General features: G+C 63.6%; 54 protein-coding genes (1 of these 54 running past the window's edge). 15 read left to right on the top strand and 39 right to left on the bottom strand.

The annotated features are described in order from the left end of the window. On the top strand, positions 1-98 hold the end of the coding sequence (locus AAFN84_RS08010) for a TIGR01244 family sulfur transferase (protein WP_347514039.1). The gene continues 238 nt to the left of window position 1, outside the view; 98 of the gene's 336 nt are visible here — the last part of the coding sequence; its start codon lies beyond the left edge, outside the window; it ends in the stop codon at positions 96-98. A gap of 65 nt (positions 99-163) precedes the next feature. Here the strand turns inward: AAFN84_RS08010 and AAFN84_RS08015 are convergent, their stop codons facing one another. The 5 genes from AAFN84_RS08015 to AAFN84_RS08035 all read right to left on the bottom strand — a co-directional run bounded on the left by AAFN84_RS08015 (position 164) and on the right by AAFN84_RS08035 (position 5,119). Further along, the gene (locus tag AAFN84_RS08015) at positions 164-1,486 is read right to left on the bottom strand and encodes a TRAP transporter large permease (protein WP_347514040.1); all 1,323 of its coding nucleotides are present in this window, start codon (positions 1,484-1,486) and stop codon (positions 164-166) included. Beyond that, positions 1,483-2,013 carry a TRAP transporter small permease gene (locus tag AAFN84_RS08020; protein ID WP_347514041.1) on the bottom strand — a complete coding sequence of 177 codons (531 nt, stop codon included), beginning with the start codon at positions 2,011-2,013 and terminating at the stop codon, positions 1,483-1,485. Before AAFN84_RS08020 ends, AAFN84_RS08015 begins: the two co-directional genes overlap by 4 nt. 112 nt (positions 2,014-2,125) lie before the next feature. After that, positions 2,126-3,397: a flavin-dependent oxidoreductase gene (locus tag AAFN84_RS08025; RefSeq protein WP_347514042.1), complete on the bottom strand. Its 1,272-nt coding sequence runs from the start codon at positions 3,395-3,397 to the stop codon at positions 2,126-2,128. Positions 3,398-3,468: 71 nt separating this feature from the next. Next, positions 3,469-4,521 (bottom strand): TRAP transporter substrate-binding protein, encoded by a 1,053-nt coding sequence (locus tag AAFN84_RS08030; RefSeq protein WP_347514043.1) that lies wholly within the window; start codon positions 4,519-4,521, stop codon positions 3,469-3,471. A gap of 130 nt (positions 4,522-4,651) precedes the next feature. Then, positions 4,652-5,119: an Lrp/AsnC family transcriptional regulator gene (locus tag AAFN84_RS08035; RefSeq protein ID WP_347514044.1), complete on the bottom strand. Its 468-nt coding sequence runs from the start codon at positions 5,117-5,119 to the stop codon at positions 4,652-4,654. 131 nt (positions 5,120-5,250) lie between these two features. Here AAFN84_RS08035 and hppD point away from each other — a divergent pair, with 131 nt between their 5' ends. The 4 genes from hppD (at position 5,251) to AAFN84_RS08055 (ending at position 9,123) form a co-directional block, all read left to right on the top strand. After that, on the top strand, positions 5,251-6,351 hold the full coding sequence (gene hppD / locus AAFN84_RS08040) for a 4-hydroxyphenylpyruvate dioxygenase (protein ID WP_347514045.1): 1,101 nt from the start codon (positions 5,251-5,253) through the stop codon (positions 6,349-6,351). A gap of 141 nt (positions 6,352-6,492) precedes the next feature. Continuing rightward, on the top strand, positions 6,493-8,352 hold the full coding sequence (locus AAFN84_RS08045; RefSeq protein WP_347514046.1) for a patatin-like phospholipase family protein: 1,860 nt from the start codon (positions 6,493-6,495) through the stop codon (positions 8,350-8,352). Then, complete coding sequence (locus AAFN84_RS08050; protein WP_347514047.1) at positions 8,321-8,782, top strand: ATP-binding protein; 462 nt, start codon at positions 8,321-8,323, stop codon at positions 8,780-8,782. Before AAFN84_RS08045 ends, AAFN84_RS08050 begins: the two co-directional genes overlap by 32 nt. Next, positions 8,779-9,123, top strand: coding sequence for an STAS domain-containing protein (locus AAFN84_RS08055; RefSeq protein WP_347514048.1), 345 nt, complete (start codon positions 8,779-8,781; stop codon positions 9,121-9,123). Before AAFN84_RS08050 ends, AAFN84_RS08055 begins: the two co-directional genes overlap by 4 nt. 16 nt (positions 9,124-9,139) lie before the next feature. Here AAFN84_RS08055 and AAFN84_RS08060 read toward each other — a convergent pair whose 3' ends face one another. From AAFN84_RS08060 to hmgA, 6 genes are all read right to left on the bottom strand, one after another. Continuing rightward, entirely contained in the window at positions 9,140-9,340 is a 201-nt protein-coding gene (locus AAFN84_RS08060) for a DUF2783 domain-containing protein (RefSeq protein ID WP_347514049.1), read from the bottom strand. Next, entirely contained in the window at positions 9,337-10,950 is a 1,614-nt protein-coding gene (locus tag AAFN84_RS08065) for an FAD-dependent oxidoreductase (protein WP_347514050.1), read from the bottom strand. Before AAFN84_RS08065 ends, AAFN84_RS08060 begins: the two co-directional genes overlap by 4 nt. Next, a complete protein-coding gene (locus AAFN84_RS08070; RefSeq protein WP_347514051.1) occupies positions 10,950-11,483 on the bottom strand; it encodes a DinB family protein in 534 nt (177 codons plus the stop codon). Before AAFN84_RS08070 ends, AAFN84_RS08065 begins: the two co-directional genes overlap by 1 nt. 20 nt (positions 11,484-11,503) lie before the next feature. After that, a complete protein-coding gene (locus AAFN84_RS08075) occupies positions 11,504-12,454 on the bottom strand; it encodes an MBL fold metallo-hydrolase (protein ID WP_347514052.1) in 951 nt (316 codons plus the stop codon). A 4-nt stretch (positions 12,455-12,458) separates the two neighbouring features. Next, positions 12,459-13,478 (bottom strand): fumarylacetoacetate hydrolase family protein, encoded by a 1,020-nt coding sequence (locus AAFN84_RS08080; protein ID WP_347514053.1) that lies wholly within the window; start codon positions 13,476-13,478, stop codon positions 12,459-12,461. Positions 13,479-13,567: 89 nt separating this feature from the next. After that, positions 13,568-14,926 (bottom strand): homogentisate 1,2-dioxygenase, encoded by a 1,359-nt coding sequence (gene hmgA, locus AAFN84_RS08085; RefSeq protein ID WP_347515078.1) that lies wholly within the window; start codon positions 14,924-14,926, stop codon positions 13,568-13,570. 130 nt (positions 14,927-15,056) lie between these two features. Between hmgA and AAFN84_RS08090 the strand changes: the two genes are divergently transcribed. Further along, positions 15,057-15,503, top strand: coding sequence for a MarR family transcriptional regulator (locus AAFN84_RS08090; protein WP_347514054.1), 447 nt, complete (start codon positions 15,057-15,059; stop codon positions 15,501-15,503). 4 nt (positions 15,504-15,507) lie between these two features. Here the strand turns inward: AAFN84_RS08090 and AAFN84_RS08095 are convergent, their stop codons facing one another. Further along, positions 15,508-17,571, bottom strand: a complete 2,064-nt coding sequence (locus tag AAFN84_RS08095; protein ID WP_347514055.1) for an EAL domain-containing protein — start codon at positions 17,569-17,571, stop codon at positions 15,508-15,510. Positions 17,572-17,786: 215 nt separating this feature from the next. On the opposite strand from AAFN84_RS08095, the gene mutL reads away from it, so the two are divergent. Next, complete coding sequence (gene mutL, locus AAFN84_RS08100) at positions 17,787-19,595, top strand: DNA mismatch repair endonuclease MutL (protein ID WP_347514056.1); 1,809 nt, start codon at positions 17,787-17,789, stop codon at positions 19,593-19,595. A gap of 79 nt (positions 19,596-19,674) precedes the next feature. Continuing rightward, complete coding sequence (locus tag AAFN84_RS08105; protein ID WP_347514057.1) at positions 19,675-19,908, top strand: DUF2093 domain-containing protein; 234 nt, start codon at positions 19,675-19,677, stop codon at positions 19,906-19,908. Position 19,909: 1 nt separating this feature from the next. Here the strand turns inward: AAFN84_RS08105 and lpxK are convergent, their stop codons facing one another. From lpxK to AAFN84_RS08135, 6 genes are all read right to left on the bottom strand, one after another. Beyond that, positions 19,910-20,941, bottom strand: coding sequence for a tetraacyldisaccharide 4'-kinase (gene lpxK / locus AAFN84_RS08110; RefSeq protein ID WP_347514058.1), 1,032 nt, complete (start codon positions 20,939-20,941; stop codon positions 19,910-19,912). Positions 20,942-20,949: 8 nt separating this feature from the next. Then, the gene (gene waaA / locus AAFN84_RS08115; RefSeq protein ID WP_347514059.1) at positions 20,950-22,272 is read right to left on the bottom strand and encodes a lipid IV(A) 3-deoxy-D-manno-octulosonic acid transferase; all 1,323 of its coding nucleotides are present in this window, start codon (positions 22,270-22,272) and stop codon (positions 20,950-20,952) included. Next, on the bottom strand, positions 22,269-22,988 hold the full coding sequence (locus AAFN84_RS08120) for a lysophospholipid acyltransferase family protein (RefSeq protein WP_347514060.1): 720 nt from the start codon (positions 22,986-22,988) through the stop codon (positions 22,269-22,271). Before AAFN84_RS08120 ends, waaA begins: the two co-directional genes overlap by 4 nt. 86 nt (positions 22,989-23,074) lie before the next feature. After that, a complete protein-coding gene (locus tag AAFN84_RS08125) occupies positions 23,075-23,311 on the bottom strand; it encodes a DUF4170 domain-containing protein (RefSeq protein WP_347514061.1) in 237 nt (78 codons plus the stop codon). Between the two features lie 115 nt (positions 23,312-23,426). Further along, entirely contained in the window at positions 23,427-24,212 is a 786-nt protein-coding gene (locus tag AAFN84_RS08130; RefSeq protein WP_347514062.1) for a 3'(2'),5'-bisphosphate nucleotidase CysQ, read from the bottom strand. Positions 24,213-24,219: 7 nt separating this feature from the next. Next, positions 24,220-25,563 carry a TldD/PmbA family protein gene (locus AAFN84_RS08135; protein ID WP_347514063.1) on the bottom strand — a complete coding sequence of 448 codons (1,344 nt, stop codon included), beginning with the start codon at positions 25,561-25,563 and terminating at the stop codon, positions 24,220-24,222. Positions 25,564-25,692: 129 nt separating this feature from the next. Here AAFN84_RS08135 and AAFN84_RS08140 point away from each other — a divergent pair, with 129 nt between their 5' ends. Then, on the top strand, positions 25,693-27,123 hold the full coding sequence (locus tag AAFN84_RS08140; RefSeq protein WP_347514064.1) for an MATE family efflux transporter: 1,431 nt from the start codon (positions 25,693-25,695) through the stop codon (positions 27,121-27,123). 3 nt (positions 27,124-27,126) lie between these two features. On the opposite strand, the gene AAFN84_RS08145 is transcribed toward AAFN84_RS08140, so the two are convergent. The 5 genes from AAFN84_RS08145 to AAFN84_RS08165 form a co-directional block, all read right to left on the bottom strand. Next, entirely contained in the window at positions 27,127-28,065 is a 939-nt protein-coding gene (locus AAFN84_RS08145; RefSeq protein WP_347514065.1) for a patatin-like phospholipase family protein, read from the bottom strand. Then, the gene (locus tag AAFN84_RS08150; RefSeq protein WP_347514066.1) at positions 28,055-29,419 is read right to left on the bottom strand and encodes a pitrilysin family protein; all 1,365 of its coding nucleotides are present in this window, start codon (positions 29,417-29,419) and stop codon (positions 28,055-28,057) included. The genes AAFN84_RS08145 and AAFN84_RS08150 overlap by 11 nt, the downstream gene beginning before the upstream one ends. After that, the gene (locus tag AAFN84_RS08155; protein ID WP_347514067.1) at positions 29,416-30,783 is read right to left on the bottom strand and encodes a pitrilysin family protein; all 1,368 of its coding nucleotides are present in this window, start codon (positions 30,781-30,783) and stop codon (positions 29,416-29,418) included. The genes AAFN84_RS08150 and AAFN84_RS08155 overlap by 4 nt, the downstream gene beginning before the upstream one ends. Before the next feature lie 103 nt (positions 30,784-30,886). Further along, positions 30,887-31,441 carry a 16S rRNA (guanine(966)-N(2))-methyltransferase RsmD gene (gene rsmD, locus AAFN84_RS08160; RefSeq protein ID WP_347514068.1) on the bottom strand — a complete coding sequence of 185 codons (555 nt, stop codon included), beginning with the start codon at positions 31,439-31,441 and terminating at the stop codon, positions 30,887-30,889. Between the two features lies 1 nt (position 31,442). Beyond that, on the bottom strand, positions 31,443-33,191 hold the full coding sequence (locus tag AAFN84_RS08165; protein ID WP_347514069.1) for a pseudouridine synthase: 1,749 nt from the start codon (positions 33,189-33,191) through the stop codon (positions 31,443-31,445). A 78-nt stretch (positions 33,192-33,269) separates the two neighbouring features. Here AAFN84_RS08165 and AAFN84_RS08170 point away from each other — a divergent pair, with 78 nt between their 5' ends. Continuing rightward, a complete protein-coding gene (locus tag AAFN84_RS08170) occupies positions 33,270-33,716 on the top strand; it encodes a nucleoside deaminase (protein WP_347514070.1) in 447 nt (148 codons plus the stop codon). 12 nt (positions 33,717-33,728) lie between these two features. On the opposite strand, the gene AAFN84_RS08175 is transcribed toward AAFN84_RS08170, so the two are convergent. From AAFN84_RS08175 to AAFN84_RS08195, 5 genes are all read right to left on the bottom strand, one after another. Then, positions 33,729-34,307, bottom strand: coding sequence for a hypothetical protein (locus tag AAFN84_RS08175; RefSeq protein WP_347515079.1), 579 nt, complete (start codon positions 34,305-34,307; stop codon positions 33,729-33,731). Between the two features lie 257 nt (positions 34,308-34,564). After that, positions 34,565-37,573 carry an isoleucine--tRNA ligase gene (gene ileS, locus AAFN84_RS08180; protein WP_347514071.1) on the bottom strand — a complete coding sequence of 1,003 codons (3,009 nt, stop codon included), beginning with the start codon at positions 37,571-37,573 and terminating at the stop codon, positions 34,565-34,567. Between the two features lie 239 nt (positions 37,574-37,812). Next, on the bottom strand, positions 37,813-38,820 hold the full coding sequence (locus AAFN84_RS08185; protein ID WP_347514072.1) for a MipA/OmpV family protein: 1,008 nt from the start codon (positions 38,818-38,820) through the stop codon (positions 37,813-37,815). Positions 38,821-38,916: 96 nt separating this feature from the next. Next, positions 38,917-39,912, bottom strand: a complete 996-nt coding sequence (locus AAFN84_RS08190; protein ID WP_347514073.1) for a bifunctional riboflavin kinase/FAD synthetase — start codon at positions 39,910-39,912, stop codon at positions 38,917-38,919. Positions 39,913-39,916: 4 nt separating this feature from the next. Beyond that, complete coding sequence (locus AAFN84_RS08195) at positions 39,917-40,768, bottom strand: TIGR01459 family HAD-type hydrolase (protein WP_347514074.1); 852 nt, start codon at positions 40,766-40,768, stop codon at positions 39,917-39,919. 214 nt (positions 40,769-40,982) lie between these two features. Between AAFN84_RS08195 and AAFN84_RS08200 the strand changes: the two genes are divergently transcribed. After that, positions 40,983-42,917 carry a pilus assembly protein TadG-related protein gene (locus AAFN84_RS08200; protein WP_347514075.1) on the top strand — a complete coding sequence of 645 codons (1,935 nt, stop codon included), beginning with the start codon at positions 40,983-40,985 and terminating at the stop codon, positions 42,915-42,917. A 5-nt stretch (positions 42,918-42,922) separates the two neighbouring features. On the opposite strand, the gene AAFN84_RS08205 is transcribed toward AAFN84_RS08200, so the two are convergent. Then, entirely contained in the window at positions 42,923-43,552 is a 630-nt protein-coding gene (locus tag AAFN84_RS08205) for a DNA-3-methyladenine glycosylase I (RefSeq protein ID WP_347514076.1), read from the bottom strand. Between the two features lie 201 nt (positions 43,553-43,753). Here AAFN84_RS08205 and AAFN84_RS08210 point away from each other — a divergent pair, with 201 nt between their 5' ends. Continuing rightward, on the top strand, positions 43,754-44,548 hold the full coding sequence (locus AAFN84_RS08210) for a L,D-transpeptidase (protein ID WP_347514077.1): 795 nt from the start codon (positions 43,754-43,756) through the stop codon (positions 44,546-44,548). A 100-nt stretch (positions 44,549-44,648) separates the two neighbouring features. On the opposite strand, the gene AAFN84_RS08215 is transcribed toward AAFN84_RS08210, so the two are convergent. Together AAFN84_RS08215 and AAFN84_RS08220 are read right to left on the bottom strand one after the other, a co-directional pair. Next, a complete protein-coding gene (locus tag AAFN84_RS08215; RefSeq protein ID WP_347514078.1) occupies positions 44,649-44,948 on the bottom strand; it encodes a hypothetical protein in 300 nt (99 codons plus the stop codon). Positions 44,949-44,950: 2 nt separating this feature from the next. Continuing rightward, on the bottom strand, positions 44,951-45,490 hold the full coding sequence (locus AAFN84_RS08220) for an XRE family transcriptional regulator (RefSeq protein ID WP_347514079.1): 540 nt from the start codon (positions 45,488-45,490) through the stop codon (positions 44,951-44,953). Positions 45,491-45,663: 173 nt separating this feature from the next. Between AAFN84_RS08220 and AAFN84_RS08225 the strand changes: the two genes are divergently transcribed. Beyond that, positions 45,664-47,517, top strand: coding sequence for a DUF87 domain-containing protein (locus AAFN84_RS08225; RefSeq protein WP_347514080.1), 1,854 nt, complete (start codon positions 45,664-45,666; stop codon positions 47,515-47,517). A gap of 16 nt (positions 47,518-47,533) precedes the next feature. Here the strand turns inward: AAFN84_RS08225 and AAFN84_RS08230 are convergent, their stop codons facing one another. Continuing rightward, the gene (locus AAFN84_RS08230) at positions 47,534-48,325 is read right to left on the bottom strand and encodes a GGDEF domain-containing protein (protein WP_347514081.1); all 792 of its coding nucleotides are present in this window, start codon (positions 48,323-48,325) and stop codon (positions 47,534-47,536) included. Positions 48,326-48,435: 110 nt separating this feature from the next. Further along, positions 48,436-49,359 carry a tRNA (adenosine(37)-N6)-dimethylallyltransferase MiaA gene (gene miaA, locus AAFN84_RS08235; protein ID WP_347514082.1) on the bottom strand — a complete coding sequence of 308 codons (924 nt, stop codon included), beginning with the start codon at positions 49,357-49,359 and terminating at the stop codon, positions 48,436-48,438. Between miaA and serB the strand changes: the two genes are divergently transcribed. Both serB and AAFN84_RS08245 read left to right on the top strand, forming a co-directional pair. Then, positions 49,358-50,245 (top strand): phosphoserine phosphatase SerB, encoded by an 888-nt coding sequence (serB, locus tag AAFN84_RS08240; protein WP_347514083.1) that lies wholly within the window; start codon positions 49,358-49,360, stop codon positions 50,243-50,245. The genes miaA and serB overlap by 2 nt on opposite strands. Beyond that, positions 50,242-50,799, top strand: a complete 558-nt coding sequence (locus AAFN84_RS08245; RefSeq protein ID WP_347514084.1) for a GNAT family N-acetyltransferase — start codon at positions 50,242-50,244, stop codon at positions 50,797-50,799. The genes serB and AAFN84_RS08245 overlap by 4 nt, the downstream gene beginning before the upstream one ends. Positions 50,800-50,913: 114 nt before the next feature. On the opposite strand, the gene AAFN84_RS08250 is transcribed toward AAFN84_RS08245, so the two are convergent. From AAFN84_RS08250 to AAFN84_RS08275, 6 genes are all read right to left on the bottom strand, one after another. Next, positions 50,914-52,428 (bottom strand): DegQ family serine endoprotease, encoded by a 1,515-nt coding sequence (locus AAFN84_RS08250; protein ID WP_347514085.1) that lies wholly within the window; start codon positions 52,426-52,428, stop codon positions 50,914-50,916. A 176-nt stretch (positions 52,429-52,604) separates the two neighbouring features. Then, positions 52,605-52,790, bottom strand: coding sequence for a DUF2065 family protein (locus AAFN84_RS08255; protein WP_347514086.1), 186 nt, complete (start codon positions 52,788-52,790; stop codon positions 52,605-52,607). A 1-nt stretch (position 52,791) separates the two neighbouring features. After that, a complete protein-coding gene (locus AAFN84_RS08260; protein WP_347514087.1) occupies positions 52,792-53,850 on the bottom strand; it encodes a protease modulator HflC in 1,059 nt (352 codons plus the stop codon). Continuing rightward, positions 53,850-54,947 carry an FtsH protease activity modulator HflK gene (hflK, locus tag AAFN84_RS08265; RefSeq protein WP_347514088.1) on the bottom strand — a complete coding sequence of 366 codons (1,098 nt, stop codon included), beginning with the start codon at positions 54,945-54,947 and terminating at the stop codon, positions 53,850-53,852. The genes AAFN84_RS08260 and hflK overlap by 1 nt, the downstream gene beginning before the upstream one ends. A gap of 145 nt (positions 54,948-55,092) precedes the next feature. After that, the gene (locus tag AAFN84_RS08270; protein WP_347514089.1) at positions 55,093-55,593 is read right to left on the bottom strand and encodes a dihydrofolate reductase; all 501 of its coding nucleotides are present in this window, start codon (positions 55,591-55,593) and stop codon (positions 55,093-55,095) included. Positions 55,594-55,596: 3 nt separating this feature from the next. Further along, the gene (locus tag AAFN84_RS08275; protein WP_347514090.1) at positions 55,597-56,391 is read right to left on the bottom strand and encodes a thymidylate synthase; all 795 of its coding nucleotides are present in this window, start codon (positions 56,389-56,391) and stop codon (positions 55,597-55,599) included. Positions 56,392-56,499: the final 108 nt, after the last annotated feature.

Here is a 56,499-nt window from a genome sequence, read left to right on the forward strand (position 1 = left end):
CGGCGCTGGACGCGCTTGCAAAGCCGGTACTCGCCTATTGCCGCTCAGGCGCGCGCTGCACCAATCTCTATGCGCTGGTGAGCGAACAGCGCGACTGATCCACATACGATCCTTTTGACAAGACGCCCGGCATGCGTGCCGGGCGTCTTGCGTTTGGCTCGTGTCAATAGAGCAGTCTGACCATCAGCAGCGTGATGGGCGGGAAGAGGACCAGCAGCATCGTGCGGATCATGTCGCTCAGCACGAACGGCATCACGCCGCGATAGGTGTGCAGGATCGGCGTGTCCCTTGCCATCGAGTTGATGACGAAGAGGTTCATGCCGACAGGCGGCGTTATGAGCCCTACCTCCACCACGATCAGCACGAGGATGCCGAACCAGAGCGCGAACTCCTCCGCGCCAAGGCCATAGTCGAGGGCGCTGACGATCGGGAAGAAGATCGGGATGGTCAGCAGGATCATCGACAGCGAGTCCATCAGGCAGCCGAGGACCAGGTAGAACACCAGGATGCAGACCAGCACCAGCCAGGGATTGAAGCCCTGCTCGGAGATGAAGGCAGCCGCCTCTGTCGGCAATTGCGACAGTGCGAGGAAGCTGTTGTACATGGCCGCACCGAAGACGATGAAGAAGATCATCGCCGTGGCCGACGCCGTCGTCAGGATCGACTGGAGCAGCGTCGTGCGTGTCAGTCCGCCATTGACGAGCGCGATCAGCCCCGTGCCGGCAGCACCCACTGCGGCAGCCTCGGTGGGTGTGAACCAGCCCGTATAAATACCCCCGACCACTGCCACGAAAACCAGCAGGACCGGCCAGACATCGGCCAACGCCTTGAAGCGTTCCCGGTAGGGCTGGCACGGGCTCGACCCAGCGGACTTTGGATAGAGACGCACGTAGATCGAGATCGCGATCATGTAGCCGATGGCCGCCAGGATGCCCGGCACAAAGGCAGCAACGAACAGCTTGGCGATGTTCTGCTCGGCAAGGATCGCATAGATCACGAGCACCACCGACGGCGGGATGAGAATGCCCAGCGTGCCGCCCGCCGCGAGTGTCCCGGTGGCCAGTCCTCCCGAATAGCCGTAGCGCTTGAGCTCCGGCAGGGCGACCTGGGCCATGGTTGCCGCGGTCGCCAGCGACGAGCCGCAGATTGCGCCGAAGCCTGCGCACGCGCCGATGGCCGACATCGCCACGCCGCCGCGCCGGTGTCCGAGAAAGGCGTTCGCCGCCTTGAAAAGAGATTGCGACATGCCGCCCAGCGAGGCGAACTGGCCCATCAGCAGGAACAGAGGAATGATCGACAGCGAATAGCTGGAAAAGGTCGAGTAGGTCTCGCCTTTCAGACGCGCCAGGATCGGCGCAGGGCTGCCCATGATCAGCCACGTGCCGCCCAGTCCGCACAACAGCATCGCCAGCCCGATGGGGATGCGCAGGAAGATCAGCAGCAGCAGGATTGGGAACGAATAGAGCCCGAGTTCGAGACCGCTCACGAGTGCCCCTCCTGCGAGGAGGTGATCTCACCCTCGCCCCTGACGAATTCGTTGAACCGGACATAGGTCATGTAGAAGGAGACGATCACGCCGGCGACCACGGCAACCATCGCCGCGGCAAATCCCCACCAAACGGGAAACTGCAGGATGAACGTGGTCTCGTTGTAGCGCATCTTGTCGAGCATGCCGTGCCACAGGCGCCAGGCAATCAACGTGATGACTATCGTCATCAGAATTTCAGTCACGAGATTGATGAAGCGGTTCACGCCATCCGGAAAAAAGCTGGTGAAGACGTCCACCGTGGCATGCGCGCCTCTCAGTTGACACCAGGGCAGAAACGAGAAGACGGCAAACGCCGTCAAAGCCTCGACCAGTTCGAAATCCCCCGGGATCGGCCCCAGCCCGTAGCGCACGAACGCACGCCCGGTGATGCTGACAACCGTCAGCACCGTGATCGTGACCAGCACCAGGCCGCCAAGTATGGCGAGCCCCCGCGCCAGCCATTCAATGGCTCGCGATCGGCTCATGCGAAACCTCCCATTCTCGGGCTCACGCGGCACTCCGGCTTGGCGCCAATATGCATGGGCCGCGCTTCGCCCGAACTTTGTTATGCTTCATAACGGATTTTGATCTCCGTATTCAAGCTGGAATCGACTGCTTCCCCGGCACGATCGATGGGCGTGAATTGAGCGTGTCGACGTCGAAGCCGGCGATCTTCTTGTAGCCGGCCGCCGTCTGTTCGAGTTCTTCGCGCGACAGTACCTGCGCGATATCATCGAAGACACCGCCGCAGCGCTCCTCGACCACCTGCATGACCTGGTCCGGCCCGTTGCCACGGTTGGCCTCGACGATACGCGTCGTCGCCGGCCGGCGCTCCGCCTCGTAGGCTTCGAGCGCTTCGGTCGTCATGCCATGGTCGATGAAAGCTCTCGTGAGCACGCGCGCGTCCATGATCGCCTGCGATGCACCGTTCGAGCCGATCGGATACATGGGGTGGCCGGCGTCGCCCAGCAGCGTTACCCGTCCGCTCGTCCAGCGCTCCAGGGGATCGCGATCCACCATCGGGTATTCGAAACATTCGCCGCCGGCGCGCATGAGAGCCGGGCAGTCGAGCCAGTCGAACCGCCAGTCCTCGAACGCCGGCATGAAGTCGGCGAAATCGCCCTTGCGGTTCCAGTCTTCGCGATTCCAGCCGGAACCTGGCTCGTATTTCAGTTCGCCGATCCAGTTGATCAGAGCCTCGCCCGTTTCCGGATCTGTCTTCGAGATCGGATAGGTGACGAATTTCTGCCATTCATGGCCGGCCATCGCCATCGTCGCCCCGGTGAGGTATGGCTTCGCCACCGTCGTCCCTCGCCAGAGCACCGCACCGCCCCAGCGCGGCGGCCCTTCATTGGGGAAGAGCTGCTTGCGGACCGCGGAATGGATGCCATCGGCGGCGATGAGAAAGTCGGCTTCATCGGAACGTTCGATGCCGTCAGGACCGCGCAATCGAACCGTCACCGTCTTCCCGTCCTGATGGAAGCCTGTCACCGACGTGCCGCCGGTGACGGCTGACGCTCCCAGCCTCTCCCGTACAGCCTCGTAGAGGATCATCTGCAGCTTGCCGCGATGGACCGAGAATTGCGGCCAGTTGTAGCCGGCATACATGCCGCGCGGCTCCGACCAGATCAGTCCGCCCTTCTTCGAGAAGTAGGCCACTTCGCGCGTGCGTACGCCGATCTCCTCCAGACGATCCGCCAATCCGAGTTCGAAGAGTTCGCGCACCGCGTGGGGTTGCACGTTGATCCCGACACCCAGTGGCCGAATGGCGGGCACCTGCTCGTATACGCGTGCCGCGATGCCGGCCTGATGCAGGGAAAGCGCGAGCGAGAGCCCCGCGATGCCTGCGCCGGCGATGATGACCTCCATGCCTCCCCCAACTTCTCAAAACGATTACGGGGCGGGCAAGGCTGCCCGCCCCGTTTCCCATGGCGCCGACCTTACTGTGCCGCCGTGTATTTCTCAATCAGTGAACGCGCCTCGTCCAGAAGAGCCTGGCCGTCGAGACCCTTTTCATCGGCTTCCTTGACCCAGTTCTCGATCACCGGCTGAGCTGCGGCCTTCCAGCCTTCGACATCCTCCGCGCTCAACGTGATGATGTTATTGTCGCGGCCCACCGCCAACTCGCGGCCCGGCGCGTCGTATTCCTGCTGGGTCTTGCCGAACAGGGCAGAGACGTCCTGGCCGGAATTGTCGTCGATCACCTTCTTGAGGTCGTCGGGGAGGCTGTCATACTTGGCCTTGTTCATCGCCAGCACGAAGGTCGTCGTGTAGAGCGCGTGATCGCCACCGAACTCCGTGTGGTTGCTGACCAGCTCCTGTACCTTCAATGATGGCACGACCTCCCATGGAACCACGGCACCGTCGATGACGCCCTTGGAAAGCGATTCCGTGACGGCCGGGATCGGCATGCCGATCGGCGTGCCGCCCAGTTCCGCAACCAGCGCAGTGATGACGCGGGTGGGTGCGCGGACCTTCATGCCCTGAAGGTCTTCCATCTTCTCCACCGGCGTGCGCGAGTGGATGACACCGGGCCCATGCACCCATGCCGCCAGGATGTGAAGATCCTTGAACTCGCCATCCTTCATGTTGGATTCGAAGAGATCCCAATAGGCGCGCGACGTTGCCTCGGCATTGGTCATCATGAACGGGAGCTCGAACACTTCCGTCGACGGGAAACGGCCGGGGGTCGAGCCTGGAAGCGTCCAGACGATGTCGACCGTTCCGTCCTGCGCCTGGTCGATCAACTGCGGGGGCGTGCCGCCGAGCTGCATGGCGGGATACCGCTCGATCTTGATGCGGCCGCCTGATTCCGATTCGATCTTGTCCGCCCACGGATCGAGCGCATGCTTGGGCACGTTGGCCTGAGCCGGCAGAAACTGATGCAGGCGCAGCGTGACTTCCTGCGCAATACCGGACGTGGTGGCCGACAGCCAGCCGACGGACGCGAGCGATGCTGCGATGACGAGCGATTTGATGGATGCAGACTTCATCCTGTTCCTCCCTGATGAGTTCGTGTCCGGCGGCTCCTCCAGCCGCTGAAAGTCCGGACCTGACGCGATCCTACAGATGTTTATGTAACAATAAAGCGCCGATCTTCGGAATTTCCGTAACATTAGCGATTCACAGAGGAAGCGCCGTCGTTTCCTTGAGCGTTTGCAGCACGATGGCCGTCTTGACGTGCTGCACGGACTCGTGAGGCAGGAGGATGTCGTTCACGAAGCGCGCGAGCGATGGCAGGTCCGGCGTCACCACCTTGAGGAAATAGTCCATTTCCCCTGTCAGCGCATGCGCCTCCTGCACCTCAGGCAGGCGTGTCAGCAGGTCGGCAAAGCGCCGGGCATTGTCACGATTGTGCGTCGAAAGGGTCACCGAGATCACGTTGACGAGCGAAAAGCCAAGCCTGTCGCGATCAAGCACGGCCCTGTAGCCGCGTATCAAGCCTTCTTCCTCAAGCCGCTGGCGGCGACGCGAACATTGCGACGGCGACAGGTTCACCCGCTCAGACAGATCGTTGTTGGTGAGGCGCGCGTCCTCCTGCAAAAGAGACAGCATCTTGCGGTCAAATCCGTCAATGCGCTCGCTTTCCATGCCTTCACTCCACTACGTGCGAAATTCATGCATCTTTCATGCATCCCAAGCACGCGAATGCAAGCCTCTTGCGGCGGATTCGACATAGCATCGGACAATCGTTGCAATTCGTTCTTTCAGAGGAGCAAGCCATGGGTCCCTTTCCGCACGACGCACCGCCGGCCAAGATCACGACGGAGAATCCCGCCGGCACGGACGGCTTCGAATTCGTCGAGTTCGCCCATCAGGATCCGGCGAAGCTTGAAGAACAGTTCGTTCGCATGGGCTATGCGCCCGTGGCGAAGCACAAGAGCAAGAACATTACGGTGTGGCGCCAGGGCGACATCAACTATGTGGTGAACGCCGAACCAGGCTCCCACGCGATGCGCTTCGTGGACGAACATGGCCCCTGCGCGCCCTCGATGGCGTGGCGTGTCGTGGATGCCAAGCATGCGTTCGACCATGCCGTATCCAAGGGTGCGACGCCCTATGAAGGCAGCGACAAGACGCTCGACGTGCCGGCCATCGTCGGCATCGGCGGATCGTTGCTCTACTTCGTCGAGACCTACGGCCAGAAGGGCTCGGCCTACGACGCGGAGTTCGAGTGGCTGGGCGAGAGGAACCCGAAGCCGGAAGGCGTCGGGTTCTATTATCTCGACCACCTCACCCACAATGTCTATCGCGGCAACATGGACAAGTGGTGGGCGTTCTACCGGGAGCTTTTCGGCTTCAAGCAGATCCATTTCTTCGACATCGACGGGCGCATCACGGGCCTCGTCTCGCGCGCGATCACGTCGCCCTGCGGCAAGATCCGCATTCCGCTGAACGAGTCGAAGGACGATACCAGCCAGATCGCGGAATACCTGCGCAAGTACAACGGCGAAGGCATCCAGCACATCGCCGTCGGCACGGACGGCATCTACGAGGCCACCGACAGACTCGACGCAAACGGCCTGAAATTCATGCCCGGACCACCCGAGACCTACTACGAGATGTCGTACGACCGGGTGAACGGCCACGACGAGCCGCTGGAACGGATGAAGAAGCACGGTATCCTCATCGATGGTGAAGGCGTGGTAAATGGCGGCATGACAAAGATCTTGCTGCAAATCTTCTCAAAGACAGTCATCGGACCGATCTTTTTCGAGTTCATCCAGCGCAAGGGTGACGAAGGGTTCGGCGAGGGCAACTTCCGCGCATTGTTCGAATCCATCGAGGAGGACCAGATTCGCCGCGGCGTCATCACCGCCTGACGGTCTTCGCTCAAGCCTCGCCTTGAACTGAGCACCGGGACGCAATACCCAACCGGAAATTGCATGATTGCGAGCGCGGTTGAACCCGCTATGATCATGCGGCGCGCGGACATTGCATTCGAGGGTGGCATAGATTCAGGCATGGTACGGAGTGAAGAGGCGACGAATGCGGCGGCCGGCGGCACTGGCGCCGCATCCGCTGATGACGAAACTCGACACTCGACGTTACGCTGGCTGGCGTTTCAGGAGTTCTTCGAGGACGTTGCTGCCGAAGAACTGGAAATCCTGCTCGACGATATCGCGCTCATCCCGCTACGGCGTGGCGAGGCCCTGTCGAGCGAGGCCCACGCGCAAGGTGACATCTACATCCTGCGCACTGGCCTGGCGGTTGCGAGCTTTTCGACGCCCGAGGGACACGCCAGCGAAATGGCCCCATTGGAGCCTGGCGATCTTACGGGCGGCTTTGCAATCCTGACCGGATCATCGTTCCCGATCACGGTGCGTGCGTTGCGCGACTGCACGTTCTACCGGATCGGCGAGACAGCCTTTCGAACATTCCTGCAGACGTCGCATCGCGGCTCGCTCGGGGTCATGCGCCATGTCGGACGGTGGCTGCTGAACAGCATCCGCCCCGTTGCGCGCCCTCGGGAAGGGCGCAATGTCGCGCTCGTGCCGGTTGCAGATGGGCTGGATCTGGTGGCCATCGGGGACACGATTGCGCGTTACATCGCCACCCAGCGGCTCGCCGTGGAATTCCTCCCCCCTGCCTCAGCGCCCGACAATTCGGAAATCCTGTTGGCGATCGAGGCGATCAACGACGTCGTCGTGATGGTCACCTCGCCCGAAGATCCCGCATGGCAGAAGCGGGCGATCGCCAACGCCGATCTCGTCGTGCTGGTGGACCAGGCAGGCAGGACGCCCTTGCCCCTACCCGACCTCGACGAAATCTGCGGCGATGGCCCAAAGCCGACGCTCGATCTGCTCGTAATCCATCCGTCAGAGGCCCGGTATCCCGCCCCCTCGGCGCGGTGGGCGGGGCGCACCGATTTTGACGAGCGCATGAACATTCGGGATGGTGACGCGTCTGATCTCGAATTCGTTGCGCGCATGCTGACGGGCCGGGCCGTCGGTCTCGTCCTGGCCGGAGGCGGCGCGCGCGGCTACGTGCATATGGGCGTGATCCGGGCGCTGCGCGAGGCGGGAATGCCGATCGACATGGTGGCAGGGACCAGCATGGGCGCCATCATCGGAGCGACGCTGGCTTACGGCTGGAGCGGAGACCGCACGATGGCGGCCCTGCGTGCCATGTATGCGCGCAACAGCCCCGTTGGCGACTATACCTTGCCGCTCGTCTCACTCGTCAGGGGCAACCGAGTCTCGCAGAGGCTGCGCGATTCGTTCGAAGACCTGACGATCGATGAGATGTGGCGCCCGTTCTTCTGCGTGTCCTCGAACCTGAGCACCGGCCGTCCGCACATTCATCGCAGCGGAAAGACGTGGGAAGCGTTGCGCGCGAGTTCGGCCCTTCCCGGCATCCTGCCTCCCATGATGCTGGAGGGGCAGGTGCTGGTCGACGGCGCAATCATGAACAATTTTCCCGTCGACGTCATGCGCCAACGAGGCCGAGGCGCAGTGATCGGATCGCACATCAAGGTCGACGAGGCATTCCTGTCGACACTGGCCAACATCGAGGATTTGGGCATCCTCGGGCTGGCGAGACAGATTCGCGCACAGCCGGTCAACATATTCAGCATCATGAGCCGCACCGCGACCGTGAGCAGCCTGAAACAATCCGAATATTGCTGCGCCGTCTCGGACTTTCTCATAGAGGCCCCGGCGTCGGACGTCGGCCTGCTCGATTGGCGATCGCTGGACCTGTTGGCGGAGCGTGCCTATCGTCATACCAGCGAAGCGATTGAAGAATCGGGCCTGACCTATGACACCCTTATCGCCGCGCTTGGCGGCAATCTTGAACAGTTTCCGCTCCGGGCACATGGCTGAGAAAACGTTTCGCATCGAGAACCGGACGTCGGCGATCCCGAAGCTCATAGACGATACCGAGGCATGGCTCAAACAAGGTGGCGTCGATCACGTGGACAGCTATGTGGTGTGCGTCGCCCTGGATGAAATCGTCAGCAACATCGCCAAATATGCGCATACCGACGACAAACTGCATCTCATTGATGTTCGCCTCTCCATCGTGCGCGAGCGCGTGGTGACTGAGATCGAGGACGATGGCGTGGCGTTCGATCCGCTGCAAAGCGCGGAACCCGATCTGGACATTTCGGTGGAGGATCGGCAGATCGGGGGCCTTGGCATTCATCTTGTCAAAAACCTGATGGACGATGTCGCCTACAGAAGAGATGGGACGCGCAATCGTCTGACACTCACCAAGAACCGTGCTCCCGCGAGCACCGAGGCCGAACAATGACGCTTGTAGTGAAGGAAGACACGGAGAGTGGCATCGCCATTCTCAATGTCACCGGACGCCTGGACAGCAATACCGCTTCCGACCTTGAACCGACGCTTTTCGAGCGCACCCGAAACGAAGCTGCGGTGCTGCTGGACATGCAGGCGGTTCCCTACATCAGCTCCGCCGGGCTTCGCGTGCTGCTTGGCGCAGCCAAGATCGCCCGCGCCACCGGTACCCGTCTGGCGCTGTGTGGATTGGCCCCGCAGGTCCACGAGGTGCTGCAGCTAAGCGGCTTTGCCCGCGCGTTCGAGACGTTCGGCACGCGGGCCGACGTGATGGACGCGATGAGTGCCACCTGACGCCAGCCATTGCGAATCACTTCGCAGAAGCGGCGCTTTTCAGAAGTCCCAAAAGCCTCTCCATGTCGCCGATGTCGTTGGCCATCAGAAGTATCAGGCGCGCGTTGAGCCTGGCGCTCTCGTCGAACGACAGGCCTTCATGGGCATCCATCAACGCGGCGTAGAAATCGTCAGCCACGGGTCCCAGGCGATCGCCCCCTTGCCGCTGCTCTTTCATGAGCTTCTCCCGCAGGCACGCTCGGTCGCCGCGACCAGCGCATCGATCGATGCGGCGGAAAACCGTCCGGCAATGTGCTGGTCGGGCCTGACGAGATAGATGTTGCCGGAGCCGTAGCGCTGCCTGACCGCTCCGGTTTCGTCGTCGAGCACCGTGACGGCCTCACGCGGGGCCGCGCCGGTGTCACCGGTGACGAGGACGCGCTTCACGTGCGAGGGGAGCCCTTTCGGGAGCGCGGTGTCGATCGCCAGTGTGGCAAAGCCATCCCCGAAGTGATTCAGCAGCCAGCCGCCTCCTGCGAGCGGGGCATCGGGCATCGCATCGCCGACGGGCACGCCGCCTTCGCTGTCTGCCGGGGTCTGGAGACCAAGCCCCGCCAGCGAGCAGGGACGGGATAGCCGGCCAGAATTGACCAGCCGGCGCGCGAATTCATGCCCGGCCGCAAGCTCGAGCACGCTGTCGCGGAAGATGCGCTCGATATCCGTCTTCGGTGTCATGAACGACGTGGCGCGCGAGGAATTGAGGATGTTCTCGTCGGCACCATGAATGCGTTCCTCGTCATAGGTCGCGACAAGGCTTTCAGGCGCCTTGCCCTGCACCGCCAAGGCAAGCTTCCAGACCAGATTGTCCACATCCTGGATGCCGCCATTTCCGCCGCGCGCTCCGAAGGGCGAGACGATGTGGGCGGAATCACCCGCGAAGATCACGCGGTCATGGACGAAGCGCTCCAGCCGCCGGCACTGGAACGTATAGACCGAGACCCAGTCGAGCTCGAAGTTCCGGTGGCCGATGATCTTCTCGATGCGCGGGATGACGTTTTCGGGCTTCTTTTCTTCGTCCGGGTCGGCGTCCCATCCCAATTGCAGGTCTATGCGATAGATGTCGTCGGGTTGCTTGTGGAGGAGCGCGGACTGGCCATTGTGGAACGGCGGCTCGAACCAGAACCATCGCTCGGAGGGAAAATCCGCCTTCATCTCGACGTCGGCGATCAGGAACCGCTCCTCGAAGACGCGGCCGGCAAAGTCGAGACCCAGCATGGAGCGGACCGGCGAACGGGCGCCGTCGCAAGCGATCAGCCAATCGGCTTCCAGTTCGTAGATGCCGTCCGGCGTCTCCACAGTAACCGAAACGACATCGTCAGACTGCGTCACTCCGACGACGCGGTTCTTCCAGCGCAGATCGATCATGTCCGGGAAATCGCCGGCGCGTTCGACCAGATATTGCTCGACGTAATATTGCTGGAGGTTGATGAACGCTGGCATCTTGTGCCCGGGTTCGGGCAGCAGGTCGAAGTTCCAGACCTCGCGGTCGCGATGGAACAGGCGACCGACCTTCCAGGTGACGCCCTTGGCGACCATTCTTTCGCCGATGCCCAGCCGGTCGAAGATTTCCAGCGTGCGCTTCGACCAGCAGATCGCGCGGCTGCCGACCGAGACGACATCGTTATCGTCGAGCACGATGCAGCGAACGCCGCGCAGGGCGCAATCGATCGCAGCGGCAAGCCCGACGGGACCGGCTCCGACGATGACCACCGGCGCGCGAGCGGTCCCGCTGCCGGACAGTTCAGGCGGCTTCCGATAGGGGAAAGGCGGATAGTCGTAGCGCGGCATCAGGCCAGTCCCATCCGCCCGATTTCAGGATCGCGATCGAAATCGAGAAAGAATTCGTCTAGTTGCGGCGGCTTCACCCCGGTTCCGGCAAGCATCGCATGGGCCTGTCCCCGGTGGTGGATCTGGTGCTGGAAGAGGTGCGCGAGAAGATTGTCCATGCGTTCAGGGATGCGTCCGTCCGAACCGCGATCGGTCTCCACCGTGCGGCACATGTCGACCTCGGTGAGCGCGCCGCAAAACGCCATCAGCCGCTCGTCAGATCGCGTCTGCAAGGGAGCAAGGTCAGAAGCCCGGGGGAAGATTTTTTCGACGGCAAAGATGTCCAACCCAGTGCCCGCCTGTTCCAGCGCATCGATATAGTAGAGGTCGATGAAATAGTTATGTGACAGCGTCGCGGCAATCGACGGGAAGAAGGACGTCCGCCTTGCCGTGAAAGCCTCGTCGTCGAGCTGCGCGCAGGCGCGCAGCAGCACATGGTTCGACCATCGGTTGTTTCGCGCCATCGCGGAAAAATGCGCGGACAGCCCCATCATCCAGTCCTCCGGATTTCCGGTCAGCCCTGAAGCTGCTCCCACATCTGCCGATCACGCTCAGCGGTCCAGATGCGTGGCGTGTCGATGCCGAGCGCCTCGTCATAGGCGCGCGCGACGTTGAACGGCAGGCAGTGTTCGTAGATCGCGTAGGATGCAAATTTGGGGTCGCATGCCGCGCGGCATGCATCCCACGCCTCCTTCAGCGACCCGCCGCCCTGTGCGATCCGCGCGATTGGGCGATAGGTGGAGGCAACGAAATCCGCCGTGTTTTCGAGCGCCTCGTCGACCATCTCCGTGCCCACGAGCGCGTCACCGCGACCCGGCGCGATCGCGTCGAGATCGAAGGCGCGAATAGCCTCCAGCGTCTGGGGCCAGTCGGCGAAATGGCCGTCGCCGCAATAACAGGCGGAGTGGTATTCGACGATGTCGCCGGTGAACATGACGTTGGCGTCGGGCACGAAGGCAACGATGTCGCCCGCCGTATGCGCGCGGCCCAGGAACTCGAGGTCGACGCGTCTCTTGCCGAGATAGAGTGTCATGCGGTCGGTGAAGGTCAGTGACGGCCAGGTGAGGCCCGGAATGGACTCGTGGCCCTGAAACAGTCTCGGGAACCGGCCGAATTCGGAGTCCCAGTCTTCCTGCCCGCGCTCGGCCACCATGGCGCGCGCCTTTTCGGACATGATGATCTCGGACGCGCCATAGGCTGATGCGCCGAGCACACGCACGGCATGGTAGTGGGTCAGAACGACGTATTTGATCGGCTTGTCGGTAACGGTCCGGATATTCTCGATCACCTTGTTGGCAAGCCGTGGGGTCGCCTGCGCGTCGACAATCATCACCGAATCATCGCCGATTATGACGCCGGTGTTCGGATCACCCTCCGCCGTGAAGGCCCACAGGTCGCGACCGATTTCCGTGAATGAGATTTTCTTTTCCGCGAGGTCGCCCTGCGAGGCGAATTTCTTTGCCATTGTATCAGGCTTCCTTCTCGTATTTCTCAACCGTCTGTTCGATCGCGCCGAAGATCGAATGGCCAGCCTTGTCCTTCATCTCGATGCGCACCACGTCGCCAAAGCGCATGAAGGGCGTCTTCGGTCCGCCCTGCTCGATGGTTTCGATGGTCCTGATTTCGGCGATGCAGGAATAACCGACGCCGCCCTGGTCCACCGGCTTGCCCGGCCCCCCGTCCAGCTTGTTGGACACCGTGCCCGATCCGACAATGCTGCCGGCGACCAACGGCCGCGTCCGGGCCGCATGGGCGATGAGTGTCGGGAAGTCGAAGGTCATGTCGACGCCCGCGTCGGCGCGGCCGAAGGGCTTGCCGTTGAAGTCGACCAGAAGCGGCAGATGCAGCTTGCCGCCATCCCATGCCTCGCCGAGTTCATCCGGCGTCACCGCGACAGGCGAAAACGCCGAGGACGGCTTCGATTGGAAGAAGCCGAATCCCTTGGCGAGTTCGCCGGGAATGAGCCCGCGCAGCGATACGTCGTTGACCAGCATGACCAGCCGGATCGCATCGCGCGCTTTGTCGACGCTGGCACCGGCCGGCACATCGTCGACGATGACGGCGATCTCGCCTTCCATGTCGATACCCCATGCCTCGTCCGCCATGACGATCGGATCGCGTGGCCCGAGGAATGAATCCGAGCCTCCCTGATACATCAACGGGTCGGTCCAGAAGGTGGACGGCATCTCTGCGTCGCGCGCCTTTCGCACCAGTTCGACGTGGTTGACGTAGGCCGATCCGTCGGCCCACTGGTAGGCGCGTGGCAGCGGCGAATGCGCATCGTGCTCATGAAAGCGTTCGGCCGGAACGGAGCCATGCTCAAGGCTTTCAGCAAGCGCTTCAAGATGCGGTAAAAGCCTGCGCCAGTCGTCGAGCGCGGCCTGAAGGGTGGGAACCAGAAATGACGCGTCGGTGTAGCGCGTAAGGTCCCGCGACACCACGACCAGTTTTCCGTCGCGCGTGCCGTTCTTCAGTGTTGCCAGTTTCATGCGGTTTCCGTCCCAGGATTATGCCGGTTTCCGGCTGTTTTGATTGCGCGCGCCATGTGGCGTGGCGGCCACTATCGCAGGAGATCGGCCTAACTCCAATCGCCTTCCGGTGTGCCGTCGAAACGCTTCTTCAGGTCGTTCCAGCAATCGATGTAGTTGTCCTGCAATGTCGCGAGCCCCGCTGCATAACCGGTGACGAGTTGCGGAAAGCGCGTCTCGAACATGAAGGCCATGGTGTTTTCGAGCTTCACCGGCTTGAGCTCGGCACGCGACGCCTTTTCGAAGCCGCCCGCATCAGGGCCGTGCGCCAGCATCATGTTGTGCAGGCTCATGCCGCCCGGAACGAAACCTTCTTCCTTGGCATCGTACTGGCCGTGGATCAGCCCCATGAACTCGCTCATGATGTTGCGGTGATACCAGGGCGGCCGAAAGGTGTTCTCGGCCACCAGCCAGCGCGGCGGGAAGATGACGAAGTCGATGTTGGCAGTGCCCTCCTCGCCGCTTGGCGCGGTCAGCACCGTGAAGATCGACGGATCGGGATGGTCGAACAGGATCGCACCCACCGGCGAATAGGTAGACAGGTCGTATTTGTAGGGCGCGTAATTGCCGTGCCAGGCAACCACGTCCAGCGGGGAATGGCCGATCTCGGTGACGAAGAACTGGCCACACCATTTGACGACGATGCGGCAAGGCGTCTCCTTTTCCTCGAACCAGGCGACGGGCGTCTTGAAGTCGCGCGGATTGGCGAGGCAGTTGGCGCCGATCGGCCCGCGATCCGGCAGCGTGAACTTGGCGCCATAGTTTTCGCAGACATAGCCCCGCGCCTCGGTCGCCATCAGTTCGACCTTGAACACGAGACCGCGCGGCAGCACGCAGATCTCGCCGGGCTCGACCTCGATCGCTCCCATCTCGGTCAGGAAGCGCAGCCCCCCGACCTGCGGCACGACGAGAAGCTCGCCATCGGCGTTGAAGAAATGATCGTCGACCATGTCGGCGTTGGCGACGTAGGCGTGGGCCGCCATGCCCGACTGACCCAGCACATCGCCGGCCGTCGTAATGGTACGGATACCGCGAATGAAATCGGTCCTCTCGGTCGGCATCGGCGTCGGATTCCAGCGCATCTGACCGAGCGTCAGCTCCTGCTCGCCCTGGTTGGGCGCGGACTTCCAGAGCGCCAGCGCGAACGGCTTGAAACGTTGGTGGTGCTTGACGCTGGGGCGGATGCGATAGAGCCAGGATCGCTCATTGGTACCGCGCGGCGCGGTAAATGGGGAGCCGGAGAGCTGCTCCGCATAAAGCCCGTAGGCCGGGCGCTGCGGCGAGTTCATGCCTTGCGGCAAGGAGCCCGGAAGCGTTTCGGTTTCAAAGTCGTTGCCGAAGCCCGGCATGTAGGAATAGCGCGAATTGCGTTTCGCCGCTGGCGCGGTGTGGCGAAGTGGGCTGCTCATCTCGTTCATGCTGACCTCCCGATCCTGTCACGCGCGATCTAGTCTTGCGCGCGTACAGCAACTTTGACGGCGCGCGAAATTTGTTGCATTTGTAACGATCGGATTTGTAACTATCAAGGCGGCAGCACGAATGAGCGGCGGACACAGACTCGAACTGGAAAACTTCCTGCCCTATCGGTTCAATCGCCTGGCGGACGCCGTCAGCCGCGATTTCGCGCGCATATACAGGGAGAAATTCGGCCTGACACGGCCGGAATGGCGGCTTCTCGCGACGCTGGGGCAGTACGGCACCATGACGGCGACGGCGGTTGGCCAGCATTCTTCCATGCACAAGACAAAGGTGTCGCGCGCGGTCACCGCGCTCGAGCAGCGCCGCTGGCTGCGCCGCACCCCCGACCCGAACGACCGGCGGGTCGAGCAACTCGCGCTGACCAGGGCGGGCGAGAGCGCCTATGGCGAACTGGTGCCGCTGGCGCACGGGTTCGAGCAGGTTCTGCTGGCGCGCATGAGCGAGCGCGAACGCAGTTCCGTCTTGGCGGGTCTTGCCGCCATCGAGCGCGTACTCGTGGACGCTTGAGGATCTAGGCGATCTTCTCCGACGTGTCGGCTTCCACCGTGCCGAGCCTGCGTGCGTCGAGCCAGCGACGGGCCTCGTTGCGCGGCATCGGAAAGGCGATCGAATAGCCCTGGACCTGGTCGCAGCCGATCGCCATCAGCGACGAAAGCTCCTCCTCCGTCTCCGCCCCCTCGGCGACGATGGAGATGCCCAGCCCTCTCGCCAACTCGGTAATGGCACGTACGATCTTGGAGTTGTCGTCGTTCTGGTGGATGTTCTGGACGAAGCGGCGGTCGATCTTGAGACGGTCGATCTCGTTCGGATTGACGTGGGCGAGCGAGGCATAGCCGGTGCCGAAATCGTCGAGTTCCAGGTGCACGCCCGCCGCCCGGATCATCCTGAGCTTTGAGGCCGTGCCGGTTTGTTCGTCGTCCAGGATCACCGATTCGACGATCTCCAGCGACAGCTTCCATGGCGGAAGCCCGGCGGTGGACAAGGTGTCGAACAGGAACGCGGTGAAGTCGGCCTCCCGCAGTTCGGTGCCGGAAACGTTGATGGCCAGGCGGCCGAATTCGATGCCGGCCCGATACCACGAGGCCGCTTCGCGGATCGACTTCGTGATCACGACCCGCCCGATCGCCGGCATCACGCCGGATTTCTCGGCGACCGGGATGAAATCGTTGGGAGGGATCATGCCGCGCACCGGATGGTCCCACCGCAGCAGCGCCTCGACCCCGGTTATATCGCCGCTGCTCAACGACACTTGCGGCTGGAAGTAGACGCTGAAGCCGTCGGTCGCGATGGCCTCGACGAGGTCCCGCTCGAGTTGCTTGCGGTTATCGAGTTCCTGCCTCAACTCGTCGGAGAAGAAGGAAAGCGTGCCGCCGCCCTGCTTCTTGGCCGCATAGAGTGCCAGATCGGCATGAACCAGCAGGTCATCGGGATTGTCGGCGTCAACGGGGTAGACGGCGATACCGGCGCTGGCACCGGAAAATATGGTGGCGCCGCCAAAGACGATCGGTTCGTTGATCTTGCGCAGGATACGGCCCGCCAGCGCCTCGATGTGCTGCGAAGAGCCCGCAGCGGGCATCACCATGACGAACTCGTCGCCGCCAAGGCGGGCGCAGATGTCGGAAGCGCGGCAGACGGCACGCATGCGTTCAGCCGTCGTGACGAGCACGTAGTCGCCAGCGGCGTGGCCCAGAGTGTCGTTGATCTGCTTGAACCGGTCGAGGTCGATCTGGATCACGGCCAGGCGCTCGTTCCTGCGATGGGCCGATTTGATCAGCGCGTCGAAATGATCGCGCATGAACGCGCGGTTATAGAGGCGCGTCAGGCCGTCATGGATGGCGATGAACGCCATCGAATCATGTGCTTCGACCAGTTCGCCCGTCCTGCGGCGGATCAATTCCGACATCGGACGGAAAATGAACAGCACGATCAGGCAGATGCCGCCGATCATCGTCCAGAAAAGCACGCGGTGAACGCTCAGAAGCCGGTCGAGCATCGCCTGCGCTTCCCCGCGCAGTTTTTCTCCAAGTGCGGAGTATCCCTCAAGCGTCGCCCGCGCCACCGTTTCGCTCAGGTCCGCACGTTCTCGCGCGCCCAGATAGGCGGCATCGGGCGCGCGCGCGCCGAGCCAGGATTCAAGCGCCGCCACGAAGCGCCAGCCATTGGCGATGAGGCTGGTGGAAAAATGATCGAGGTGATGGGGAGCCCCGAACAGGATCGATTCCGCCCCGCCGTCGCTTTCGTAGGTGCGCGCGCCCATTTGTGTCAGCAAGCGGTCGTAATTGGTCTCGAAGCGCGCAGTCGCGTCACGCAACGATGCGACGAGCGGTGGCCGATGGTCCGGCGCAACCAGCCGTGTCTCGCTGGCCAGAAACAGAATGCGTTGCGACAACGCCTTTTGAGACGTCGCCAGCATCATCAATTCTTCGTCGCGCTGATGTACCGCCATCATGTGCTGGAGCAGCAGGTAGCTTGCCAGCGCCATGCCGGCGATGATCAGCATCGCAGCCCAGTAAGCGCCCTTGATCGTCCAGATCAACCGGTCGGAACCCGAACGTTTCTGGTCGGTCGACGACATATGAATTGAGCCCCCAATGGCGTTCTGCTTCAAGGCCAATCTGTGCGGTTAACAGGTTAACAACGCCCGTCGCCGTGGTAACGATCTCCGCTGCCCGACGCTGTTTCTTGACGATTGGTTACCATCGGATTGGGCGAAAACGTCGCATTGAAGCGAACTGGGGACGCAGGTGCGCATGGCTACGTTCGCGCCACGAATCCGGTTAGTATCGCACCATGTCCATTCGCCAGCTTTCCGAGACAATGATCAACCAGATCGCCGCCGGCGAGGTGATCGAACGCCCCGCCTCTGTGGTCAAGGAACTGGTCGAAAACGCGATCGACGCGGGCGCCACCCGCATCGAGATCGCGACCGCCGCCGGTGGCCTCTCGCTGATCCGGGTCACCGATGACGGTTCGGGCATGGACAGCGGCGATCTGGCGCTGGCGATTGCGCGTCACTGCACGTCGAAGCTGGCCGACGACATCCATGACATCCGCTCGCTCGGATTTCGCGGTGAAGCGCTGCCCTCCATCGGCTCGGTCGGAAAGCTGACGATCCGGTCGCGGCCGGCACAGTCGGACAATGGCCACGAGATTTCGGTGGAAGGCGGCCGGGTCTCATCGGTACGACCGGTCGCAGCCAATCGAGGAACGCTGGTGGAGGTCCGCGACCTGTTCTTTGCCACGCCGGCGCGACTCAAGTTCATGAAGAGTGAGCGCGCCGAGGCAACGGCGATCGCAGATATCGTCAAGCGCATCGCGATCGCCTTCCCGCATGTGCGTTTCACGCTTTCCGGCACTGATCGGACCACGCTGGATCTTGCGGCCTGCGCTACCGAGCAGGATGGCTTGAGAGACAGGATCGCCCAGGTCATCGGCCGGGAGTTCGCCGACAACGCCATCGTTCTGGATGCACGGCGCGAGCATGTGAGGCTAAGCGGCTATGCCTCGATCCCGTCGTTCACGAGGGCCAATTCGCTGCATCAGTATGTCTACGTGAACGGTCGTCCGGTGCGCGACAAGATGCTCGCTGGCGCGATCCGTGGCGCCTATTCCGACGTGCTGCCGCGCGACCGACATGCGGTTACGGCATTGTTCATAGAGCTCGACCCAGCGCTGGTCGACGTCAACGTGCACCCTGCCAAGGCAGATGTCCGCTTCCGCGATCCTGGACTGGTGCGCGGCCTTGTGGTCGGCTCCATACGCGAGGCGCTGGCGCGCTCGGGCATCCGCCCCGCGACCACGGGCGCATCCGCCATGCTCGACGCCTTCAGGCCCGGCGGTGGCAAGATACGCACCTCGCCGACATACGCGCCAAGACACTCGGAAGACTTCGAATATGCAACCTCGCCGCACCGCCCCCTGAACGGGTTCGGGGAGGCCGAGCAGGCCCTGTTCGAGGCCGCGATGCCCAGCGTTGATACCCGAGCCGGGATGGTCGAGGCGGCAACGGCCCTCACCGCGCAACCGCTCGGCGCTGCACGCGCGCAGGTGCACGAGAACTACATCATCGCCCAAACCGATCATTCGCTGATCATCGTCGACCAGCACGCGGCACACGAACGTCTCGTCTATGAGGCGCTGAAGCAGGCATTGTCGTCACGCGCCGTGCCGTCCCAGATGCTGCTCTTGCCCGAGATCGTCGATCTCAGCGAGGATGATGCGCAGCGGCTGGCGTCGCAAGCAGACCTGCTTCGGCAGTTCGGGCTGTCGCTCGAGCGTTTCGGGCCGGGCGCCGTGGCGGTGCGCGAAACGCCCGCGATGCTGGGCGAAGTCGATGTTCAGACATTGATACGTGACCTTGCCGACGAGATCGCGGATACGGACACGGTCGACACGCTCAAGGAACGGCTCGACGCGATAGCAGCGACAATGGCGTGCCACGGCTCTGTCCGCTCGGGGCGCAGGTTGCGCCCCGAAGAGATGAATGCCCTTCTACGCCAGATGGAGGCGACGCCGGGCTCCGGCACCTGCAACCATGGCAGGCCGACATATGTGGAGCTCAGTCTCTCCGACATCGAAAGGCTGTTCGGGCGCCGCTAAGCTGCGCCGGGCGCGCGGTCGCGCCTTGACGTTGCCTTGCTTTTGTGGCGGTACAGACAGCCAGCGAAAGGCAGGTCAAATGAACCGTTTCGAAGGACCCGGCGGCAAGGAAGCACGCATCCGATACCTCGACGGCGACTTCCAGGTGATGACGCCAGGTGCGTTCGTGCGTTGCGCGGTGACCGGCGACACCATTCCGCTGGACGAGCTCAAATACTGGAGCGTCGCCCGCCAGGAGCCCTACATCAACGCCGCCGTTTCCCTGTCGCGCGAAATCGAGTCCAATCCCGACCTGCGCAGCCGCCGCAGCTAGATCAGCCGGCGATCCGCCGCTTGTGCCACGCCGCCATCGTCTCCTCGACGATCGCCCGGCCGTTGCGTTCGACCTCGAAAACCGCCTCGATCTCGATGACCTTGGCGCGGGCGCGCAGTTCCGCCAGCGCCTCCCCGCCATGGTCGAGGCGGACGGCATCCTTGGCCGTAGTGACGATCACCAGGCCATGGGTATCGGCGGTATCGATGAGTTCGCGCGCATCAAATTCCGAATAGAAATGATGGTCGCCGAAGCTACGTGCTTCGACGAGATCGCCACCGACAGCCCTGACGGTGTCAAAGAACTTCGCAGGCTCGCCGATGCCGGCGAAGGCGAGGCATCGCTGGCCTTCTATTCCCGGCGGCGGAGACGGGCGCACAAAGGCCTGGAAGAAGGCACGGCCGGCCTTGGCGGCGTGCCGCACGGCCAGATCGGCGGCCGATCCTTCCCCGACCCTCAGGACGGCATCGGCGTAGCGCATCTGGTCCACCAGCCGCGCGCGCATCGGGCCGCCGGGGATCGTGTGTCCGTTGCCCATGCCGCGGCGCGCATCGACGACGATGAGCGCATAATCGATATGGATGCGCGCGCTCTGGAAGCCGTCATCCATGAGCAGGAAGTTGCATCCATAGTCGATCAGCAGCCTTGCGCCAGCCGCGCGATCCGCCGTCACCGCGACAGGTGCGGCACGCGCCAGCAACAGGGGCTCATCGCCGACATGACGCGCCACGTCATGATGCGGATCGACGAGATGAGGCTCTCCGGAAACCATACCGCCATGCCCGCGCGACAGGATGCCGGGTTTCAGTCCGGCAGCGCTGGCGTGCCGTGCAAGCGCGATCGCAACGGGCGTCTTTCCCGAGCCGCCGACCGTGAGGTTACCGATGCACAGAACCGGCGCATCAACCTTCTCACGCGGCGCGCGCGCCAGCCTCCTTCGTGCAACCGCGCCATAAGCAGCGGAGAGCGGCCAGAGCGACCATGCGCGCCAGTCGGGCCGGGTCCACCAGAAGGGCGGGGCGTCGCTGACCATGCCGGACTCTACCTGCCGCCATTGCCGGGATTGCTCAACCGCGACTGGACGATCAGCGGGTGGATATAGGGTTCGAGCGCCTGAAGCGTGCGGGCAAGCGAGCCGCGCATGTCTTCCACGGTGCGCCGGCCCGCGTCGATCATCTTGCGTCGCTCATCGCGGTTGTCGAGGAGATAGTCGACCGCGCGTGCAAGCCCGTCTGCGTCAGCGACGAACCGGGCTCCGCCCTGCGTCGACAGCTTGTGGTAGGTCTCGCGGAAATTCTGGACGTTTCGGCCGGAAAGCACCGCCGTATCTAGCATCGCCGGCTCCAGCGGGTTCTGCCCGCCTTCTCCGGTGAGCGAGCGCCCGACGAAGGCGATCTCGCACAGTCGCAGATAGAGGCCCATCTCGCCGATCGTATCGCCGAGGAAGATGTCGGTACGCGGCGAGATCTTGTCGCGAATGCTGCGGCGCGCGATCGTCAGCCCCATCGACGCCGCGTGCGCGGCGATGGCGTCCGCGCGTTCGGGATGGCGCGGCACGATCACCGTCAGTAGATCCGGATGGCGTTCGCGCAAGCGCGCGTGAACCTCGGCAGCCACCGCCTCTTCGCCGGCATGCGTGGACACCGCGGCCCAGACCTTGCGCCTGCCGATCTGGCCCCGGATCATCGTCAATTCGTTCTCGTCCACCGGCGGAGGCACCGTATCGACCTTCAGGTTGCCCGAGACGGTCACCGGGCGCGCGCCCAAGGCGCGGAAGCGTTCGGCGTCGGTCTCCGACTGCGCGACGACATGCGCCAGATTCTCGAAAAGCGCCTCGGCGACGAAGCTGCGCTTGCTCCAACTCGCAAAGGATCGGTCGGACAGCCTGCCGTTGACGAGCACCTGCGGTACGCGGCGCGCACCCAACTCCAGGATGGTCATCGGCCATATCTCCGACTCGGCCATGATGGCCAGATCAGGACGCCAGTGGTCGAGAAAACGGCTCACGGCCGGCTTGAGGTCGAGCGGCACATATTGATGGATGACTCGGTCGCCAAGACGCTCGCTCGCAAGCTGTGCCGACGTGACCGTTCCGGTGGTGAGAACGACGTTGATGCCGTAGTCGACACATTGCTCGATGAGCGGTGTCACCGCCACCGTTTCGCCGACACTGGCGGCGTGGACCCAGATCAGCGGACCTTCGGGCCGATCGTGGCCGGCGCGCCCGTAACGCTCGCGGCGGCGGGAATGTTCTTCCTTTCCGCGGCTGGCACGCCAGGCGACATAAGTGCCGACGATCGGATAGGCGGCGGCACCCGCCCATCGATAGGTGGTGAGCATGGCACGTGCCCAGCGTTCACTCATCGCGCACCGTCGACGAGGTTGTAGGCGCGGGCGGTTGCCGCATTCAAGGCGGCGGTCACCTCGAGGCGCTTCGTTTCCATGGCATCAGCGTCGGCGTCGGGCGCCACGAAGATAGGGGCGCCGATCGCGATCGCGCGCTGACCGAAGGGCAGGTTGATCGCCGTTTTGTCCCAGCTCTTCTCAAGCACCTTTCGGCGACTGGTGGCAATCGCCACCGGCATGATCGGCCGCCCTGAAATCCTGGCCAGCGTGATGACGCCAAGCCCGGCCTCGCGCGGCGTGCCGTGAGGAATGTCGGCGATCATCGCGACATTGTCGCCGCCGTCCAGAAACCGCTTGAGCGCGATGAGCGCGCGGGCACCGCCCTTGTCCGCCTTGCTGGTGCCTGGACGCCCGCCCGAGCCGCGCACGATCCCGAAACCGAACTTCTCGGCGACGAGCGCATTCAGTTCCGCGTCGGCGCTGCGCGAGAACATCGCCACCACCCGATTGCCGCGCGGATAGACGGCGGGCGCGAGCAGGTGCTGACCATGCCACAGCGTCACGATCATCGGCGATGATTTGGCGATCGTCACATACGGATCATCCGATCCGGGCGCCACGGTGTTGGTACTGCTCACCAGCCGCAACAGCCATGAAATCAATGTCGCAAGCAGGTTCTTGACCAGCACCGAGTCGGCAAGTGGCTGCCGCACCTTCTTCCAGAAGCGCTTCATGGGATGCGGTCCGGGCTTTGGCCCAGCCGCGCGCGCCTCCGGTGAGGCTGAAACGGCATTTTCGTCCATACGCGTTGTTGTTCTTCTTATTTCGCCTGCGGATCGAGCAGTCGGTGCAGATGCACGATGAAGTAGCGCATATGCGCGTTGTCCACCGTCTCCTGCGCCTTGGATTTCCATGCAATTTCGGCGGATTTATAGTCGGGGAAGATTCCGACGATATCGAGGTCCTGAAGGTTGCGGAAATCGACGCTGGATAGCGACTTCAGCTCCCCGCCGAACACCAGATGCAGAAGCTGCTTGCTCTCGTTTTCTTGGGCCATGATCATTCACACTGGTCTGACGATTGCGCTTCAGCGCGGCGAATGCCTGTGCCGCGCGGGATCGCTTCCTCCTCTAGAGGAATTCGTTACGATTTGAAACCATTGCGTGATGTCGTCAATCCGGCAACGAGCCGAGGACAGCGACCATGTCGCGCAGGATCGCGCCGCTGCCGGCGGCCAGCGGCCCATGGCGCGGATCCGGACCTGCGTAGGAGAGCAACTTGCCGGAGCGGTCGACCACCGAGCCACCTGCGCGCTGCAGTATCAGGTCGGCCGCCGCAAGGTCCCAGTCGTGGGAGTTGGCCTTGACGAACGTGGCGTCGATGCTGCCGGACGCGACCATCGCCACGCGATAGGCGAGCGAGGGAATATAGGCGACGGGGGCCGTTTGGCGCAGGTAGTCAGGAGCGCGATCCAGCATCGCCTTGGGGCCGGCGATCTTCAGGCCGTCGCTTCGCGCGCCGGCGACATTGATCACGCTTCCGTTGCACAGTGCGGGACCTTGCGCGGACGCCTGGTAAATCTCGCCGATGACCGGGCAGTCGAGCACGCCGACGAGCGACACGCCGGCCTCCACGATTGCGATCGACACGCACCAGGTCGGTCGTCCTGCAATGAAGGCCCGGGTCCCGTCGATGGGATCGACCACGAAGGTGCGCCTCGCGCGCAGACGCTCCGGATTGTCGACCGTTTCCTCAGAAAGCCAGCCATAGTCGGGCCTCGCCGCCAGCAGGCTTTCACGCAGGAAAGTGTCCACGGCGATGTCGGCGGCGGTGACGGGAGATACGTCGTTCTTGAGCCATGTCTCGGGGTTCTTGCCGAAGTGCCGCATTGCGATCGTGGCGCCCTCGCGCGCGGCATCGCGGATCAGCGAGAGGTCGGCTTCGAGGTCATCGACCATGGCTGCGTCATTCTCCGGCAAGCGTCATGCCCTCGATCAGCAATGTGGGAGCGGCGGTGCCGTAATTGCGGTCGAGATCGTCGGCGGGCACCATGTTGAGGAACATCTCCTTGAGATTGGCCGCGATCGTCACCTCGGCCACCGGCCAGGCGAGTTCGCCATTCTCGATCCAGAAACCGGATGCGCCACGCGAGTATTCACCTGTCACCATGTTGACACCCTGCCCGAACACCTCCGTGACATAGAAGCCGGATTTGAGCGAGCGGATCATGTCCTGCGGGCTCCGGTCACCGGGCTCGATCGCAAGATTGGTGGATGACGGCGATACCGACGATGCGGCACGCGAGCCGCGCCCGTTCGTCTCAAGCCCGAGTTCGCGCGCGGCAGACGTCGACAACAGCCAATGACGCAGCACGCCGGCTTCGACCAGGGTCAGCGGTTGACCCTCCACCCCCTCACCGTCGAACGGCCGGGAGGCCTGGCCGCGCATGCGCAACGGATCGTCGGTAATGGTGATACCAGCCGAGGCGATTGGCTGCCCCATACGATCGCGCAGAAAACTTGTCTTGCGCGCCACCGAAGCACCATTGATCGCCCCGGCCAGATGGCCGGCGATACCGCGTGCAACGCGTGGATCGTAGATTACGGTGACGGGACCGGTCTTTGCCTTGCGGGCACCGAGACGCCGAACGGCACGTTCGCCGGCGCTGCGCCCGATATCGGCAGGCGCATCCAGGTCGGAAAAATACGGCCGCGATGAATAATCATAATCGCGCTCCATACCGGTCCCCTCTCCAGCAATGACGCTGGCGGAACGCGAGAAGCGCGATGCGACGTATTCGCCAAGGAACCCGTGCGAAGTGGCCAGCACCAGCCCACCCATGCCGGCCGAGGCTCCTGCGCCGCTGGAGTTGCTGACGCCGTTGACGGCCATGGCGGCCTCTTCCATCGCCAGCGCATCTTCGCGAAGCTGGTCGGCGGAAACTTCGGTGGCATCGAACAGGTCGAGGTTCTTCGGTGATCGGGCCAGCAGCCCCTCATCGGCGAGGCCCTGCCAGGGGTCCTCGGGCGAAACGCGCGCCATGGCGACCGCACGTTCAGCGAGCATGGCCGCATCCGACGATGCGTTCGCAGAAACGCTCGCGACCTTCTTTCCGATGAACACGCGGAGCGAGACGTCGTCGCTCTCTGATGCCTCCGTACCCTCTACCTTGCCTAGCCTGACGGAAACGCTGGTCGAGCGCGAACGCACCGCCACGGCATCCGCTGCGTCAGCGCCCGCGCCTTTTGCGGCGTCGACGAGACGGGCGACGAGCTCGACGAGGCTGCGGGAATCGATCGGCTGGTTCATGAGGCTGCTCTGTTCCAGTGGGGGCATTAATTGCGGCTGTCCCCCATCTATGGCTCCCTCCCATGCGATGCAATGGCTCGCGATTGCGGCAATTCGTGATAGGAGCAGGCATCAACGCGAGTGAGTCTCATGCCGGGTCCTTCTGCAGCGTCCTCACAGCAGGCGACATTCGTCACCGGATCGACCATGCGGCACGTCGCCGTAATGACGGCGACCGGGTCTGTCGGGCTCATCGCCATCTTCATGGTCGACGCGCTCAACCTCTTCTACATTTCGATGCTCGGCGTGCAGGAACTGGCCGCAGCCATCGGCTTCGCCAGCACGCTGATGTTTTTCGTCGTATCGATCTCGATCGGGTTCACCATCGCGGTTTCGGCGCTGGTTTCGCGCGCGCTCGGGCGCGGCGACAGGGCGGAGGCTGCCCGCATGGGCGGCGCTTCGATGATTTTCATGGGGCTGAGCACCGTGGCGATCACGGTGATCGCCTGGCCGTTTCTCGACACGCTGGTCGGTGCCCTGGGAGCGACCGGCGAGACGCGTGTCCTGTCTGTACGCTACCTGCAGATCGTGATGCCATCTACGCCGATCATTTCGCTCGGCATGTGCGCAACGGGCATCATGCGTGGCGTCGGCGATGCGCGCCGCTCGATGTACGTCACGCTCGCAGGCGGCATCGCTGCCGCGATCCTCGATCCGATCTTCATTTTCGGGTTCGACCTCGGTCTCGACGGAGCGGCGATCGCAAGCGTGTTGTCGCGCATCATCCTTCTCGCGGTGGGCATCCATGGCGTGCACTTCGTTCACCGGCTGATGGCGCTGCCCGATCGCCGCCGGCTGATGATCGCGGCGCGCCCCTTCTTTGCGATCGGGCTGCCGGCCGTGCTGACGCAGATAGCCACACCCGTCGGAAATGCCTATGTCACCGTGGAAATGGCGCGCTTTGGCGACGAGGCCGTCGCCGGCTGGGCCATCATAGGGAGGCTCATCCCCGTGGCGTTCGGCGTCATCTTCGCGCTGTCCGGCGCGATTGGCCCGATCCTCGGCCAGAACTATGGCGCGAAACGCTATGATCGGCTCAACACCGCTATGCGCGACGCGCTGATATTCGTCATGCTCTACTGCCTTGCCGCGTGGCTGCTTTTGGCGATCTTCGCGAACGGGGTGGCCAGCCTGTTCGGAGCCCAAGGCGAGGCGCGGGAACTGGTGGTCTTCTTCTGCTTGTTCGCCGCAGGGAGCTTCCTGTTCAACGGAGCGCTGTTCGTCGCCAACGCCGCCTTCAACAATCTCGGATTTCCCACATATTCGACGGTGTTCAACTGGGGGCGCTCGACGCTGGGCGTGATCCCGTTCGTATGGATCGGCGCGCAGTATTATGGCGCCAAGGGCGTTGTCGCCGGGTGGGGCCTCGGCGCCATCGTCTTCGGCCTCGCCGCGGTCGTGGTTGCCTTCAGGGTGGTGCGCAGGATCGGCGTTTCCAACCCGGCCAGAAGTGACCTGCCGCCACCTCCGCCTGCGGCCAACTCACCCTTCTCGACAGGAAAAGCGTCGACGCTTCAATGACCGTCAGCCGTCGTGGCGGCGAAATCGCTCGACGGCCGCGTCTATGGCCTGCTTGAGTTCGTCCTTGATCGACTCCGTATCGGCCAGCACCTGTCCGATCTTGAGAAAATCGAGGACCCGGAACTGCGAGACCGGCGGGCGCAACAGGATGTCGGGCTGGATCCGCTTCAGCTTCAGCGCGACGATGGACTCCATCATGATCTGCGTCGCGCCGAACAACAGGTCGATGGATGTCGGGCGTCCGCTGCCGTTCTCGATCGGCGTGCCGACCACGTCGATGGCGATGATGATGTCGGCCTTGCCTTCTAGCAGGTCGAACGGCACCGGATTGACGATGCCGCCGTCGATCAGAAGCCGGCCCTCATGGCGGATCGGCCTGAAAACTGCGGGAATTGCCGCTGACGCGGCCAGCGCGAGATAGAGGTCGCCTTCGTTGAAGACCCGCTCGCAGTTCCCGAAATAGTCGGTCGCGGTGACCTGAAGGGGAACCTGCAAATCTTCGAAACGATGCGGGATCGTCTCCGGCAGGAAGGCGCGCAACACACGTTCTGCATTGAACTGCCCAAGGCGCACACCGCCTTCGAACATCTCCGCCATGCTGGCCGGCCGTGCCCGCCACATGCGGCTGGCCACCTCGCCGGAGCGACCTAGCGTGGCGCGCGCGTAGTCGCCGATCTCCGTACCACGCATGCCGGCCGCCATGCCCGCGCCCATGATCGCGCCGATCGACGAGCCGGCAATGGCTACGGGGCGGATGCCCAGTTCGTCGAGCGTTTCGATGACGTGCAGATGGGTCAGACCGCGCGCGCCGCCCCCGCCGAAGGCAACGGCGAAGCTCGGGTCGCCGCCAGAGCCCTCGCTTTCGGCTCCGACCTTGGTCGCGCGCTCGGGAATTAAGGCTTCGTCTGTCTCTTCGTTCAATGTCGTGTCGTCAGCCGCCATCGCTCGCTTCGGGACCGATCACCAGGATTGCCGGCTCTGCCTGCAGCAGCCGCTGTGCCGCTTCCTTAACCTGCTCGATCGTCACGGCCTCGATATAGCCGACACGGCGGTCGATATAGTCGATACCGAGTTCGTCGAGCTGAAGCTGCACCAAAGTTCGCGCCACGGCCAGCGATGAATCCAGATTGTTGATCGGATAGGCGCCGATCAGATAGGTCTTGGCGCTCGCCAGCTCTTCGGGCGTCGGCCCCTCCTCCGCCATCTTGCGAACCTCGTCGCGGATAACCGTCAGCGCCTCGTCGACATTGTCGGCGCGGGTCGAGGTGCCGATGTAAAGCGCGTTGGAATAGTCGTTGTTGAGGAGACCGGATCCGACGCCATAAGCAAGGCCGCGCTTTTCGCGCACCTCGTTGAACAGGCGGGACGAGAACGTACCGCCGCCGAGGATGTGATTCATGATGAAGGCGGCGAAGAATTCGGGATCATCCCGATCGATGCCCGGGTAGACGAGCTGGATGGTCGCCTGCGGCAGCGGATAGTCGTAATCGACCTGCTGGTCGAGGCGCGGCTCGACTTCCGGGACAGGCGCAAGCTCTGCCTGCTGCGGGAGATCGCCAAACACGCGATCGAGTTCGCCTTTTAGCGTCTCCGCATCGATCGCACCGACCACCGCGATGTGGATGTTGTCGCGGGCGAAGGTGCGGCCGTGCAGGGTGCGCAGGTCTTCCGCCGTGATCGACGCCAGCGATTCCAGCGTGCCGTCGGAACGTCGCGCATAGGGATGGTCGCCATACAGGGCACGTGCGAACTCGTCCTGGCCAAGCGTATTGGGGTCGCGAAGGTCCTGCTGTATCCCGGTCACGATCTGCCCGCGAATCCTGTCGATCGGCTCCTGGTCGAAGCGGGGCGAGGTGAGCGCCAGCTGCAACAGCCCGAGGGCTTCGCCGCGCTGTTCCTCGAGCATGCGCATCTGGCCGTAGACCGCGTCCCGGTTCGCCTCGAAGCTCATTTCGGCTCCGACTTCGTCGAGCCGTTCCTGGAACGTGTCGGAATCGAGATCGCCGGCGCCTTCGTCGAACAGCCCCGTCATCAGGTTGGACAGGCCTTCCTTGCCGTCCGGGTCCTGCGTGCTTCCGCCCTCGAACGCAAAGCGCACGGAAACGATCGGCACGGTGTAGTCTTCGACAAGCCACGCCGATACACCGCCGGGCGACGTCACTTCCTGGATTTCGACGGCCGCGCGCGCCGAGACGATCGCGGGAAAGGTCAGGAAGACCAGCGCCAGCAGCGCGGTGGTGAGCGTCTGAACGAAACGATTGCCAGCCATCGGCTCTGCGTTCTCCTGAATGTTCATGAGCGGTCGTCCTCCTCTGGCAGCAGATATCCGGTGACGGAACGCCGCTGGTCGAGATAGCGCCCGGCAACCGCCTGTACCTGTTCCGCCGTCACTGCGGACAGCCTGTCCGGCCATTCCTGGATGTCTTCGACCGTACCGCCCGTCGTCAGCGTCGCGCCATACATGCGCGCCATGCCCGACTGGTCGTCGCGCGCGAAGATCATCGACCGCATCGCCCGCGTCTTGGCCTTTTCAAGCTCGTCGGCGGATACCCCGTCTTCGACGATCTTGGCGATCTCGGCATCGATTGCGGTTTCCACGTCCTCGAGCGTCGCCTCGCCGCGGGGCGCGCCATAGACGCCGAAGGAGGTGTCGTCGAGCGACGTGCCCTGGTAGAAGGCGCCGGCCGACGCCGCCACGCCCTGTCGGACGACGAGTTCCTGGTAGATGCGGCTCCGCATGCCTCCGCCCAGTATCTCGGCCAGCAGGTCGAGCGCCTCGGCTTCGCCATCATCAGCCGAGGTATAGGACGGGACGACCCATCGCTTGGAAAAGCTCGGCACGCCAACCCGCTCGTCGGCCATCTCGACAATGCGGCTGGTGTTCTGCTCCGGCTCCTGCGGGCGAATGCGCGGCGGCAGATCCGGCCCGCGCTCGACCTTGCCGTAGGTCTCCTCGGCGAATTCGCGCACGGTCTCCGCGTCGACGTCGCCGGCCACCACCAGCACGGCGTTGTTGGGTGCATAATACCGGTCGTAGAAATCGACGGCATCGGCGCGATTGAGCTGTTCCATCTCATGCATCCAGCCAATGACGGGGATGCGGTATGGATGGTTCTGGTAGAGCGTTGCGTTCAGCTCCTCGCCGTGCAGCGCCTGCGGGCTGTTCTCGATCCGCGAGTTGCGTTCCTCAATGACGACGTCGCGCTCGGGACCGATGACCTCGTCGGTGAGCACCAGATTGCGCATCCGGTCGGACTCGAACTCCATCATCGCCTCGAGTTCGCTCGGCGCGACCTGCTGGAAATAGGCGGTGTAATCATACGAGGTGAACGCGTTCTCGCGGCCGCCGATCTCGGCGATGCGGGCCGAGAATTCTCCCGGGCCGTGGTTGGTCGTGCCCTTGAACATCAGATGCTCGAAGAAATGCGCGATGCCGGACTTCCCAGGGTCTTCGTCGGCGCTGCCAATCTTGTACCAGAGCATGTGCGTCACGACCGGCGCGCGATGGTCGGGAATGACGACCACTTCGAGGCCATTGTCGAGCGTGAAATTTGAGATCGGCGCGGCTTCCTGGGCCTGGACGCCCACAACAGGCACCGCGAGGCAGGCAAACGCCACGACGTATCGCAGCATGAAACCACGGTCGGGAATCAGCTTCATGGAATGATCCTTCTTCCAGGGAGTTCGACAGTTAGCGCGCCCAGCGACACTTGCAATCGAAACCCGATGACAAGCACGTCATCGGCCCGAACCGTGACGAAAGTCAGGCATGCGTGCAGAACGAAACACAGGTGTCGCCATATTCGCGTCGGTCCGCCAGCACGAGGCCCGATGGTGCCTGGAACGGCGAGGACGCCGCCTCTTCGACCACGATCAGCGCGCCCGGCCGGACCCATCCGCCAGCCAACGCACTCGCGATCGCGCGTTCTCCCAAGGCTTTGCCGTAGGGCGGATCGGCGAACACGAGATCGAACGGAATGACCGTGCCGACATGGCCGAGCATGGTGGCGTCGCGGCGGAATATCTTGGTCCTGCCCTGCAGTCCGAACGCCTCGACATTGTCGCGGATGAGGCCCCTGCCCTGGGCGGACTCCTCGATGAACACGCAGTGAGAGGCTCCACGCGAGAGGGCCTCGAGCCCGAGTGCGCCGGTGCCGGCGAACAGATCGAGCACGCGTCCGCCCTCAAGGTGCTCGCGATAGGCATGCGCGATGACGTTGAAGACCGCCTCGCGCGTCCTGTCGGATGTCGGTCTTATGCCATCGGAACGCGGCGACGCCAGCGGCCGGCCGCGCAACGCGCCCCCGACGATGCGCAACTCAGCGATCGCCGCGCGGCTTGCGCGGTCCCTTCGGTCCGGAACCCGGCTTCGAGCCGCCGCCCTTGCCGGCCGGACGGGGCTTACCGGCATAGCGACGCCCTTCGGTGCGCTCGGCAAGCGCCGCCGCCTTCTTCTCGCCCATCGGCCGCGCACCTGGCGCCATCCAGACATTGGCCGAGCGCGACCGCTGCTTCTCGGGCGCGCGTTCCTCGCGCTCGCCGGGTTTGCCGGGCTTGCCACCGAAACGCTTGTCCTTGTCGCCGAAAGACTTGGGCTTGTCCCGGTCACCGAAAGATTTCGGCTTGTCCTTGTCGCCATAGGGCTTGCCGCCGCGTTGCGGTTTCGTCTGCAGACGGCCCAGCGCATCCTCGCGCTTCGCCTCGCGTTCGCGCTTGCGATTGGGCCGCTCGCCCGGTGCATCCTCGCGGCGGGTCTGTTCGTTCGCCGCGACCGGCTTGTTGGAGAATTCGTTGATGATGGGCGCGTCGAAATTCGCGCCCGATTCCTCGATCAGCCGATCGCCAAGCTGGTCGCGCAGGAGCTTGCCCTTGAGTTCGCGCACCTCACCCTCGGCGAGTTCGCCAAGCTGGAACGGCCCGTAGGAAAGCCGGATGAGGCGCGTCACGTCGAGCCCCAGCGCGCCAAGGATGTTCTTGACCTCGCGGTTCTTGCCCTCACGCAGGCCGATCGTGAGCCAGGCATTCGAGCCCTGCTCGCGGTCGAGCGTCGCCTCGATCGCGCCGTAGAAGACGCCATCGACGGCAATGCCGTCCTTCAATCCTTCGAGGGCCTGCAATTCCACCTTGCCGTGGACGCGCACCCGGTAGCGACGGAGCCAGCCGGTGGCTGGCAGCTCGAGGACCCGCGACAGGCCGCCATCATTGGTCAGCAGCAGCAGACCCTCGGTATTAATGTCGAGGCGGCCGACGGTCATCAGGCGCGGCAGGCCCTTGGGCAGAATATCGAAGACCGTCCTGCGGCCCTCCGGGTCGCGATTGGTGGTGACCACGCCCGCAGGCTTGTGGAAGAGAAATAGCCGCGTCCGTTCGACGTCCGGGATCGGGCTGCCGTCGATCTCGATGCGGTCGCTGGCCGAGACGTTGATGGCCGGGGTGTCGAGCTTCTTGCCGTTCAGCGTCACGCGCCCGTCGGCGATCATCGCCTCCGCATCGCGGCGCGACGCCACGCCGGCGCGCGCCAGCCTGCGGGCGATGCGCTCGACATTATCGTCTGCGGCGGGTGCCGCACCGTCCTCGCGCTCGCGCTTGCCCGGCCGAAATGCCGGGCGCGCCTCTTCTTCACGCTTGCGGTAGGGCTTTCTCTCGCCATCCGGCTTGGCATAGGGCTTGCGATCCGCGCCCTCGCGCGCACGGAACGGCTTCTTCTCGCCATCGGACTGGACGTAAGGTCGGCTTTCGCCGTCCGGCCGCTTGCGAAACGTTTTCTCGCCGCCGGGGTCGACCTTCCTGCCGGCAGGGCCGTCTTCGCGTGGGCGGAACGGTCTCTTTTCGCCGTCCGGCCTGACAAACGGCTTGCGGTCGCCTTCTTCACGCTTTCGGAACGGCCTCTTGTCGCCGTCAGCCTTCGCGAACGGCTTTCGATCTCCATCCTCGCGCTTGCGGAAGGGCTTCTTTTCGCCTTGCGCCTTCGGGCCGGAAAACGCCTTCTTTGCAGGCGCACCCTCCGGCCGCTTGCCCGGACCGCGTCCTGCGCCACCGCGCGGCGTTCTCTTTGTGTCGTCGTCCATGTGGAAATCGCCCTTTAGCGCGCGTAACTATCAGACCCCATTGGGCCTTGCGAGAAAAATGTCTATGTCGAAATACGCATGAAAACGTCCCCCTTCATGGAAGCCGCCTTCAAAGAGGCCGAAGCCGCCGGCAAGCGTGGCGAGGTCCCGATCGGTGCCGTGATCGTCCGCGACGGCGTCGTTGTCGCCGCGGCGGGCAACCGCACGCGCGAATTGAACGATCCGACCGCGCATGCCGAGATACTGGCAATCCGCGAGGCCTGCCGCCTTTCGCAGAGCGAGCGTCTGCCGCAAGCCGATGTCTACGTGACGCTGGAACCCTGCCCGATGTGCGCCGCGGCGATTTCCTTCGCCCGCATTCGCAGGCTCTATTTCGGCGCGACGGATGAAAAAGGCGGAGCCGTGGTGAGCGGCGGGCGCTATTTTCACCAGCCGACATGCCACCATGCGCCCGACATCTACCCCGGCATCGCCGATGTCCGGTCGTCGGACCTTCTCAGAACTTTCTTCAGGGAAAGGCGCTGACGCTCCAGCGCCTCAAAGCCAGGGTACGAAATCGCGCCAGGTGCGGTCACCGCTTGCCTTCTGGCGCTGACGTTCCTTCTGCCACTCGTCGACGCCGAGTTCGCCGGCAGCGGCGGTCTCGGCCGGCTGGCGATAGTCGACCGGCGGTTCGCTGAGGTAGCGGCGCTTGTTCGAGTCGCCTTGATTGAGCTGCCGCTGACGCTTCTCCATCTCGGCGCGCTGGGCATCGGTCATGCGCGCACCTTGCGAATTGCGCGCATCCGCGACTTCCGCCGCACTGCGGGCGGCAAAGCCACCGGAGGTGACCGGAGACTGATAGAGCGGGTTGTTCTGGTTGGCCGTGGCTTCGGCGCGGATGCGGGCACGGCGCTGCTCAGGCGCCTCGGGCCATGCCGGATTCTCTGCTGACGCCATGTCCTGCTGCGGCTCCGGCAGCACTTCAAGAGACGGTGGGCGCACGAGTTCGGGACGCGCGTTGTAGGCGACCTCCGGGGTGCGCGGGCCACCCGGACCGATCGCGAGCACGCCGGAAACGTCTTCCATGAGCTGCGCGCTGGCAGTCTTGCCCGTGCCGTAGGTGGGTGAGCTCATGCAGCCGGAAAGAAGCGCTCCGGCGCACGCAATGGTTACGCCGACGAAGAGCGGCGCGCGGCCACGCGTGGGAATGCGATCGATCTTCACTGCAACTTGCCTCTCACATATCGGGCGCAGTGCGCCTGAATTCGCACAATGTCTCGCCGGTAAATCCGGCGACAACAAGGCATTCGGATGCTCGCGCCTTGTACCGCAATTGCACAGGCGGGGCAATGATGACCAGCAAGAAGGCCACCATCGCCTATCGTGCCGACTCAGAGCCGGCCGATCGCCTGGAGTTCACGGAGCGCTGCTGCATCGCGCGCCGAGACGTCCGGGAACTCCGGGTCAGAGCCCACATCCGCTGTATAACGCCACGAGCGCGCACATTTCTGTCCGCCTGCCAATGCGGGAACCACACCCACGCCCTTCACGTCGTCGAGCTTGAAGGCGACTTCGGGGGCAGGCTCGGCCAAGATCGAGATATCGCTGACGATGCAGATCTCCGCCATGTCGACATCGGCGATGGCAGCGCGAAGCTCGGCATCGGTGACGTGCACGATTGGAGCCGCTTCCAGCGACGAGCCGATGCGCTTTTCCCGCCGCTCGATTTCGAGCGCGCCGGTGACCACGCGGCGCACATGGCGCACCTTGCGCCACTTGGCAGCAAGCGCTTCGTCCTTCCAGTCGGCGGGAATGGCGGGAAACTGCTCGAGATGCACGGAACTGGCTTCCGGATAGCGCGACAGCCAGGATTCTTCCATCGTGAACGGCAGCATCGGTGCCAGCCAGGTGACGAGGCTGTCGAACAGGCGGCGGACGACGACGATCGCAGCCTTCCGCTTGAGGCTTGACGGCGCGTCGCAATAGAGCGCGTCCTTGCGTACGTCGAAGTAGAACGCCGACAGTTCCACCACCATGAAATCGATCAGGGTGCGGGTGACGCGCTTGAAATCGAAGGCGTCGTATCCCTTGCGCACGACCTCGTCGAGTTCAGCGAGACGATGGAGCATGAGCCGCTCCAGCTCCGGCATGTCGGCGACCGCCATCTCCTCGCCCTGGTCATGGGCGAGCGTGCCGAGCATCCAGCGGATGGTGTTGCGCAGCTTGCGGTAGGCATCGATGTTGGTCTGCAGGACGTTCTTGCCCAGCCGCTGGTCTTCCCAATAGTCGGTCGTCATCACCCACAGGCGCAGGATGTCGGCGCCGGACTGTTTCATCACGTCCTGAGGCACCACTGTGTTGCCGAGCGACTTCGACATCTTGCGGCCGTCCTCGTCCATGGTGAAGCCATGGGTGATGACCGCATTGTAGGGCGCGCGGCCACGCGTGCCGCAGCTTTCCAGCAGGGAGGAGTGGAACCAGCCGCGATGCTGGTCGGAGCCTTCGAGATAGACGTCAGCAGGCCATTTAAGGTCCGGCCGGTCCTCCAGCGTGAAGGCATGGGTGGAGCCGGAATCGAACCAGACATCGAGAATGTCGGTGACCATCTTCCACGGCTCGTTGGCACGTGAGCCGAGGAAGCGCTCGCGCGCGCCTTCGGCAAACCACGCGTCGGCGCCCTCGGCCTCGAACGCCTCGACGATGCGGGCGTTGACGGCCTCGTCCTTCAGCACCTCGCCTTCCTCATCGGCAAAGACGCAGATGGGCACGCCCCACGCACGCTGGCGCGACAGGACCCAGTCGGGGCGGTCCTCGATCATCGCGCGCAGACGCGCCTGGCCCGCCGCCGGTACGAAGCGCGTGTCGTCGATGGCCTTGAGGGCACGGCTGCGCAGGGTGGTGTCGTCGCCAAGGTCCTTGTCCATGTAGACGAACCATTGCGGCGTGTTGCGGAAGATCACCGGCTTCTTGGAGCGCCACGAATGCGGGTAGGAGTGCTTGAGACGGCCCCGCGCAAACAGCGCATCGGCCGCGATCAGCGCCTCGATGACCGCCTTGTTGGCGTCGCCCTTCTTGCCGTTGTCGTCGATCACGCGGGCAGCGCCACCCTCGCGGTCCGGCCCGAAGCCCGGCGCATCCCTGGTCAGGAATCCGCCATCGTCGACGGTGAACGGGATGCGCGTGTCGATGCCGCGCGCCGCCAGTTCCTTGCCCATATCCATCCAGGCGTCGAAATCCTCGCGGCCATGGCCCGGCGCGGTGTGGACGAAGCCTGTGCCGGCATCATCGGTCACGTGGTCACCGGCCAGCATCGGCACGGCGAACTCGTAGCCGCCACCGTGACCCTTGAGCGGGTGGGCAAGCGTGATTGAGGCGAGTTCGTCGGCCGTGACGTGGCCCAGTCGCTTGTATTCCAGCTTCGCCTTGGCAAAGGACTCTTCCGCCAGCGCATCGGCGAAGATCAGCTTTTCGCCCGGCTTCGGGCCGAAATCGTTCTCGGCCGCCGTCACCTCATAGAGGCCGTAGGAGATGCGCGGCGAATAGGCGACGGCGCGGTTGCCGGGGATGGTCCACGGCGTGGTCGTCCAGATGACGACATAGGCATCCGCAAGACTTTCTCGATCCACAACCAGATCTGAGACGTCGTTCTGATTTGCTACTGTTCGACTGATATTCGCGTCAAACGCCGGATGATACTGTGAGGGCCGGAGTTCATCATCAACTCTGGCCACCGGAAACTTCGCCCAGATCGTGTCGCTCTCGTAGTCGTGGTACTCAACCTCGGCCTCGGCCAGCGCGGTGCGCTCGACCACCGACCACATCACCGGCTTCGATCCGCGATAGAGCTGGCCGGACATCGCGAACTTCAGCAATTCGCCGGCGATGCGCGCCTCGGCGTGGAAGTTCATCGTGGTGTACGGGTTGTCGAAGTCGCCTTCGACGCCGAGCCTCTTGAACTCGTCGGTCTGCACGTTGATCCAGTGCTGGGCGAAGTCGCGGCATTCCTGGCGGAATTCGTTGACCGGCACCTCGTCCTTGTTCTTGCCTTTGGCGCGGTACTGCTCCTCGATCTTCCACTCGATCGGCAGGCCGTGGCAGTCCCAGCCGGGCACGTAATTGGAGTCGTAGCCGCGCATCTGGAACGAGCGGGTGATGACGTCCTTCAAGATCTTGTTGAGCGCGTGGCCAATGTGGATGTTGCCGTTGGCGTAGGGTGGGCCGTCATGCAGCACATAGAGCGGCCGGCCGGAGGCACTCTCGCGCAGCTTCTTGTAGAGCTTCATGTCCTGCCAGCGCTGGACGAGCTGCGGCTCCTTGTCGGGAAGGCCGGCGCGCATCGGAAAATCCGTCTGCGGCAGGTAGAGCGTCTTGGAATAGTCGATCTTGTCGGCGGTGGTCATCGGTCTCGTCGCATCGTCGGCCCGGAGGGGAGAACACGCCGGGCAAGGTTTGGAAAACAGGCGAAGTCGCGCGCGGGCCGGAGCGGCGCGCGATAATTCCCGGACCTTCCGGCAGCCAATCAGGCCGCCCGGAAGGCCGGGCCAATAATTCGTATCGAGATCGCGATGCAGAATGCGCGCTGTGTCATGGCCGCGCTTTTAGCCGAGCAAAGCCGCGGAATAAAGAGCAAATGCGCCGTTCAACGCAGCGAGAAGTCGAAGCGGTAGGTTGCAGACGCCCCGACCGTGAACTGGTTTCTCGAGCCCCGTTCCTCGACCAGCGAGGAATCGGCTGCCGGTCCCATCAGCCGCGAATATTCGGCAAAGACGCTGGTGTCGATCACATCCGTTGCTTTCCAGGTGACCGCGCCGCCGGCGCCGACAGACTTGATGCCGCTATCAGGCGTGTAGGGGCTCAGGCCCGAAGCCACCGATTCAGCGGCGTCAACGCCGTAATAGGCCTCGTAATAGCCTTCCGACGCCCACGTGGCGCGCGGGCCGCCGGAAAGCCGGACGGTATCAGTGATATCAAAGAAGGCATCTGCCGAGAGGTCTGCGACGATGCCGTCATGGGAGTTGATGCCATGGCGAAGTTCGGCGCGCACGCGCACGAATTCCGTGGGATAGACCTCGACGAACCCGCCGAGTTCGCCACCGAACTCCACTTCCGACAGACCGACGATGTCATCATGGTCGTCGTCGCGACCGAAGATCAGCTTGGCCGCGGGACCGGCGCGGAACGCCCCGGTGTCGATGAGCCCCAATGCGATGTTGTCGTTGCGCGACGAAAAACGCGCCGCCTTGCCATGCTTGCCGAGCGAAATCATCGGCTGGAAGAGGAACTCGCCACCCGAAGCGCCTTCGAATTTCGGTGCATACAACACCGCGCCGCCGACCTTGAGGTACCAGTCGCCCGAAAGCCAGCCCAGCGGTCCGCCGGATGATGCGGGCTCTTCCTGATAGCCGTAGTCCGGCTGGGACGCGCCGTAGTCGTAGGTTTGTTGCGGCTGGGCGTAAGTGTCGGCCGGTGCCGCCTGCGCCATGGTCTGCGAAGACTGGCCCTGTGGCTGCATGTCGTCGGCAAGCTGCTGCGATGACGCAACCGGCGGGAGGTAGCCGCCCTGCTGTTCATAGCTCTGGGCTATGCCCGTTGCCGTTGCCGAAACCAACGCAATTGCCGTTGCAACGATCGTGCCCGTGCGAGCCATACTGATTCCTACCTTTACGCAGCCTTATACTCGGCCATCCTGGCCAATGTGGCAAGTCACGGTAAAGTTTGCATTAAATGCAAGCCTCGGCCGTGCTCACGCCTGATCGAACGTCATCCTGGCATCGAGCGGCGAAAGCGGCTGCGCACCAGCCAGTATCGCACGGGATTCAGCCTCATCGCGCTTCATCTGGGCAACCAGCGGATCCAGCCCCTCGAACTTCTCTTCACCACGCAGAAACCCGAAGAACGAGACCGAACACGTTTCGCCGTAGAGGTCTTCGGAGAAATCAAACACGAACGTCTCCAGCAGCGGATCTCCGTCGTCGTCGACGGTCGGCCGCCGGCCGAAGCTCGCCACCCCGTCATGCAAGGTTCCGTCCCCGCGCCGCAACCTGACAGCATAGATGCCATGCCTCAACGCAGCGGCTGCCGGAAGCTTCATGTTGGCTGTAGGGAAGCCCAGTTCCCGGCCGAGCTTCTTGCCGTGCACGATTTCGGCCTCGACCGTGAAGCGATAGCCAAGCAGGCCCGCCGCCTCGGCCACCTCGCCTCCGGCAAGTACACGCCGGATGCGGCTGGACGAAACGATCTCGGCGCCTTCGTCGCGAAAGGCGTCGACCAGGGTGACCCCGAAGCCGAGCCGCTCGCCGGCTTCCATGAGATAGGCCGGACCGCCCTGGCGGTTCTTGCCAAAGTGAAAGTCGAAGCCGGTGACGACATGGCTGATTCCGAGGTTCTCGACGAGAACGCGTCGAACGAAATCCTCCGCACTCTGCCCGGCAAAGTCGCGGTCGAACTGTTGCTCCACCACCGCCTCGAAGCCCAGCGCCTGCAGAAGCCGCGCGCGGACCGGCGCCGTGGTGATGCGGAACAGTGGCACATCGGGCTGGAATACCGTCCGTGGATGCGGCTCGAAGGTGAGGACAAGCGCCGGCACGCCACGACGGTCGGCCTCGGCCAGCGCACGCTCGAGCACCGTCTGGTGACCGCGATGCACGCCGTCGAAATTGCCGATCGCGACGACGCCACCACGACACGCGGATGGCAGACTGCTCGAGCTGGCAATACGCTGGATGGACATGCGCGGCATCGGACTACCGTAGACGTGGAATGACAGCCACCGGGCCGTAGCCGTGCTTTTCCAGGAAGGCGGCAAGCTTGCCCGGCTCCGGCGCATGGGCCTCGCCAAACTCGGCGGCATGGATGCCCGCCGAGACGAACAACACGTCGAACCCGTTGTCGGAAGCGCCCTTGATGTCGGTGAGAACCCCGTCGCCGATGGCCAGAATGTCTTTCTTGGCGACATCGCGTCCGAGCACGCCTTGCGCGGCCCGCATCGCCGCCTCGTAGATCGGTCGGTGCGGCTTGCCGGCGATGCGGGTGCGGCCGCCAAGCTGGGCGTAGTCACGCGCGATCGCGCCGGCACACCAGATCAGCCTGTCGCCGCGCTCCACGACGATATCGGGATTGGCGCAGATGAATGGCAGGTCGCGCGCGCGCAGGCGCATGAGCAGTTCAGCATAGTCTTCCGGCGTCTCCGCCTCGTCGTCGTAGAGCCCGGTGCAGACGACGGCCTGGGCCTCGAATTCCTCGGCGAGTTCGACGTCCAGTTCGTCATAGAGCATCATGTCGCGGTCGGGACCGATATGCAGGATACGGCGGGACCCGTCCCGTATCAGATCGCGCGTCACGTCTCCGGACGTGACGATGGCATCCCAGCAGTCGCGCGCGACGCCGATCGCCGCCAGTTGCTCAATCACCCCGGCGCTCGGCCTTGGAGCGTTGGTGATCAGCACCACGGCAATGCCGCGGGCGCGCGCCCGCCGCAGTGCATCGACCGCCGGCTCGAACGGATGGACGCCGTTGTGGACCACGCCCCAGACATCGCTGAAGATCGCGGCGTACCCGTCGGCGATGCTGTCGAGCGTATCGATCATGTTCGGCATGAAGTGACCATCCGGGTGTCAGAGCGGCGAAAACAGCGGGCGACCGGCAATTAACCGAAGCAGGCCGCCCTGTCACGAGCTTTCAGGACGGGCCGCCGCCCACGAACGTGGTTAGCAAAGGGTTTACAAAACGGCTGGCATTCGAGCGGCTCGTTCAACGGGCCCTTAGAGTCTTTGTGAAAAAATCGCGTTTTCTGGGCTCAGGGGCGCTTTCATGATCCGCAGATTCCTGCGCGATACTGCAGGCACTTACGCAATCGCGATGACCGTCGCGCTCGTGCCGATCATGGGCGGGCTGGCGCTCGCGCTCGACTACAGCGAACTGACGCGCCAGAAGCAGGCGACACTCAACGCGCTCGATGCGGCGGCAATCGCAACGGCCCGCGAACTCGTCAGCGGGGCGGATGAAGAAGCGGTCATCGCCTATGCACGCAAGTTCTTCGATGCCAATCTCGGGCCGGTCGATCCGGCCGACGCCGAACTGTTCGTCACGCTGCCCACCACCGAAGTCGGCGGCGGCACGCTGAAACTTTCCGCCGAACTCGTCTACCAGCCCCATTTCCTGCCTGCCTTCCGCGGGCTGATGGGCAAGACCGTCGACGACGGCGATCGCGAGATCGCCTTCGGAACCAGCAGCGAAGTGCGGCTGAAGAACACCCTGGAAGTGGCCCTGGTGCTCGATAATTCGGGCTCGATGGACTATCTCGGCTCCGGCTCGGGCGAAAAACGGCTGGCGCTGCTGAAGGATGCCGCCAAGCAGCTCGTCGAGACGATCGCCCTGCAGGCGCAGCAGATGAAGCAGGTGGAAAAGCCGGTCCAGTTCTCGCTGGTTCCGTTTGCCGCCTCCGTCAATGTCGGTCCTTACAATGACGGCGCGACCTGGATGGACCTCGACGGCAAGTCTCCCGTGCATCACGAGAATTTCGACTGGACCACCCTGACCGACCCGGACAAGACCGCAGAGAATATCGGTGGGGTCTGGCGCAAGGTCGGCGTCGGCTGGGAAGAGGCTGAAGGCCAGGCGCTGACGCGGTTCTCGCTCTTTCGCGACATGACGAAGGTCGCGTCTCGCGAGTGGGTGGCGACCGGTACAGAATGGGTGTGCAGCGACTACGACTGGCGGAACCGATGCGACGACTATGAAGAAGTGGAGACCGGATATTACGAGGCAACGTCCTACAGCCAATATGCAAGCTGGCAGGGTTGCGTCGAAGCCCGTTCGCATCCCTACAACGTGAACGGCGCTCCTGCCTCTGCGACCGACCCGGCCTCGTTGTTCGTGCCCATGTTTGCGCCCGACGAGCCTGGCGACATTTGGGAATCGGAAACGACACCCGATCCAGAGAACTACCAAGCCGCCAACAACTGGTGGAACGACGAGATCGATGACAGCCGACGGACGCAACTGCGCAACGCAGCGAAATATTTCGAGGTCCGCCCCTATGAGGCATCGTCCAAGCAAGGCGTCGGGCCGAATTATTCCTGCACCACCCGCCCGCTGACGCCGCTGACCGACGTCACCGAGGAGGGCGGGCTCACCACCATCGAGACGGCCATTGACGAGATGCAGGCAAATGGCGGCACAAACGTGCCCGAAGGCATCGCATGGGGCTGGCACACCGTTTCGAGCGGCGAGCCCTTCGGCGGCTCACGCGCGGAGAGCGAACGCGGCAACGACAAGGTCGTGATCGTGCTCACCGATGGCGAGAACACCTACTACACTCCGAGCTCACTGGGCTATTCGGATCCGGCCAGCATGCGCTCGACCTATTCCGCCCATGGCTACCTTCAACCGGGCTACGATAGCACGGGCGTTGGACGCCTGTATCTCGGCACCTCGATCAATGGCGTCTATTCCAATTCCAACTATACCAAGGCCATGAACGAGCACATGGCGGAGCTGTGCGAGAACGCCAAGGAGGCGGGGATTATCATCATGTCGGTGGCGCTTGACCTCAACGCTTCGAATTCGTCGCAAGCGACCGCCATCAGCGCCCTGCGAACTTGCGCGTCGGATTCGCGGTTTCGCAAGGATCCGGACGACCATACGAAACCCGCCAAGCTGTTCTGGAACGCGACCGGCGCGACGCTCTCCGACAACTTCAAGGAAATCGCCGACGAACTGTCCAACCTCCGGATCGTCAAGTAGGCGGCCTATGCCGGCCGCGCCAGGGATGCCCGGGCCATCTCGATCCGCTCACGGCAAAAGCAGCCCTCCAGGTGATCGTTGACGAGGCCCATGGCCTGCATGAACGCATAGACCGTCGTCGGACCGACGAAGCTCCAGCCCCGCTTCTTCAGGTCTTTCGAGATGCGCGTCGACGTCTCCGTTTTCGGCATCGCGCGCAGCGCGGCGATATCCATCGTCTGCGGCCGCTGGTCGGGCGCCGGCTCGAACGACCAGAAGTACCGGGCAAGCGAGCCGTTCTCGTCGGCCAGTTCGACAGCGCGCCGCGCATTGTTGTAGACCGACGCGATCTTGCCACGGTGGCGTATGATGCCCGCGTCAAGAAGATGCGCCTCGATGGCCGTGGCTTCCTCAACCCTAGCAAGCGCACGGAAATCGAATCCATTGAACGCGGCACGGAAGTTCTCGCGCTTGCGCAGGATCGTCAGCCACGAAAGACCGGCCTGAAAGCCTTCGAGGCAGAGTTTCTCGAAGAGGCGAACGTCGTCGGTGACGGGATTGCCCCACTCCTCATCGTGGTAGCGCAGATAGTCCGGCAGATTGCCATGCCATGCACAGCGGATGACGCCGTCGGGTCCCGTCAGCAGGCCGTTCATCGCATTCTCTCCGGTAACCGCATCTTCACCATGCCGCTCAACTCGGCGCTAACCACACCAAACGGTTTATGCGTTGGTTCGCATTTTATGGAAATGCGTTCACTCTTTTTCCGCCGCCGCTGCCGACAATTCCCGCCAGAACGAGCGGTCCGCCACCCGGTTTGCCGCTGCGTTGCCGACGAAACGTAGGAAGTACGTCACATGAAGACCATCTCGCTGCTGCTCGGCTCGGCGGTCCTGGCGCTTGCCGCGTCCCAGGGCGCCTGGGCGCAGGATCGCTATCGCGAGAGGCCGCCCCTTGTGGTGAGCCCCGACCTCTCCGCGCCATGGGTGATGCAACTGCAGCGCGCGCCGGTAGGCCAGCGCGCTCACGTCGTGCCCAACGGGTTGCCGGGCATGCGTGTCGGCATCATGCCCGAACCGGTGGTGCGCAACCGCCAGCGCGCCGCCCCTCCCCCGGTCATCTTCCGCGAGCGTGCACCCGACGGGCTGCAGACCGCGGCGGTTCCCAGTGCGCCGCGTGGTGCGGCGCCTGGGCTCGACCCGAAATTCCTGCCGCAGATCGTCGCCTATGATGGCCCGCATTCGGCTGGAACCATCGTCATCGACACACGCGAAAACCTTCTCTACCTCGTCGAGGCCGGTGGCCAGGCGCGCCGCTACGGCGTCGGCACGGGCAAGCCGGGCTTCGAATGGGCCGGCATGCACAAGGTGACCCGCAAGGCCGAATGGCCGGACTGGCGGCCACCGGCGGAAATGATCGCGCGTGAACGCAAGAAGGGACGCGTGCTGCCTGCCCACATGCAGGGTGGCCCGGCCAATCCGCTGGGCGCACGCGCGCTCTATCTCGGCTCGACTCTCTATCGCATCCACGGCACCAACCAGCCGGAAACGATCGGCCGCGCCGTTTCATCGGGTTGCATCCGCATGCGCAATGACGATGTCATCGATCTCTACAATCGCGTGCCGGTTGGCGCTAAGGTGGTCGTGATCTGAGTCCCGGAGAGGGACGGCCGATCCTCGGGGACAGGCTTGGCCAAAAGCAAGGGCGGCGCGATTTTTTCGATCGTGCCGCCCTTCTTCGCATGCAAAAAGCCTATCTTCGCCGCCGCTTTCGCCGTGCCGCCTTGATCGCGGCAATGCGATCCGTGTCCTCTGCCTGAAGGAAGCGGCCGCGCTCGAGCAGTTCGAGCGTATATTCCTCATAAGTCAGTCCGAGGCGTTCCGCGCGCTCCAGCCGCATCAACGCGATCTGCGGCGGAATGGACTTCCATGCCGCGTCGACCGCCTTCTTCCATTGCAAGAACCGATGCGGATCGCCCTTGCCCCAGGGCGGGCCCTCATAGTCGTCGAGCGGTGGACCGCCATTGTCCCCGATACGCGTGCGCCGTGCCATTCCTATCTCCGCAGCACGGCGACGAGATATTCGGCCGGCGACGGGCCGGGCGCATGAAACCGGCAGTCGGCCGGCGATCCCAGCAAAAGGCAATCGCCCGCCTGCAGTTCATGGACGACGTCCCCTTCGGCAAAGTCCAACCGACCCGATACCACCCAGATCTGCTGGGTGATGAAGGTGTAGGACGAGGCGGGAAACGAAACCGTGGCGCCCGCCGGCAGCTTTACGTGGATCAGTTCGAGCGGCGTGCCACCGGACGGTGACAGATGACGACGGACATAACCGGTTGCCGGGTCTTTCCATTGCGGCTGCTCATCGACACGACGGACCGTGCCCGTGCCGCCTTCTGCGCGGGCAATCAGCGCCGACAACGTCATCGGAAACGACGCCGCGACGCGCACCAGCAATTCCGCGGTGGGGCTGGATTCGCCACGCTCGATCTTGCTCAGCATCGCCTTGGACACGCCGGAGCGCGTCGCGAGTTCCTCCAGCGTCCACCCCCGCGCGCCACGTTCCAGCCTGATCCGCGATCCGATTTCCATGCTGTTTCCTAAAATGGATTATCAGCCAATATATGAGAAAGCATTTGCCTGCAACCAGTGCCATCATAACGTTTCGAAGGATCGCCTTAAGGTCGCATCAACCATGCGCCATCACGCCGCCTTAACCCCACATCGCTACCATTTGGGTCGAACCGGGGGGTGGAAGGAACTTGATGTTTGTTGAACGCGCTGAAATCGGCGAATCGACCAACCAGGAACGGCGTGACGGGTCCCAGTCCGATACCCGCGTGCTTGGCCGTGTGGTCCAATGCGACGGTGCGCGTGCAACACTGTCGGCTTATGCGGGAGACGGCACGCCAGCCACGCGCGGCCTCTGGACTGTCGGGCGCATGGTCTCGATCAATCTCGGCACTATCCGCACGGTCGGGCTGGTCTATCGTATCGAGACACCGGTTCAGACCTGGACCGAGGATGGCATCAACCAGATCAACGTTCACGTCGAGCTGATCGGCGAAGTACGGGACACGGAAGACGGCAAGCCGGTCTTCGATCGCGGCATCACCAGCTACCCGCATATCGGCGCAATCGCGCACAGGATCAGGTCGCGCGACCTCGAGGCGGTCTACGACCTTTCGGGTCGCCGTGCGCTGACTGTCGGGACGCTGTCGCAGGACGAAAGCATAGAGGCGCGCATCGCCATCGACGATACGCTCAATCGTCATTTCGCGGTGGTGGGGACGACCGGCGTGGGCAAGTCGACCGCCGTGTCGCTGCTGCTGCGCAAGGCGATCGCGGCACGACCGGACCTGCGCGTTCTGATCCTAGACCCGCACAACGAATTTTCCAGCGCCTTCCCGGAGCACGCGATCCGTGTGAATTCGCATACGCTCGACTTGCCGTTCTGGCTTTTCCGACTGGAGGAACTGGTCGAGGTGCTCTATCGCGGCCGCGACCCGATCCCCGAGGAAGTGGACCTCCTGCGAGACCTCGTGCCGCTGGCCAAGCAGAGCTATCGCACGCCGAGCAACGGCACGCTGATGCGGCGTTCCTCCGACATCAACGGAATCACCGCTGACACGCCCGTGCCATACCGCATGGCCGACGTGATCAAGACCATCGACGATCGCATGGGCATGCTGGAGACCAAGAACGACCGGCCGTTCTATCGCTCGCTGCGCATCCGCATCGAAGCAGCGGTCAGCGATCCGCGCTATCGCTTCATGTTCGCCTCGCGCATCATCGACGACAACATCCACGAGACGATCGGCACGATCTTCCGGGTGCCTCACCAGGGCAAGCCGATCACATGCTTCGAGCTGGCCGGGCTGCCCTCGGAAGTCGTCAATTCGGTATGCTCGGTTCTGGGACGGCTCGCCTTCGATCTGGCAATGAACAGTCACGGCCGCCTGAAGCTGCTGGTGCTGTGCGAGGAGGCGCACCGCTACATGCCGGCAGATCCGCGTCTCGGTTTCGCGCCGACGCGGCATGCACTGTCGCGCATCGCCAAGGAAGGCCGCAAATATGGCTGCTTCCTCGGCGTGGTGACGCAGCGGCCGGGCGAACTGGACCCGACTGTCCTGTCGCAATGCTCGACGGTGTTCGCCATGCGGCTGGCAAACGAACTGGACCAGGACATCATCCGGTCAGCAATCGCCGACTCGTCGGCATCCACCCTGACATTCCTGTCGTCGATGGGCCAGCGCGAAGCGATTGCCTTCGGTGAAGGCGTTGCGACGACGATGCGCCTCAAATTCGAGCACCAGGAAAAGGCACTGCTACCCGGATCAGGCCGCCCGCATGACGAGGACGACTTTGCGGCTGGCGACGACGGCGAGGTCGACATCGTCACGCTTGTCGAGAACCTTCGCAGCGTCGGACCGCACTCTGCCGCGCACTATCCTGCCGAACCCGATCGTTTCGCCGCCGCCTCGCGGCTGGGCGCGCCGGTCGATACTTACCGGCAGGCGGGAGAGCGTTCGCCGGCCAGCCATGGCGAACCGCAACCGGGCGATCGGCCCCTGCGACGGCGCTTCGACGACGAATCTTTCCGGCGGCTCTACGAATAGGCGCTCCGCCCTGCCCTCAGGCGCAGATGCGGTTTCGACCAAGCCGCTTGGCCTGATAAAGATGCTTGTCGGCGCGGCGGAAGAGCTCCTCCGCCGTCTCCTGGCCATCCCAGACCGCCACCCCGATGCTGGTCGTCACCTTCAACCGCACATTGCCAGAGACCACAACGAGACCCGAAACCGCCTTGCGGATGCGTTCGCCGAGTTTCGTCAGCAAGGTATCGTCCATGTTAGGTGCGACGATCGCAAATTCTTCGCCGCCCAGCCGGGCCACCACGTCATGATACCGCGTCATGTCCTTGAGGCAACCAGCCACCGCCTTGAGCACCTGGTCGCCGACGTCGTGGCCGTGGGTGTCGTTGACCATCTTGAAGTGGTCGAGATCGAGGATCATCAGGCCGACCGGTTTGCCGATCTTGCGAAATTCCTCGATGTATTCGCGCAGCGCATCGTCGAAAAAGCGCCGGTTCTGCATTCCCGTCAGACCATCGGTGAGCGCTGCATGTTCGAGGGTTTCGGATCGGGCACTGAGCGATTCCGTCATCGCGCGCAGCTTGCCTTCTTCCTTCACCTGGGTGCGGATCAGCGGATAGATGAAGAAGATGCCGAAGAACAGCGCGGTCGCCTGAAGGACGCCGGTGGCGAAGAGCAGCCTTGCGAACTGCCCGAGAACCTCCAGACGGCTCGCATGGTCGATGGCCTGAGCAGCAGAATCAATGGCTTCGTAGGCGTACACAATGAGCACGCCTGCCGCGAGGATGACGGTAATGAAGACAAAAAACGCCGACTCGGCTTTGTGAAACCGCATCTTCTCTCCCGGTGAATTCGCGACGCTCCGTTATCACATGCCGGCTCTTACGCTAAGTTAATTTAAACAACCAGGCCGCGAACATCTTGAACGCAAGAAAGGTGCGCAAGTCACGGCAGATCAGTCGAGTCGATCCGCCGCCAGGCTGGCCCGAGCTGGTTGCGAAACCACGTCGACTGGCGCTTGGCGTATTGACGCGTCGCAGCCTTGGCTCGTGCCACCGCCTCTGCAAGGCTTATCTCGCCTCGGTCCGCGGCCTGGAGTTCCCTGACGCCGATGGCCTTCATCGCGGGCATCGCGTCATCCACGCCGAGCGCTCCGAAAGCCAGAACTTCCTGCATCGCGCCGTGTTCCATCATTGCGTCAAAGCGAGCCTCGATCCGCGCGTGTAGCAACGCCCGCTCCGGCTCGATCACAAAGAGTTGTGCTTTCGCCTCGTCCACCAGCGGCCGACCAGCCTCCTGCTGCCAATGCGTGATCGAGCGTCCAGACGCCTCATGAACCTCCAGTGCCCGCACGATGCGCTGGCCATCGCCGGGCTTCAGTCTCGCGGCCGTCGCCGCATCCCGCTCGGCAAGCAATGCGTGCATCGCCTCCGGTCCTTCGGCCGCGAGCGCATCGCGCCATCGCGCGCGAACGTCATCGGGAATGGACGGCATCGCCGACAGCCCCTCGGTCAGCGCCCTGAAATAGAGGCCCGTCCCGCCGACGAATATTGCCGGTCTATTCTCGAGCTTACCCGAGGCGATCAGGTCTGCCACCTCGCGCATCCAGCGCCCGGTGGAATAGTATTCGCGGGGATCGACATGGCCATAGAGATGATGCGGAGCCGTCGCCAGATCCGCATCGTCGGGCCTGGCGGTCAGCACACGCAGGACGCCGTAGACCTGCATGGAATCCGCATTGACGATCACGCCCCCGGTCTCCTGCGCCAGCTTCAGGGCCAGCGCCGACTTGCCGCTGGCTGTGGGGCCGGCTATCAGGATCGCGTTCTTCAACGGCTCATTCGGGCCCTGCCGCGCAGGATTTATCATGTCATTCGTCGCCACGCTGATCGCCAATCCGGTCCGGCCGGCTCTTACCGCCGAACTGGCAGATAGAGCCTCACGTGCGGTCGGCGCAAGCCGGATCGACTGGCTCGATGATGGCATAGCAGCCGACTTTCCCCTGCCCTCCGGGGCAAGGCCCGACGAGTCCGCCGCAGAACTGCGAGGCGTGATCGGCGACGCGGCGGTCGACATCGTGGTGCAGGAAGAAGGTACGCGGCGCAAGAAATTGCTGATTGCCGACATGGACTCCACGATGATCGACCAGGAATGCATCGATGAACTCGCCGACGAAATTGGCCTTAAGGCGCATGTCGCCGAGATCACGGCACGGTCGATGAACGGTGAACTGGCGTTCGAGCCGGCACTGCGCGAACGCGTGGCCTTGCTCGCGGGGCTCGACACGGGCGTCATCGAACGGATCATCGAAAACCGCATCACGCTGGCCGCTGGCGGCAAGACCTTGGTGGCGACGATGAATGCCCACGGCGCATGGACGGCTCTGGTATCCGGAGGCTTTCTTGCATTCACAGGTCCCATCGCCGCAAAGCTCGGTTTTCACGAGAACCGCGCCAATACGCTCTTGGAGGCCGATGGCCGCCTCGCCGGCAAGGTCGCCGACCCGATCCTCGGACGCGCGGCCAAGGCGGAGGCGCTGCGCGACATTGCCGCTCGGCGCGCCATCACGGTGGAGGATGCCATTGCGGTTGGCGATGGCGCCAACGACCTCGACATGCTGGGGCTTGCCGGCACCGGCGTCGCCCTGCACGCGAAACCCGCCGTCGCGGCCCAGGCGCGTTGCCGCATCGACCATGGCGACCTGACTGCGCTTCTCTACATTCAGGGGTACCGGCGCCAGGAGTTTGTAGAGTGATGGAGCTCGAGACCGATCGGCTCGTCATCCGCAATTGGGGCGAGGACGACCGTGCGCTTTTCCACCGCATCAATTCAGACGACGAGGTGATGCGGTTCTACGACTTTCGCCGCAGCCGGCCGGAATCGGACGCGTTCATGGACCGGGTGCGCCGGGACAACGAAGAGCGTGGCTACGGCTTCTCCGCGCTCGAACTGAAACGCACCGGCCAGTGCATCGGCTTTGCCGGCCTGCAGCCCGTTTCGATCCTTCCGGCACGGCCTGCCGGCGCGACCGAGATCGGATGGCGGCTTGCGCCGGAGTTCTGGGGCAAGGGCTACGCCACCGAGGCGGCTCTGCGTCTGCTGGCGTTCGGCTTCGAGCAGCTTGCGGTCGATGAGATCGTCGCGTTCGCGGTCTGGAATAACGAACGCTCGGTCGCGGTGATGCAGCGCATAGGCATGACGTGCGAGGAAGGCTCCGACTTCGACCATCCGCGCGTCGTCGCACCCGAACTCAGGCGGCACGTGCTCTATAGCGTGACTGCGGACACGTGGCGCTCTCGACCGGGATGAATTCAGGTCGAAACGACCTGAATCTTAAGCGCGATCGAGTCCAAAGAGATGGAGCGGAATGTGGGCGGAGAACCGCTTCACACTTTTCCTCATCCCGCTCGGGAAAGCCGCCGCTCAATCCATCCTGACGGTGACGAAACGCAGTTCGCCGGTCTTTGACGACAGCATCAGCAAGGCATTGCGGCGGCCCTGGTCGCGCAGCGCATCGATGCGGTCGATAACCTCGTCCGGCGACGAAACCGCCTCCTGGGCGATCTCGGTAATGACGTCACCGGCGGCGATTCCGCGCTCTTCGGCTGCCGAACCCGCTTCCACTTCCGTCACGACGACCCCGGATACCTCGGGCACGATCTCGAAGGTTTCCCGCGCTTCGTCGTCCAGTTCCGCGATCGTCATGCCAAGGATCGCGGCGGTGGCCACAGGGCCCTCGTCCTGCGTCGGTTCCGACTCCTCGAGCGCGGCCTCCTCGCTATCCTCGAGCCGGCCGAGGGTGACGGAAACCGTCTGTTCCTCGCCCTTGCGAATGATGATGACGTCGACAGCCTTGCCGACGGGGCTCTCGGCAACGATGCGCGGAAGGTCGCGCATGGCGCCGATCTCCTTGCCGTCGAAGCGGACGATGACGTCGCCTGGCTGGATGGTGCCATCGTCAACGGGTCCACCCTGTATCACGCCTGCGACGAGCGCGCCCATTGCCCTCGGCATGCCAAGGCTTTCGGCGATCTCGTCGGTCACCGGCTGGATGCGCACGCCGAGCCAGCCGCGCCGAGTTTCGCCGAATTCGCGCAACTGGTCGATGACGTTCATGGCAAGTTGCGACGGGATCGAGAAGCCGATGCCGATCGAGCCGCCAGAAGGCGAAATGATCGCCGTGTTGATGCCGATCACGCGCCCGTTCATGTCGAACAGCGGACCACCGGAATTGCCGCGATTGATGGCGGCGTCCGTCTGGATGAAGTCGTCATACGGGCCGGACTGGATGTCGCGCCCGCGCGCCGACACGATGCCGATGGACACCGAGCCACCAAGGCCGAACGGGTTGCCGATGGCCATGACCCAGTCGCCGATACGCATCGCCGCTGAATCGCCGAACTCCACCTGCGTGAGTTCACGCAGCGTGGGGTCCACCTTCAACACAGCGATATCGGTCTGCGGATCGGTGCCGACGAGCTCGGCGTCGAGCTTGCCGCCATCAGCGAAGTTGATCTCGATCTCGTCCGCGTCGGCGATGACATGATTGTTGGTGATGACGATGCCTTCCTCGGCATCGATGATGAAGCCCGAACCGAGCGATTGCACACGGCGAGGCCCCATCTGCCCGCCTTCGCCCGGCTCGTTGAAGAATTCGTCGAAGAATTCCTGGAACGGCGAGCCCTCGGGCAGGTTCGGCGGCGGCACATTGCGCTGCGTGGCAGGCGCGTTCTGCGACGTGGAGACGTTGACGACGGCATCGAGCAGGCCTTCGGCGAGATCGGCCACGGACGCCGGACCATGCTGGACGGGCGGCTGGGCCTGGGCCTGGGCCTGGGCCCGTGGCGCGGTCCCCAGTGCGCCGGCAAACGACAATGCGACGGCGGTGGCGCCAATGACCGCCTTGCGCGTCATCGAGGGGAGGTTCATGGCAACCATGCAGACAATCTCCGAATTGCGCCCAGATAGGGCTCCGTCACTTAACGGGGATGCTCGCCAACAATGAGGCGTGTTTGCGACCGATTCCAGCCGCGTCCGATAAATCCATTGTGACCGCCGGCGCAATCGCGCGCAAGGATGCAGCAGCGATCCGCCGCCACATCTCCGCTTATCCGCTATCCCCGGACGAACCAGACGATGAGCACACCGAGAGCGAGCGCGACGAGCCCGCCAATGCGCATCGCCTGTTCGGGCATCGTCAGGACCTCGGCGGCCAGCCGCTTCGCAAGTTGCGGCAGGCCGCCATATAGGATGCCCTCGATGACCAGCACGAGGCCGAGAGCGACGACGAGGTCGCTCACGCTAGTCCGACGTGCCGGATGCCGGCGCGGTTGCGCCGTTCTCCGGCGCTGCTGCAGGAGACGCGGCAGGTGCATCGTCGGGAGCTGGCACTGGCGCCGTGGCATCGGCCGGTGCTTCAGCCGGAGCCGTGGCATCAGCCGGCGCATCCGCCTGAGCCGCCGGGGCACCACCGGCCGGGGCGCGGCCTGCCGAGTTGCCGAAGAAGCGGAAGAACTCCGAATCCGGCGACAGGAGCATCGTCGTGCCTTCACCCTGCAGTGCGTTGCTGTAGGCCGACATCGAGCGATAGAACTCGAAGAAGTCGGCGTCGCGCTGGAAAGCCTTGGCGAAGATGGCGTTGCGCTGTGCTTCGCCCTCGCCTCGCAGGATCTCCGATTCACGCTGTGCTGCAGCCGTGATCTCGACCACCTCGCGGTCCGCGCGGGCACGGATGCGCTGGGCAGCCTCCCGACCACGTGCCCGCAGGCGCTCGGCCTCGGCAAGACGTTCGGCACGCATGCGTTCGTATGTCTGCTGGGAGACTTCGGCCGTCAAATCGGTACGGCGGATGCGCACGTCGACGATCTCGAGCCCGAGCGAGGTGGCGTCCGGACGCAACTGGTCGGCCACCTCCCGCATCATCGAACCGCGCTCTTCCGAGAGCGCTGCCTCGAAGCCGCGAAGACCGTAGACCCGGCGCAGGGCTGCATCGAGACGGGTGCGCAGACGCTGCTCGGCCAAAGGCACCGAGCCCGAAACCGCCAGACGGAAGCGGCGTGGCTCGCTGATGCGATAGGCAATGAACGCGTCCACCTCGTAGAAGCGGCCTCCGGACACCTGGACACGGATGTCGTCGAGATCGAAACGCAGCACGCGATCCTCGATCAACTGAACGTTGTCGGCCTCGATGAAGGGAAACGGCAGCTTGAAATAGATGCCGGGCTCGGTCTTCACGTCGACGATTTCACCGAACCGCAGCACGATTGCCTGCTGACGCTCGTTGACGACGAAAATGGACGACCAGACGAGGAATAGAATGATCGCTGCGGCGATGATGATGGCTGGGAGACGGTTGCTCATCAGTTGTTTCCTCCCGGCGCCGTGCGAAGTTCAGGCAGCGGCAGATACGGGATCACGCCCTGGCCATTGCCCTGCTCGACGATCACCTTGTTCGATCCACTCAGGACGCCTTCCATGGTTTCGATGAAGAGACGCTGACGGGTCACGTCCGGCGCCTTGGCGTATTCCTCGTAGACCGACACGAAACGTTGCGCCTCGCCTTCGGCTTCCAGCACGACGCGGTTGCGATAGGCGGCTGCCTCTTCACGAATCTGTGCCGCCTGGCCTCGTGCCTGTCCGAGCTGCTGATTTGAATACTGGTTGGATTCTTCCACGAAGCGATCTTCGTCCTGCTCGGCGCGCTGCACCTCTTCAAACGCATCGGCGACCTCGCGCGGCGGCGCCGCGTCCTCGATCGAGATGGCGGTGATCGCCAATCCCGCGCCATACTGGTCAATCGTGCCCTGCATGATCTCGCGCACTTCTTCCGCGATCCCCTGTCGATCATCGCGGAAAATATCCTGCGCGGGACGGCGTCCGACAACTTCACGCATCGCGCTTTCGGCGATCTGCCGCAGCGTAGCGTCGGGATCCGAGACGTTGAACATGTAAGCGGCCGGTTCGGCGATCTGGTAGGCTACCGAGAAACGCACGTCGACGATGTTCTGGTCACCCGAAAGCATCAGGCCGGAGGACTGCCCTGCCCGCGTGCCTTCACCGATGTTTACGAGCTTTTCAGCCACGTTGGCAGTTTCGACGGTTTCGATCGGCCACCAATGGAAATGCAGGCCCGGCTCCGAGATCTCGTCCTTCGGCTTGCCAAAGCGCAATTCGACGGCGAGTTCGTCCGGCTGGACGGTGTAGATCGACTGGAACGCCCAGAGACCGACGAGGACAAGCGCGATCAGCCCGAATATTGCGGGGCTGCTGCCACCGCCGCCAGGCAGCGCCTGCTTCAGTCGGTCCTGGCCGCGCCGGATGATGTCCTCGAGATCGGGAGGCGTGTTGCTGGGGCCGCTTGGGCCGCGTGGACCTTGCCCCCACGGACCGCCACCGCCGCCATTGCCGCCGCCGCCCCCCCAGGGACCGCCGCCGCCACTCTGATTGCTCCAGGGCATGAATTTCCTCTCGGTCTTGATTGCTTTGCGGCGGAACCATCCGCCACGTGTTGCCGTTTTGATGGGTTATAGGGATGCGAAGGCACGCTTTCAACGCAATGCGTGATGCATCCGGCGTTTTCGCGGCACTTCGCCGCCTGAATCGTCAGCCAGCAGCCCGTTCATAGACCACATGCCGTGTCGCATGCGTGTCCTTTTCACCCTGCGGGTAGTTGTCGCTCGACACCACCGTCCAGATTTCCGGCTGGATCGGCGGGAAACGCGTGTCACCATCGACGTTTGCCAGCACATGCGTGACATCGAGCCGGTCGGCGATGGGCAATGACTGGGCGTAGATCTGCCCGCCGCCGATGACACACGCCTCCGCGCTGCCACTCCTGCGGGCTTCCGCGATGGCCTCGTCCAGTGAGGCAACGACCGTCGCGCCGTCCGCGCTGTAGGCCGGATCACGCGTGATCACGATGTTGTGCCGCCCGGGCAATGGCTGCTTGGGAAAACTCTCCCACGTCTTGCGGCCCATCACGATCGGCTTGCCCATGGTGGTGTCCTTGAAACGGCGCATGTCCGTCGACAGACGCCAGGGCAGACCGCCGTCACGCCCGATGACACCGTTCTCCGCGATCGCGACGACGAGTGTGATCTTCATGATTCACACCGCTATCGGCGCGCGGATGGTCGGGTCCGCGACGTAGCCGTCGAGACGGAAATCATCGAAGCGGAAGGCGAACAGGTCGGCCACCTGCGGATTGATCCACATCGTCGGCAGCGATCTCGGCGTGCGCGTCAATTGCTGGCGCGCCTGCTCGAAATGGTTGGAATAAAGATGCGCATCGCCAAGCGTATGAATGAAATGGCCGGGTTTCAGACCCGTCACCTGCGCCACCATCATCGTCAGGAGCGCATAGGAGGCGACATTGAACGGGACCCCGAGGAAAATGTCGGCCGAGCGTTGATAGAGCTGGCACGACAGCCGGCCTTCCGCCACGTGGAACTGGAACAGGCAATGACACGGCGGCAGCGCCATGGCGTCGACCTCCGCCGGGTTCCAGGCCGAGACGATCAGGCGGCGCGAGTTCGGGTTCTCGCGAATTTCGCGGACGACGTTGGCGATCTGGTCGATCGATCCGCCATCGGGCTTCGGCCATGACCGCCACTGGGACCCATAGACCGGGCCGAGGTCGCCATTGCCGTCTGCCCATTCGTCCCAGATCGTGACGCCGTTGTCGTTGAGATATTTGACGTTGGTGTCGCCAGCCAGGAACCACAGCAGTTCGTGGATGATGGACTTGAGATGGAGTTTCTTGGTCGTCAGCACCGGAAACCCCTGCGCCAGGTCGAAACGCATCTGCCAGCCGAAGACGCCGCGCGTGCCGGTGCCGGTGCGATCCCCACGATCGACGCCGTTTTCCAGGACATGGCCGAGAAGTTCGAGATATTGCCGCATTGAAGAGCCCGGGAGATTCGAGGAGCCCCCATCATAGACGAGCAGCAGGCCCGCGACACCTCCCAACACGGGCCTGTGGACAGTGACAGACAAGTTGGTGATTGAAGG

Origin of the sequence: Mesorhizobium sp. CAU 1741 (assembly GCF_039839275.1) — a bacterium.
GTDB lineage: Bacteria > Pseudomonadota > Alphaproteobacteria > Rhizobiales > Rhizobiaceae > Aerobium.

Bases quoted from the DNA above. Each gene is read 5' to 3' on its own strand.
- AAFN84_RS08270 (WP_347514089.1), bottom strand. From the start codon at position 55,593: ATGAAGATCACACTCGTCGTCGCGATCGCGGAGAACGGTGTCATCGGG.
- AAFN84_RS08200 (WP_347514075.1), top strand. From the start codon at position 40,983: ATGATCCGCAGATTCCTGCGCGATACTGCAGGCACTTACGCAATCGCG.
- AAFN84_RS08105 (WP_347514057.1), top strand. From the start codon at position 19,675: ATGAACCGTTTCGAAGGACCCGGCGGCAAGGAAGCACGCATCCGATAC.
- AAFN84_RS08140 (WP_347514064.1), top strand. From the start codon at position 25,693: ATGCCGGGTCCTTCTGCAGCGTCCTCACAGCAGGCGACATTCGTCACC.
- AAFN84_RS08220 (WP_347514079.1), bottom strand. From the start codon at position 45,490: ATGGAAATCGGATCGCGGATCAGGCTGGAACGTGGCGCGCGGGGGTGG.
- AAFN84_RS08275 (WP_347514090.1), bottom strand. From the start codon at position 56,391: ATGCGGCAATATCTCGAACTTCTCGGCCATGTCCTGGAAAACGGCGTC.
- AAFN84_RS08075 (WP_347514052.1), bottom strand. From the start codon at position 12,454: ATGGCAAAGAAATTCGCCTCGCAGGGCGACCTCGCGGAAAAGAAAATC.
- AAFN84_RS08175 (WP_347515079.1), bottom strand. From the start codon at position 34,307: ATGAGCTCACCCACCTACGGCACGGGCAAGACTGCCAGCGCGCAGCTC.
- AAFN84_RS08215 (WP_347514078.1), bottom strand. From the start codon at position 44,948: ATGGCACGGCGCACGCGTATCGGGGACAATGGCGGTCCACCGCTCGAC.
- hmgA (WP_347515078.1), bottom strand. From the start codon at position 14,926: ATGAGCAGCCCACTTCGCCACACCGCGCCAGCGGCGAAACGCAATTCG.
- AAFN84_RS08230 (WP_347514081.1), bottom strand. From the start codon at position 48,325: ATGCGGTTTCACAAAGCCGAGTCGGCGTTTTTTGTCTTCATTACCGTC.
- AAFN84_RS08135 (WP_347514063.1), bottom strand. From the start codon at position 25,563: ATGAACCAGCCGATCGATTCCCGCAGCCTCGTCGAGCTCGTCGCCCGT.
- AAFN84_RS08060 (WP_347514049.1), bottom strand. From the start codon at position 9,340: ATGAAAGAGCAGCGGCAAGGGGGCGATCGCCTGGGACCCGTGGCTGAC.
- AAFN84_RS08045 (WP_347514046.1), top strand. From the start codon at position 6,493: ATGGTACGGAGTGAAGAGGCGACGAATGCGGCGGCCGGCGGCACTGGC.
- AAFN84_RS08030 (WP_347514043.1), bottom strand. From the start codon at position 4,521: ATGAAGTCTGCATCCATCAAATCGCTCGTCATCGCAGCATCGCTCGCG.
- AAFN84_RS08190 (WP_347514073.1), bottom strand. From the start codon at position 39,912: ATGCCGCGCATGTCCATCCAGCGTATTGCCAGCTCGAGCAGTCTGCCA.
- AAFN84_RS08065 (WP_347514050.1), bottom strand. From the start codon at position 10,950: ATGCCGCGCTACGACTATCCGCCTTTCCCCTATCGGAAGCCGCCTGAA.
- AAFN84_RS08080 (WP_347514053.1), bottom strand. From the start codon at position 13,478: ATGAAACTGGCAACACTGAAGAACGGCACGCGCGACGGAAAACTGGTC.
- AAFN84_RS08145 (WP_347514065.1), bottom strand. From the start codon at position 28,065: ATGGCGGCTGACGACACGACATTGAACGAAGAGACAGACGAAGCCTTA.
- AAFN84_RS08210 (WP_347514077.1), top strand. From the start codon at position 43,754: ATGAAGACCATCTCGCTGCTGCTCGGCTCGGCGGTCCTGGCGCTTGCC.
- lpxK (WP_347514058.1), bottom strand. From the start codon at position 20,941: ATGGTCAGCGACGCCCCGCCCTTCTGGTGGACCCGGCCCGACTGGCGC.
- hppD (WP_347514045.1), top strand. From the start codon at position 5,251: ATGGGTCCCTTTCCGCACGACGCACCGCCGGCCAAGATCACGACGGAG.
- AAFN84_RS08170 (WP_347514070.1), top strand. From the start codon at position 33,270: ATGAAAACGTCCCCCTTCATGGAAGCCGCCTTCAAAGAGGCCGAAGCC.
- miaA (WP_347514082.1), bottom strand. From the start codon at position 49,359: ATGATAAATCCTGCGCGGCAGGGCCCGAATGAGCCGTTGAAGAACGCG.
- AAFN84_RS08225 (WP_347514080.1), top strand. From the start codon at position 45,664: ATGTTTGTTGAACGCGCTGAAATCGGCGAATCGACCAACCAGGAACGG.
- AAFN84_RS08165 (WP_347514069.1), bottom strand. From the start codon at position 33,191: ATGGACGACGACACAAAGAGAACGCCGCGCGGTGGCGCAGGACGCGGT.
- hflK (WP_347514088.1), bottom strand. From the start codon at position 54,947: ATGCCCTGGAGCAATCAGAGTGGCGGCGGCGGTCCCTGGGGGGGCGGC.
- AAFN84_RS08185 (WP_347514072.1), bottom strand. From the start codon at position 38,820: ATGGCTCGCACGGGCACGATCGTTGCAACGGCAATTGCGTTGGTTTCG.
- AAFN84_RS08035 (WP_347514044.1), bottom strand. From the start codon at position 5,119: ATGGAAAGCGAGCGCATTGACGGATTTGACCGCAAGATGCTGTCTCTT.
- AAFN84_RS08195 (WP_347514074.1), bottom strand. From the start codon at position 40,768: ATGCCGAACATGATCGATACGCTCGACAGCATCGCCGACGGGTACGCC.
- AAFN84_RS08250 (WP_347514085.1), bottom strand. From the start codon at position 52,428: ATGGTTGCCATGAACCTCCCCTCGATGACGCGCAAGGCGGTCATTGGC.
- AAFN84_RS08020 (WP_347514041.1), bottom strand. From the start codon at position 2,013: ATGAGCCGATCGCGAGCCATTGAATGGCTGGCGCGGGGGCTCGCCATA.
- AAFN84_RS08260 (WP_347514087.1), bottom strand. From the start codon at position 53,850: ATGAGCAACCGTCTCCCAGCCATCATCATCGCCGCAGCGATCATTCTA.
- AAFN84_RS08205 (WP_347514076.1), bottom strand. From the start codon at position 43,552: ATGAACGGCCTGCTGACGGGACCCGACGGCGTCATCCGCTGTGCATGG.
- AAFN84_RS08055 (WP_347514048.1), top strand. From the start codon at position 8,779: ATGACGCTTGTAGTGAAGGAAGACACGGAGAGTGGCATCGCCATTCTC.
- AAFN84_RS08130 (WP_347514062.1), bottom strand. From the start codon at position 24,212: ATGGTCGATGACCTCGAAGCCGACCTCTCGCTGATCCGCGATGCCGCG.
- AAFN84_RS08120 (WP_347514060.1), bottom strand. From the start codon at position 22,988: ATGAAGCGCTTCTGGAAGAAGGTGCGGCAGCCACTTGCCGACTCGGTG.
- waaA (WP_347514059.1), bottom strand. From the start codon at position 22,272: ATGAGTGAACGCTGGGCACGTGCCATGCTCACCACCTATCGATGGGCG.
- AAFN84_RS08125 (WP_347514061.1), bottom strand. From the start codon at position 23,311: ATGGCCCAAGAAAACGAGAGCAAGCAGCTTCTGCATCTGGTGTTCGGC.
- AAFN84_RS08155 (WP_347514067.1), bottom strand. From the start codon at position 30,783: ATGAAGCTGATTCCCGACCGTGGTTTCATGCTGCGATACGTCGTGGCG.
- mutL (WP_347514056.1), top strand. From the start codon at position 17,787: ATGTCCATTCGCCAGCTTTCCGAGACAATGATCAACCAGATCGCCGCC.
- AAFN84_RS08150 (WP_347514066.1), bottom strand. From the start codon at position 29,419: ATGAACATTCAGGAGAACGCAGAGCCGATGGCTGGCAATCGTTTCGTT.
- AAFN84_RS08090 (WP_347514054.1), top strand. From the start codon at position 15,057: ATGAGCGGCGGACACAGACTCGAACTGGAAAACTTCCTGCCCTATCGG.
- AAFN84_RS08070 (WP_347514051.1), bottom strand. From the start codon at position 11,483: ATGATGGGGCTGTCCGCGCATTTTTCCGCGATGGCGCGAAACAACCGA.
- AAFN84_RS08025 (WP_347514042.1), bottom strand. From the start codon at position 3,397: ATGGAGGTCATCATCGCCGGCGCAGGCATCGCGGGGCTCTCGCTCGCG.
- AAFN84_RS08095 (WP_347514055.1), bottom strand. From the start codon at position 17,571: ATGTCGTCGACCGACCAGAAACGTTCGGGTTCCGACCGGTTGATCTGG.
- ileS (WP_347514071.1), bottom strand. From the start codon at position 37,573: ATGACCACCGCCGACAAGATCGACTATTCCAAGACGCTCTACCTGCCG.
- serB (WP_347514083.1), top strand. From the start codon at position 49,358: ATGTCATTCGTCGCCACGCTGATCGCCAATCCGGTCCGGCCGGCTCTT.